This window comes from Nicoliella lavandulae, from assembly GCF_037546185.1.
GTDB lineage: Bacteria > Bacillota > Bacilli > Lactobacillales > Lactobacillaceae > Nicoliella > Nicoliella lavandulae.
In genome coordinates, this window is sequence record NZ_JAWMWH010000001.1 from 403,701 (window position 1) to 461,371 (window position 57,671).

Annotated in this window: 55 protein-coding genes and 1 tRNA gene (2 of these 56 cut by a window edge); 19 read left to right on the top strand and 37 right to left on the bottom strand. The window is 36.6% G+C overall.

Features of this window, described 5'->3' with window-relative positions; translation table 11 throughout:
• Both R4146_RS01845 and R4146_RS01850 read left to right on the top strand, forming a co-directional pair.
• A protein-coding gene (locus R4146_RS01845) for an ROK family protein (protein WP_339960634.1) crosses the window boundary here: on the top strand, positions 1 to 500 show its 3' portion. The gene continues 1 nt to the left of window position 1, outside the view; the window shows 500 of its 501 coding nt (coding positions 2-501); only part of the start codon is in view: it crosses the left edge, with 2 bases visible at positions 1 to 2; its stop codon occupies positions 498 to 500.
• 223 nt (positions 501 to 723) lie between these two features.
• Positions 724 to 1,242 carry a GNAT family N-acetyltransferase gene (locus R4146_RS01850; protein WP_339959757.1) on the top strand — a complete coding sequence of 173 codons (519 nt, stop codon included), beginning with the start codon at positions 724 to 726 and terminating at the stop codon, positions 1,240 to 1,242.
• Between the two features lie 50 nt (positions 1,243 to 1,292).
• Here R4146_RS01850 and R4146_RS01855 read toward each other — a convergent pair whose 3' ends face one another.
• Both R4146_RS01855 and R4146_RS01860 read right to left on the bottom strand, forming a co-directional pair.
• Complete coding sequence (locus R4146_RS01855) at positions 1,293 to 2,933, bottom strand: peptide ABC transporter substrate-binding protein (protein ID WP_339959758.1); 1,641 nt, start codon at positions 2,931 to 2,933, stop codon at positions 1,293 to 1,295.
• A gap of 14 nt (positions 2,934 to 2,947) precedes the next feature.
• Positions 2,948 to 4,033, bottom strand: a complete 1,086-nt coding sequence (locus R4146_RS01860) for a metal-dependent hydrolase family protein (RefSeq protein ID WP_339959759.1) — start codon at positions 4,031 to 4,033, stop codon at positions 2,948 to 2,950.
• A gap of 607 nt (positions 4,034 to 4,640) precedes the next feature.
• Here R4146_RS01860 and R4146_RS01865 point away from each other — a divergent pair.
• A complete protein-coding gene (locus R4146_RS01865; protein WP_339959761.1) occupies positions 4,641 to 5,996 on the top strand; it encodes a glutamate--cysteine ligase in 1,356 nt (451 codons plus the stop codon).
• Positions 5,997 to 6,050: 54 nt separating this feature from the next.
• Here R4146_RS01865 and R4146_RS01870 read toward each other — a convergent pair whose 3' ends face one another.
• The 3 genes from R4146_RS01870 to R4146_RS01880 form a co-directional block, all read right to left on the bottom strand.
• Entirely contained in the window at positions 6,051 to 6,407 is a 357-nt protein-coding gene (locus R4146_RS01870) for a MerR family transcriptional regulator (RefSeq protein ID WP_339959762.1), read from the bottom strand.
• On the bottom strand, positions 6,407 to 7,150 hold the full coding sequence (locus tag R4146_RS01875; protein WP_339959763.1) for an SDR family oxidoreductase: 744 nt from the start codon (positions 7,148 to 7,150) through the stop codon (positions 6,407 to 6,409). Before R4146_RS01875 ends, R4146_RS01870 begins: the two co-directional genes overlap by 1 nt.
• 76 nt (positions 7,151 to 7,226) lie before the next feature.
• On the bottom strand, positions 7,227 to 7,733 hold the full coding sequence (locus R4146_RS01880; protein ID WP_339959764.1) for a GNAT family N-acetyltransferase: 507 nt from the start codon (positions 7,731 to 7,733) through the stop codon (positions 7,227 to 7,229).
• A gap of 172 nt (positions 7,734 to 7,905) precedes the next feature.
• Between R4146_RS01880 and rpmJ the strand changes: the two genes are divergently transcribed.
• On the top strand, positions 7,906 to 8,022 hold the full coding sequence (gene rpmJ, locus R4146_RS01885) for a 50S ribosomal protein L36 (RefSeq protein WP_260117074.1): 117 nt from the start codon (positions 7,906 to 7,908) through the stop codon (positions 8,020 to 8,022).
• Positions 8,023 to 8,064: 42 nt separating this feature from the next.
• Here rpmJ and R4146_RS01890 read toward each other — a convergent pair whose 3' ends face one another.
• Complete coding sequence (locus R4146_RS01890) at positions 8,065 to 8,403, bottom strand: hypothetical protein (RefSeq protein ID WP_339959765.1); 339 nt, start codon at positions 8,401 to 8,403, stop codon at positions 8,065 to 8,067.
• A 145-nt stretch (positions 8,404 to 8,548) separates the two neighbouring features.
• Here R4146_RS01890 and R4146_RS01895 point away from each other — a divergent pair, with 145 nt between their 5' ends.
• From R4146_RS01895 to R4146_RS01905, 3 genes are all read left to right on the top strand, one after another.
• Positions 8,549 to 9,901 (top strand): dihydrolipoyl dehydrogenase family protein, encoded by a 1,353-nt coding sequence (locus R4146_RS01895; protein ID WP_339959766.1) that lies wholly within the window; start codon positions 8,549 to 8,551, stop codon positions 9,899 to 9,901.
• Between the two features lie 76 nt (positions 9,902 to 9,977).
• Entirely contained in the window at positions 9,978 to 10,487 is a 510-nt protein-coding gene (locus R4146_RS01900; RefSeq protein ID WP_339959675.1) for a helix-turn-helix domain-containing protein, read from the top strand.
• Between the two features lie 11 nt (positions 10,488 to 10,498).
• Entirely contained in the window at positions 10,499 to 11,353 is an 855-nt protein-coding gene (locus R4146_RS01905; RefSeq protein ID WP_339960627.1) for an IS3 family transposase, read from the top strand.
• 57 nt (positions 11,354 to 11,410) lie between these two features.
• Here the strand turns inward: R4146_RS01905 and R4146_RS01910 are convergent, their stop codons facing one another.
• A complete protein-coding gene (locus tag R4146_RS01910) occupies positions 11,411 to 12,247 on the bottom strand; it encodes a zinc ribbon domain-containing protein (RefSeq protein ID WP_339959767.1) in 837 nt (278 codons plus the stop codon).
• Between the two features lie 22 nt (positions 12,248 to 12,269).
• Positions 12,270 to 13,106 (bottom strand): zinc-ribbon domain-containing protein, encoded by an 837-nt coding sequence (locus tag R4146_RS01915; protein WP_339959768.1) that lies wholly within the window; start codon positions 13,104 to 13,106, stop codon positions 12,270 to 12,272.
• A gap of 217 nt (positions 13,107 to 13,323) precedes the next feature.
• Here R4146_RS01915 and R4146_RS01920 point away from each other — a divergent pair, with 217 nt between their 5' ends.
• The 3 genes from R4146_RS01920 (at position 13,324) to pnuC (ending at position 17,540) form a co-directional block, all read left to right on the top strand.
• Positions 13,324 to 14,664, top strand: coding sequence for a dihydrolipoyl dehydrogenase family protein (locus R4146_RS01920; protein ID WP_339959769.1), 1,341 nt, complete (start codon positions 13,324 to 13,326; stop codon positions 14,662 to 14,664).
• Positions 14,665 to 14,973: 309 nt separating this feature from the next.
• Complete coding sequence (locus tag R4146_RS01925) at positions 14,974 to 16,608, top strand: peptide ABC transporter substrate-binding protein (RefSeq protein ID WP_339959770.1); 1,635 nt, start codon at positions 14,974 to 14,976, stop codon at positions 16,606 to 16,608.
• A gap of 167 nt (positions 16,609 to 16,775) precedes the next feature.
• Positions 16,776 to 17,540 (top strand): nicotinamide riboside transporter PnuC, encoded by a 765-nt coding sequence (gene pnuC, locus R4146_RS01930; protein ID WP_339959771.1) that lies wholly within the window; start codon positions 16,776 to 16,778, stop codon positions 17,538 to 17,540.
• 83 nt (positions 17,541 to 17,623) lie between these two features.
• On the opposite strand, the gene rlmH is transcribed toward pnuC, so the two are convergent.
• Together rlmH and R4146_RS01940 are read right to left on the bottom strand one after the other, a co-directional pair.
• Positions 17,624 to 18,103 (bottom strand): 23S rRNA (pseudouridine(1915)-N(3))-methyltransferase RlmH, encoded by a 480-nt coding sequence (gene rlmH, locus R4146_RS01935; RefSeq protein WP_339959772.1) that lies wholly within the window; start codon positions 18,101 to 18,103, stop codon positions 17,624 to 17,626.
• Positions 18,104 to 18,488: 385 nt separating this feature from the next.
• A complete protein-coding gene (locus R4146_RS01940; protein ID WP_339959773.1) occupies positions 18,489 to 19,856 on the bottom strand; it encodes an aspartate ammonia-lyase in 1,368 nt (455 codons plus the stop codon).
• A gap of 128 nt (positions 19,857 to 19,984) precedes the next feature.
• Between R4146_RS01940 and R4146_RS01945 the strand changes: the two genes are divergently transcribed.
• Complete coding sequence (locus R4146_RS01945) at positions 19,985 to 20,788, top strand: MetQ/NlpA family ABC transporter substrate-binding protein (RefSeq protein WP_339959774.1); 804 nt, start codon at positions 19,985 to 19,987, stop codon at positions 20,786 to 20,788.
• Positions 20,789 to 20,827: 39 nt separating this feature from the next.
• On the opposite strand, the gene R4146_RS01950 is transcribed toward R4146_RS01945, so the two are convergent.
• The 6 genes from R4146_RS01950 to yycF form a co-directional block, all read right to left on the bottom strand.
• A complete protein-coding gene (locus tag R4146_RS01950; protein ID WP_339959775.1) occupies positions 20,828 to 22,087 on the bottom strand; it encodes a S1C family serine protease in 1,260 nt (419 codons plus the stop codon).
• 100 nt (positions 22,088 to 22,187) lie between these two features.
• Positions 22,188 to 22,979: an MBL fold metallo-hydrolase gene (locus R4146_RS01955; RefSeq protein WP_339959776.1), complete on the bottom strand. Its 792-nt coding sequence runs from the start codon at positions 22,977 to 22,979 to the stop codon at positions 22,188 to 22,190.
• Positions 22,980 to 23,010: 31 nt separating this feature from the next.
• On the bottom strand, positions 23,011 to 23,835 hold the full coding sequence (locus tag R4146_RS01960; protein ID WP_339959777.1) for a two-component system regulatory protein YycI: 825 nt from the start codon (positions 23,833 to 23,835) through the stop codon (positions 23,011 to 23,013).
• A gap of 15 nt (positions 23,836 to 23,850) precedes the next feature.
• The gene (locus R4146_RS01965) at positions 23,851 to 25,161 is read right to left on the bottom strand and encodes a YycH family regulatory protein (RefSeq protein WP_339959778.1); all 1,311 of its coding nucleotides are present in this window, start codon (positions 25,159 to 25,161) and stop codon (positions 23,851 to 23,853) included.
• Complete coding sequence (gene walK / locus R4146_RS01970; RefSeq protein WP_339959779.1) at positions 25,151 to 27,007, bottom strand: cell wall metabolism sensor histidine kinase WalK; 1,857 nt, start codon at positions 27,005 to 27,007, stop codon at positions 25,151 to 25,153. Before walK ends, R4146_RS01965 begins: the two co-directional genes overlap by 11 nt.
• A gap of 38 nt (positions 27,008 to 27,045) precedes the next feature.
• Positions 27,046 to 27,747 (bottom strand): response regulator YycF, encoded by a 702-nt coding sequence (gene yycF, locus R4146_RS01975; RefSeq protein WP_339959780.1) that lies wholly within the window; start codon positions 27,745 to 27,747, stop codon positions 27,046 to 27,048.
• A gap of 269 nt (positions 27,748 to 28,016) precedes the next feature.
• On the opposite strand from yycF, the gene R4146_RS01980 reads away from it, so the two are divergent.
• A tRNA-Lys gene (locus R4146_RS01980) sits at positions 28,017 to 28,089 on the top strand.
• Between the two features lie 2,178 nt (positions 28,090 to 30,267).
• On the opposite strand, the gene R4146_RS01985 is transcribed toward R4146_RS01980, so the two are convergent.
• From R4146_RS01985 to R4146_RS02030, 10 genes are all read right to left on the bottom strand, one after another.
• On the bottom strand, positions 30,268 to 31,236 hold the full coding sequence (locus R4146_RS01985; protein ID WP_339959781.1) for an Abi family protein: 969 nt from the start codon (positions 31,234 to 31,236) through the stop codon (positions 30,268 to 30,270).
• A gap of 915 nt (positions 31,237 to 32,151) precedes the next feature.
• On the bottom strand, positions 32,152 to 32,487 hold the full coding sequence (locus tag R4146_RS01990) for a hypothetical protein (RefSeq protein ID WP_339959782.1): 336 nt from the start codon (positions 32,485 to 32,487) through the stop codon (positions 32,152 to 32,154).
• 232 nt (positions 32,488 to 32,719) lie between these two features.
• The gene (locus R4146_RS01995; protein WP_339959783.1) at positions 32,720 to 33,172 is read right to left on the bottom strand and encodes a hypothetical protein; all 453 of its coding nucleotides are present in this window, start codon (positions 33,170 to 33,172) and stop codon (positions 32,720 to 32,722) included.
• Between the two features lie 6 nt (positions 33,173 to 33,178).
• On the bottom strand, positions 33,179 to 33,655 hold the full coding sequence (locus R4146_RS02000) for a hypothetical protein (protein WP_339959784.1): 477 nt from the start codon (positions 33,653 to 33,655) through the stop codon (positions 33,179 to 33,181).
• 191 nt (positions 33,656 to 33,846) lie between these two features.
• A complete protein-coding gene (locus R4146_RS02005; RefSeq protein ID WP_339959785.1) occupies positions 33,847 to 34,227 on the bottom strand; it encodes a hypothetical protein in 381 nt (126 codons plus the stop codon).
• Positions 34,228 to 34,602: 375 nt separating this feature from the next.
• On the bottom strand, positions 34,603 to 36,858 hold the full coding sequence (locus tag R4146_RS02010; protein ID WP_339959786.1) for a VapE domain-containing protein: 2,256 nt from the start codon (positions 36,856 to 36,858) through the stop codon (positions 34,603 to 34,605).
• Between the two features lie 85 nt (positions 36,859 to 36,943).
• Positions 36,944 to 37,255, bottom strand: coding sequence for a hypothetical protein (locus R4146_RS02015; protein ID WP_339959787.1), 312 nt, complete (start codon positions 37,253 to 37,255; stop codon positions 36,944 to 36,946).
• A gap of 270 nt (positions 37,256 to 37,525) precedes the next feature.
• Positions 37,526 to 38,227, bottom strand: a complete 702-nt coding sequence (locus tag R4146_RS02020) for a Rha family transcriptional regulator (protein WP_339959788.1) — start codon at positions 38,225 to 38,227, stop codon at positions 37,526 to 37,528.
• A gap of 85 nt (positions 38,228 to 38,312) precedes the next feature.
• On the bottom strand, positions 38,313 to 38,585 hold the full coding sequence (locus R4146_RS02025; protein ID WP_339959789.1) for a helix-turn-helix domain-containing protein: 273 nt from the start codon (positions 38,583 to 38,585) through the stop codon (positions 38,313 to 38,315).
• Positions 38,586 to 38,771: a helix-turn-helix domain-containing protein gene (locus R4146_RS02030; RefSeq protein ID WP_339959790.1), complete on the bottom strand. Its 186-nt coding sequence runs from the start codon at positions 38,769 to 38,771 to the stop codon at positions 38,586 to 38,588.
• 144 nt (positions 38,772 to 38,915) lie between these two features.
• Here R4146_RS02030 and R4146_RS02035 point away from each other — a divergent pair, with 144 nt between their 5' ends.
• The 5 genes from R4146_RS02035 (at position 38,916) to R4146_RS02055 (ending at position 43,781) form a co-directional block, all read left to right on the top strand.
• The gene (locus R4146_RS02035) at positions 38,916 to 39,590 is read left to right on the top strand and encodes a helix-turn-helix domain-containing protein (RefSeq protein ID WP_339959791.1); all 675 of its coding nucleotides are present in this window, start codon (positions 38,916 to 38,918) and stop codon (positions 39,588 to 39,590) included.
• 66 nt (positions 39,591 to 39,656) lie between these two features.
• Positions 39,657 to 40,817: a site-specific integrase gene (locus R4146_RS02040; RefSeq protein ID WP_339959792.1), complete on the top strand. Its 1,161-nt coding sequence runs from the start codon at positions 39,657 to 39,659 to the stop codon at positions 40,815 to 40,817.
• A 593-nt stretch (positions 40,818 to 41,410) separates the two neighbouring features.
• The gene (locus tag R4146_RS02045) at positions 41,411 to 41,491 is read left to right on the top strand and encodes a type I toxin-antitoxin system Fst family toxin (RefSeq protein WP_339960635.1); all 81 of its coding nucleotides are present in this window, start codon (positions 41,411 to 41,413) and stop codon (positions 41,489 to 41,491) included.
• A gap of 554 nt (positions 41,492 to 42,045) precedes the next feature.
• Positions 42,046 to 42,417, top strand: a complete 372-nt coding sequence (locus R4146_RS02050) for an ASCH domain-containing protein (protein ID WP_339959793.1) — start codon at positions 42,046 to 42,048, stop codon at positions 42,415 to 42,417.
• A gap of 557 nt (positions 42,418 to 42,974) precedes the next feature.
• Complete coding sequence (locus R4146_RS02055) at positions 42,975 to 43,781, top strand: manganese catalase (protein ID WP_339959794.1); 807 nt, start codon at positions 42,975 to 42,977, stop codon at positions 43,779 to 43,781.
• Between the two features lie 85 nt (positions 43,782 to 43,866).
• Here the strand turns inward: R4146_RS02055 and R4146_RS02060 are convergent, their stop codons facing one another.
• Positions 43,867 to 44,619, bottom strand: coding sequence for a DUF5776 domain-containing protein (locus R4146_RS02060; protein WP_339959795.1), 753 nt, complete (start codon positions 44,617 to 44,619; stop codon positions 43,867 to 43,869).
• A gap of 94 nt (positions 44,620 to 44,713) precedes the next feature.
• On the opposite strand from R4146_RS02060, the gene R4146_RS02065 reads away from it, so the two are divergent.
• The gene (locus tag R4146_RS02065) at positions 44,714 to 44,908 is read left to right on the top strand and encodes a hypothetical protein (RefSeq protein ID WP_339959796.1); all 195 of its coding nucleotides are present in this window, start codon (positions 44,714 to 44,716) and stop codon (positions 44,906 to 44,908) included.
• Here the strand turns inward: R4146_RS02065 and R4146_RS02070 are convergent.
• The gene (locus tag R4146_RS02070) at positions 44,879 to 48,466 is read right to left on the bottom strand and encodes a KxYKxGKxW signal peptide domain-containing protein (RefSeq protein ID WP_373695329.1); all 3,588 of its coding nucleotides are present in this window, start codon (positions 48,464 to 48,466) and stop codon (positions 44,879 to 44,881) included. The genes R4146_RS02065 and R4146_RS02070 overlap by 30 nt on opposite strands.
• Before the next feature lie 202 nt (positions 48,467 to 48,668).
• On the opposite strand from R4146_RS02070, the gene R4146_RS02075 reads away from it, so the two are divergent.
• The gene (locus tag R4146_RS02075) at positions 48,669 to 49,664 is read left to right on the top strand and encodes a D-alanyl-D-alanine carboxypeptidase family protein (RefSeq protein ID WP_339959798.1); all 996 of its coding nucleotides are present in this window, start codon (positions 48,669 to 48,671) and stop codon (positions 49,662 to 49,664) included.
• A 67-nt stretch (positions 49,665 to 49,731) separates the two neighbouring features.
• On the opposite strand, the gene R4146_RS02080 is transcribed toward R4146_RS02075, so the two are convergent.
• From R4146_RS02080 to ssb, 9 genes are all read right to left on the bottom strand, one after another.
• Positions 49,732 to 50,409, bottom strand: a complete 678-nt coding sequence (locus R4146_RS02080) for a triose-phosphate isomerase (RefSeq protein ID WP_339959799.1) — start codon at positions 50,407 to 50,409, stop codon at positions 49,732 to 49,734.
• Between the two features lie 73 nt (positions 50,410 to 50,482).
• Complete coding sequence (locus tag R4146_RS02085) at positions 50,483 to 50,728, bottom strand: hypothetical protein (protein WP_339959800.1); 246 nt, start codon at positions 50,726 to 50,728, stop codon at positions 50,483 to 50,485.
• Between the two features lie 149 nt (positions 50,729 to 50,877).
• Positions 50,878 to 52,122, bottom strand: coding sequence for an NRAMP family divalent metal transporter (locus R4146_RS02090; RefSeq protein ID WP_339960636.1), 1,245 nt, complete (start codon positions 52,120 to 52,122; stop codon positions 50,878 to 50,880).
• A 209-nt stretch (positions 52,123 to 52,331) separates the two neighbouring features.
• Positions 52,332 to 52,823, bottom strand: a complete 492-nt coding sequence (locus R4146_RS02095) for a GNAT family N-acetyltransferase (protein ID WP_339959801.1) — start codon at positions 52,821 to 52,823, stop codon at positions 52,332 to 52,334.
• Positions 52,824 to 52,976: 153 nt separating this feature from the next.
• Positions 52,977 to 54,359, bottom strand: a complete 1,383-nt coding sequence (gene dnaB / locus R4146_RS02100; protein ID WP_339959802.1) for a replicative DNA helicase — start codon at positions 54,357 to 54,359, stop codon at positions 52,977 to 52,979.
• A gap of 87 nt (positions 54,360 to 54,446) precedes the next feature.
• Positions 54,447 to 54,899 (bottom strand): 50S ribosomal protein L9, encoded by a 453-nt coding sequence (rplI, locus tag R4146_RS02105; RefSeq protein WP_339959803.1) that lies wholly within the window; start codon positions 54,897 to 54,899, stop codon positions 54,447 to 54,449.
• A gap of 68 nt (positions 54,900 to 54,967) precedes the next feature.
• Complete coding sequence (locus tag R4146_RS02110) at positions 54,968 to 57,013, bottom strand: DHH family phosphoesterase (RefSeq protein WP_339959804.1); 2,046 nt, start codon at positions 57,011 to 57,013, stop codon at positions 54,968 to 54,970.
• Between the two features lie 110 nt (positions 57,014 to 57,123).
• The gene (rpsR, locus tag R4146_RS02115; RefSeq protein ID WP_339960637.1) at positions 57,124 to 57,360 is read right to left on the bottom strand and encodes a 30S ribosomal protein S18; all 237 of its coding nucleotides are present in this window, start codon (positions 57,358 to 57,360) and stop codon (positions 57,124 to 57,126) included.
• Between the two features lie 50 nt (positions 57,361 to 57,410).
• A protein-coding gene (gene ssb, locus R4146_RS02120; protein WP_339959805.1) for a single-stranded DNA-binding protein crosses the window boundary here: on the bottom strand, positions 57,411 to 57,671 show its end. It continues 339 nt past the right edge of the window; 261 of the gene's 600 nt are visible here — the last part of the coding sequence; its start codon lies beyond the right edge, outside the window; its stop codon occupies positions 57,411 to 57,413.

Below are 57,671 nucleotides of genomic sequence, written 5' to 3' on the forward strand. Positions count from 1 at the left end.
TTAAGGGCTTTGGTGCTGGGATCGTTAACGATGGTGAACTCATTGGTTATCAGGGTAGTCCTGAAATCGGTCACATTTACCCTGAACGCCATCCAGACGATCAAACCTTTAAGGGCACCTGTCCTTACCAAGGTGATTGTCTAGAAGGCTTAGTTGCTGAACCAGCATTTGAAGCGCGGTTTGGCAAGAGCTATAAGGAAATCTCCATGTTCGAACCCATTTGGGACATTGTTGCTTACTACATTGCTCAATCTGCCATTCAAGCCACCCTATTGATGCGCCCACAAAAGATTATCTTGGGTGGTGACATTGTTAATGAGGTGGAACTACAAAAGATTAAACAACAATTTCAGAAACTATTGAACAATTACGTTGAAGTTGGCCCTATCGATGACTACCTAGTTGCCCCTTCCAATTCTAGTCGGAAGTTATCAATCGTTGGTAATCTTTCACTAGCTAAGAAGGAATTTTACTCGGCATCGGATGTAACAATGGATTAAGAAAAGCCCACCAGGATTTATTGATGGTGGGTCTTTCTATTAGTGCTTACAATTATTTGCTTTTAGCCTTAATCTAAATTAGAATATAAATAATCAAATATTGGTAATTGCAGGCGTAACCAAATGAACAGTGCCGTTGAAATCATGAAGGAGTGATTATCCCTTTATTTTATTCAATGCGCACTGTTTTTTATTATATTCATAATTATTTGGAGGAATTTATATGGCTACGACTTATGTTAGAATTGCACAGGAATCTGATTTAACATCAATCATGAACATCATTAATGAAGCTAAAGCACTACTAAAAGCCGATGGAAGTAATCAGTGGCAAGCTGGATATCCGAATGCATCCACGATTAGTACAGACATCATCAAAAAGAATAGTTACGTATTAATTATTGATGGAAAAATCGCTGGTACTGCTTGTTTAACAAGTGAACCCGAACCAAATTACAGTGAGATTGACGGTAGTTGGCAGCATCCTGATGAACCATATCAAGTTATCCATCGAATTGCCATTTCAGGTCAATATCGTGGAATGCACTTAGGCTCATTTTTCTTATCCAATCTAATCACCATTTCTAGCATTAGCGGGTTTAAAAACATTCGCTTTGATACCCGCCCTATCAACACCCGGATGCAGTATTTAGGAACCAACTTTGGTTTTAAATATTGCGGTATCATTCATGATGCTTTTGATGTTACCCAACCACAATATGCATACGAATTAAAATTATAACACCCAAAAACGCTAACCAGCTCCAGCTGATTAGCGTTTTTTAATAGAATTTATTTAGTTAAATATGCATCCGTAAAGTTCCAAATTGCACCAGTTGGGGAATACCCAATCCCTTTAATGTTCGTCTTCATAACTTGTGGTTGGGAACGTTGGTAGAATGGGATAATCCCTTGTTCATCCATTAGAATTTTTTGTGCCTTGATCATATCATCCCACCGCTTACCAGGATTATTAGCATCCGTCGTCTCAGCAGCATTTACGTATTGGTTATAAGCGGCGTTATTCCACTTACCAAAGTTATAAGGATTGTCCTTAGTAAATAGCTTTAGATATGCCATTGGATCAGGATAATTAGTTTGCCAACCAGCAACGGTAATATCAAACTGACCACTTGCTGCTCTAGTCATCCGTGTCTTTTGTGGTACGTTTTGAGTATTCACCTTAAAGCCAGGTAGTTTTTGGAACGCACTTTGCAAGAATTCGTTCACAGATTTACCTAGTGGGGTGTCATCATAAGTAATCGTAGCGCTAATTGATTTCTTACCGATTTGCTTCAATCCCTTTGCAAAGAGGGCTTTGGCTTCCTTTTCATTATAAGAAACGGCGTCTTTTACATAGGCTGCATCGGTAAAGTCCTTGCCATTATACTTAGCAACGCCTTTCCCTACGGCCCCCTTAGCTGGGAATGAGCCATCACCCATTACGTCATTAGTAAATTGGGCCCGGTTAATAATCATTGAAAGGGCCTTTCTAATGTTCATATTTCTGAACGCAGCGACCTTCTTTTGGTTCAACTCAACGTAGTAAGTTCCTGAATTAGACCGTTGGTGATATTCTGGGCTGTTCTTATAATGATCAACCTGTTGTTTCGTTGATAGCATCATTTCATCTAACTTACCGGATTGATACTCGTTATAAGCAGTTCCAGAATCCTTTTCAACGTTGACTTTTACCTTTTGAATCTTAGTATGATCGGCATTCCAATATTCATTATTTTTAACTAGTGTCCAGGATTCATTGGTTCCATTCCAGTTGGTGACCTTATATGGCCCATTGTAAATGCTAGTTTGTGCACTAGTCCCATACTTAGAACCGTACTTCTTAACAAATGCTTCCTTTTGGGGGAAGAAGTCTGAACCAGTAATTAAGTATTTAAAGTATGGTTCTGGTTGGGACAACTTGATTACCAACTTGTACTTACCAACAGCTTTCACACCGAGGCTACTAAGTGGCATCTTGCCGTTGCGCACGGCATCGTAGTTTTCAACGTGGTCAAAATCATATGCAGTCTGTGAGGCCGTCTTGGGATTCACCGTTCGTTGCATCCCATATACAAAGTCTTGGGCGGTCACTTCAGAGCCATCACTCCATTTAGAGTGACGAAGGTTAAATGTATACGTCTTACCATCCTTGGAGACGCTGTAGTCCTTAGCTACCCCTGGTTTAACAGTGCTACCATTAATATTAATCAATAGACCTTGGTTCGTATTTTGTAGCGTATTTTGACTAATTGAATCTGATGCTTTAGAAGGGTCTAACGTAACTAATTCCGTAGTTTCCATCCAATTAATTGGTTTAGTGGTTCCATTATTACTCGTTTTAGTATTATCACTACTATTTTGATTGCCACACGCTGCCATCCCAATGGCCATCATTGCGGCAGCCGCAAAAATAAATCCTTTTTTCTTCATTATGTTCTACCTCCTTAAAATTCACGAATTCCGTTTTTATAAACTTGCTTATCAGTTTGTTGAACAGCCTTAACATCCGCTAATGGGTTAGCGCGCATGATAATAAAATCAGCCATTTTGCCTGGTTCAATTGATCCATATTCATCACTGATGCCCATCAATTCGGCAGAATGATATGAAGTATGGAGGGCATCAAAGTTCGTGAAACCTTCTTTATCAACCAATAGTTCGATTTCCTTTGGCGTTGTCATCTCAAAATCGTTGTATGGTGTCCCGGCATCCGTTCCTAAAGCAATCTTGGCACCCTTTTGATATGCATTATTGATATTGGCATATGCATCATCCATTGCTTCAGACATCTTGTTATATTCCCACGCTGGTAGTTCATCCTTACCAAACGTTGCTACCGACCAAGCAGCTACGATGGTCGGAACTAGATAAATATTTTGTACTTTGATTTGTTCGATTTGGGCATTGGTAATGTAAAAGCCATGTTCAATGGAATCTACCCCCGCATCAATTACGTTTTGAATTGCTGGATTGCCTTCAGCATGTGCCGCTACAATGGCATGCTTATTGTGTGCTTCATACACGGCTACTTTCATTTCTTCAACTGTAAGTTGCGCTTCGTCCATACGATCACCAGGTGACATTACACCGCCACTGGCCATAATTTTGATACACTCAGCACCATGTTTAAAATTCTCACGAACCTTTTTCCGCATCTCATCAGGCGAATCCACCACATAACCACCGTGTGGATAGTCGCCATGGCCACCAGTCATCGTAAATGCCCGGCCAGAAGCCATAACGTTAGGCACTTGTTTAATTTTGCCTTGCTGAATAAGTTGATTAATATCTACATCTGCACCATATGTACTTCCACATTGCCGAATATATGTGCAGCCAGACTTTAATAGTTGGTGTAAAAACTTAATTGCATCCACCGTTGTTTCAACAATGTTTTTAACTCCACCATCACTCTTAGTTGGATCATTTGTAATGTGCGTATGAGCATTAATTAATCCAGGCATTATGTATTGGCCATGGACATCAACCACTTGCTCAGCTTCTGGAACCTGACTTTGATCGGTACCCATTGCAACAATGCGACCAGTTTGGTTATCGATTAAAAACTAAGCCCCCTCATGAATCTGATCGTGAATCCCGTCAAAAATATTTGCATTTATAAATACTACCTTACTCAAATTAAACACTCCCCTCTAAATTAAAAAGCGCCCCCTAGCAACAATCGTTACTAAGGGACGCTTTCACGTGGTACCACCCATCTTCAAGTCAAAATATTGACTCCTCTAAGTACATTAATGGGTACGACCATTTCACCTCGTAAAGTGAAACCAATATTTTGAACTTTTAGCCAACGGTTTTAATGTCCTCTCATCATTGCGACACTTGCTGGATAAAACGATTGACCTAATCCTTCAAAATTTACGGATATTTATTTTAGTTGATGGATAGTATTCTAGAATGAGATTTTAAATAAGTCAATCTAATTTATCGATTTAATGCATTAAAAAAACTAATTCTAAAATTAAATAAAATAATATCAATTGATAAACCATTGGTATATCATTTGTATTATGTTATCTAATCTTTAAATTAAATAAATTAATTTTACTAATTAAACAAACAAGCCTATGATGAATGATAAATGTTGAACTTTCAACATTTCAAGGAGGAATTACAATGCTAAGTAAAATTGGTCAACTCATTTTTGATAATGAAGCTGTTGCTAAAACTTCTGATTTCAAGATGGGCCTTGAAGTTGAATCAGATCGGGCAGATGAAACCGGTCATCTAAGTACCGAACCATACCCAAATACAATCGGGGATGAAACTACTAATCCCTGGATCACAAATGATTTTCTAGAAGCAATGTCTGAAATTGTGACCCCACCGGCAAATAATGCCATCGATGCGGTTCACTATCTATATAGTATTAACACGGCATTACGAACGGCACTCGCCCCCGGCGAAATTCTATGGCCATTATCCATGCCACCAATTATGCCTAAGGTAAAGGACAAAACTTTAATTGCCCATACTACCCCTAAAAAACAAAAATACTTTGAAACTTGGTTAAAAAAACATAGCATTTCAGAAGGGGCCCCTTGTGGAACCCACGTTAATTTAAGTGTGCGTCCCCATGTTATTAAAATGATTTACGATAACTTTCAAAATCGATTTGAGTCAGAACAAGATGTTAAAAACTACTTGTACATGACCATGGCACAAGGATTCATTCGCTATCGTTGGTTAATTACATACCTCTTTGGTGCTAGTCCAATTGCTGAAGAAAATTATTTTGATAACGAAAATCGACCTCACCATCCCGTTAGAAGCCTTAGACAAAGTACCAGCTTTGGCTTTGGGGCTAAGTTCTTTGCTGACTACACGAATTTGAATACCTATGTGGATTCAATGAACGAAGCCGTTAAGAATAAGACCCTCCTATCAACTGCGGAAGGTCAAGGACCGGTTAGACTGCGTGGTGACAATGACTTAAACGAAATGAAAAAGAAGGGAATCCAATACATCGAACTTAGAATGTTGGATTTAGACCCTAGTAGTTCAGTCGGTATCCGCACTGGAACGATTCGGTTCTTAAGATTAATGGCTAGTTACTTCATTATGAGTCCATCCATCAAGCAAAGTGAAGTGGTTAAAACCCTTGATCGCGCCAATCAAATGAATGATACGGTGGCGTTGGAAAAACCTAATGAATGTACTTACCGGGTGTATGCCCAATCGTTTATCCGGCAACTCAAATTCTTTGTTAATTCCATTCAAGCCGGACCAGAATACCAAGAAATTATTCAAGATATGGAACTCCGTGTTAAGTACCCTGAATTAACCCCTAGTGGCCAATTATTAGGCCACATTAAAAACAATTCACTAGTGGAATACGCCGTTAAATTAGGTCGTGACTACCAAGATGGTGCCCTTCAAGCGCTCCGTCCCTACCGTGAATTTGAAGATAATGATCAACCCACAGCCGAAGACTTAAGAAAATACCTCTTTGGTGGTAGCTGGGATGTATAGTAAAAAACCAGTCCTCTTTCAAAAGGACTGGTTTTTTAATTTGGAATTTAACTATTATTTACCAAATAGTTCTTCATAGTGTTCAATTTTATAGGTCAACAATTTCTTGGCTGAGCGTAATGATTCCATTTGGGCATCAATTGATTTAACTTGATTCGCTAACAATGATTTGCGTTCATCAATTGTACTGGGACCGACTGCAAATAGCATCATATATTTTTTTAATGCTGCAATACTCATCCCAGTAGCACGCATACAAACCACAAATTTAACCTGTTCTAAGTTATCATCATCATAATCGCGATAACCATTGCTATCTTTCGGCACTGGTGACAACAAGCCACTGCGTTCCCAATAACGAAGCGTTTGAACGGTAATTCCAAAGTGCTTGGCCACTTCTTTAGTGCGCATTAGATACTTTGCCCGATTGGTCGAACAATGATTTCATTGACATCAACCGTTGCGGGTTGGCTCATCATGTAAATCGCTGCATGGGCAACATCTTCAGCGGATAGTACCATGCTGTTATCTTCAGCCATCTTTCTAAGATTAGCTTCGATTTCTTGGTTACCAACACTATCAAATAGATTGGTATTAACGGCCCCAGGTGAGATAATGCCAGATTTAATCCCGTTTGCATGTTCTTCTTGACGAAGTCCTTCCATGATGGCCCGCACAGCAAACTTAGTTCCATTATAGGTAGCAGAACCTGGGTATAACACGTGTCCAGCAACTGAGTCGGTCGCCATGATTAAGCCGTGGCCTTGCTTATGCATGTAAGGTAAACTGGCCTTAATTCCGTTCAGTACCCCAATGATATTGGTATCGACCATTTGTTGCCATGATTTAGGATCACTATTGGCAATGGTATCTTGTGGCATGATTCCAGCGTTATTGTAAATGATATCGAGTTGACCAAATTCATCCACTGCAGTTTTAACCAACGCTTCGACTTGGTCTAATTCGTAGACATCGGTTACTTGAGTAATTACGTTTTCTGGGTGGCTGGTACTGTTCTTTAAAGCAGCAAGCTTATCAGCATTTCGTGCACCAATTACTAGCTTTGCGCCTTCATCCACTGCTAATTTAGTGGTAGCGGCACCCATTCCAGAACTAGCACCAGTAATCACAATTACCTTATCTTTTAAAGTCATAATTAAAGTCCTCCTTCATTCGTTGCTAATAGCATAAACCATATAGTTAACTATAGCGCAAATGAAATGAGTCTAATTAAATTAATTTTTCCATTAGAATATCCCGTTGCTTATCTGTTCCGACTGTAAAGACGTGGTCACTAAAGGGATGAAAGCCCTTATGTTCATAAAATCCTTTGGCATCTTCATTATGTTCCCATACTCCTAACCAAACTTTATGTTTATTGTGTTGCTTGGCTTCAGATATGGCTTTGTTAAACAACATGCCACCTAATCCCTGGTGTTTAAATTCCTTATCAATATAAATCCGTTCAATTTCAAGAGTATCGGATCCCATTGCTTCTGATTGGGCATCATCAATATTTAACTTTAAGTATCCAGCCACGGTTTGGCCAATTCTAATAAAGTAGAAAAACGAATTAGGGTCTTGAACTTCCTTAGTCAACTTATCAATATTGTATGCGGACTCAAGATAACGTGCCAAGTCAGCTGGGGTATTTTCGGCACCAAATGTATCGGTAAAAGTCTGACGGCTAATCGTTTGTAATTGTCTTACATCATTAACTGTGCATTGTTCAATCAAAGGCTCGATAATTAAACATCTCCTAACTTACATAAATGTATTATAACAAATCGCTTAAATAAAGAATATTGAGCTTTATCCCAACTATTCTACAATAATTGTGGTATTATATTGTGTGCTTACAAATGGTAAGCACTGTATTTTAGAACTCAATCTATAGGAGGCTATTCATATGAAAGTAAAAGCATCTGTTAAAAAACGCGATGAAAATAGTCAAGTGGTTCACCGTAAGGGCCGCGTTTATATTATTAATAAAAAGAATCCTAAATTAAAACAACGCCAAGGTTAATCACCATGCTACTAGCTCACTCCATGTGAGTTAGTAGCTTTTTTATTCAAACCAGCTACTATTATCCTTAGGCACAATGTAAAACCGCTTTGTAGTTGCTGTGTACTTATGGTTCTTTACTATGTACCCACCGGTACTCATAAAATACTGTGATACTTTTAAGTGGGTCCCTGGTTTGATATACCCAGCTAGTTTAAATCGATTAGCTGCTTCATATGGGCCAGCGGTACCACGGTAAACGGGCACGCGCTTAATGACCCGCACTGAACGGGTGGCTTCTTGGGCATATTGATACCCGTTAGCCTGTGCCGTTACTTGGGCCATGCTAACTGAAATGACAGCTGCAGTGGCCATTGATAATAACAATGATTTAATTTGCATGTTAATCACCTCCTATCTGATTAACATTCTAATCTAAAATCAAAAATGTACAAATTATCAACAAATATATCTTGTGCAAATCATTTGGTTTATTCAAATAATTCCATTAAAATAGTGCTATTCAAATTGAGAAAGGATGTTTCAAATGCAAAAATACGACGTTATGTTTATCGGTAGTGGCCATGCAGCATGGCACGGTGCCGTTAAGCTAGCTCAAGCGGGTAAGAAAGTCGCATTAATTGAGGGTGACAAATTATTTGGTACCTGTACCAACTATGGTTGTAATGCCAAAATGCTACTAGACGGTCCAGCTGATCTATTACATCAAGTTGGAGCATATAAAAAGACTGGGTTAACTGGTGAGTTAAAGATTGATTGGCCAGCCTTAATGAAGTACAAACACAAAATCTTAGATTCAGATCCAGACCACAATGCCATTCGGGATAGCTTTCCTAAGATGGGAATCGATATCATTGATGGTTGGGGTCAAATTACTGATGCCCATCACATTCAAGTTGGTGATGATAGTTATGAAACTGACTTCATTGTAATCGGGACCGGCCTTAGACCTGCTAAATTAGATATTCCTGGTCAAGAATATCTTCATGAAAGTCGTGACTTCTTGAGCATCCCTGAAATGCCTAAGCACATTACGTTCATCGGTACTGGAATCATTACTTATGAATTTGCTGACTTAGCACATGCAGCTGGAGCAGAAGTCGAAATCATTGGACACTCCGATCAACCATTACGTGCCTTTTATTCTAAATATGTGCAAAAACTAACTAAGCAGATGCAAAAACGGGGCATCAAGTTCTACTTCAATCAATCCGTTACATCAGTGGAAAAGGCTGACGCTGGATTAGTCGTTAAAACTGATGATGGAACGACCATCAATACTGATTACGTGTTAGATGCAACGGGACGGGTTGCTAATTATGAACAAGTTGGTTTGGATAAATTAGGCATTGCGGCTAGTCCACGTGGCATCAAAGTTGATGATCACTTACGAACTAGTGTGGATAACATTTTTGTTAGTGGGGATGCAATTGACAAACCTCAACCTAAGCTAACGCCGACTGCTGCATTTGAATCTAACTACATTGCTAAACAAATTTTAGGTCAATCAACTGCTGCAATTAAATACCCACCAATCGCAGAAGCCCTATTCACCCTGCCAAGACTAGCTCAAGTGGGGGTTAAAGTTGATGATGTAATTGATAATGATGATTATCAAATCAAGCGGATTCCTTATGGCCGAGTAGTTTTTGAAACTAAGAATGAACCTAAGGCTGAAGCAACCATTGTCTTAAACCAACAAAATCAAATCGTTGGTGCTACCATTTTGGGTAACCAAGCCGTGCCACTCGCAAACTTGTTGACCGTTATGATCAGCAAACACATGACACCAGATGCCATTGACGATGAAATGATCATGGCCTTTCCAGATGAAAGCTTTGGACTATTCCAAATGCTTAGTGGTGGATTACCTGGTTAATAATTAAAGATACGAAAAAAGACCGCCGTAGTGCACTGCACCCCAAAGTTTGTACAAAACTTTGGGGTGTTTTTTTGTGTCTAAATATAAAGTAGAAGATAAATTAAATGTAATTAACGCATACCTAAACGGTATGGGATCGCAAATGGTGGCTAGAAACTTTGGAGTTAAAAGTAGAAATACTGTTTTATGTTGGGTTAAGAGTTACAAAAAACATGGACTAAATGGTCTTAAAAAAAGAAAGAATATAATCGAATACTCTACCAAAGAGAAACAATATATATTAAACTGGATGAAAACGACTAAATCATCTTATCCAGAGGCAGCTTATCATTTTAATATTCCTTCTCCATCAACTATCTGGACTTGGGAAAAACGACTAGAGCAAAAAGGTATTGATGGTTTATTGTCCCGAAGGGAAAGAAAAGCCATGACAAAAAGGAAAACTAACAAAGCCGAATCAAACAATACTAATACCGATAAAGAAAAATTGAAGAAGATTGAAGAAGAAAATTTAATGTTGAGAATAGAGAATGACTTCTTAAAAAAATTGAGGGCCTTAGACGACGAAGAAGACCAGAAGTAATTATTAAAATAATCGACGAACTAAGGCTGAAATACCATACCACTAAAACATTAATACTAAAGGCATTAAGGATATCTAGAAGTACTTATTATTATATTAGATCAATCCAAAATAAGCCTGATAAGCACGCTGAAATCGCTAAAATTATCAAGGATATTAAAGATAAAAATAAATCCTACGGATATAGAAGAGTGTGTTTAGAATTAACTAATCGTGGATACCGTGTTAACCACAAACTAGTATTAAAGATAATGAAAAAGAATAATTTACTATCTTCATCATATTCAAGAAAAACACGTAAGTATAATTCCTATCGTGGTCAGGTTGGAAAACTTAAATCAAATCAATTAAATCGAAGATTTAATACTGACAGACCATATCAAAAGCTCTGTACTGATATCAGTGAATTCAGATATGGAAATTGTGATATTAATCATCGTATTTATCTTTCACCTATTATGGATTTATTTTCTGGTGAAATAATATCCTATAACATTAGCAGCCATCCAAATATGAACTGTGTTATGAAACCGTTGAAAGAAGTTATTCAATTAGTTAAGGATTTACCATACAGAACGACAATTCATAGTGATCAGGGAGCTCAGTATCAAAGTCATATCTGGCAAAAAGAGCTTAAGAAGAATAAGATATTTCAAAGTATGTCCCGTAAGGGGAATTGTATAGATAACTCACCTATGGAATCATTTTTCCATATTATGAAAGCTGAAATCATGGACTGTAATTATGACTTTAAAGAAGATTTAATGTCGTCAATGAAAATATGGATTGATTATTACAATAATCATCGTATTAAAACAAAACTAGGCGGAAAGTCACCGGTTCAATACCGGAAACTTTCCGCCTAGGAAAAACAATATAATAATGTACAACTTTTGGGGTGCACATCATAGCGGTCTTTTTATTTAATCTGATTCATAATCTTTTACAGCCTTATTATTAGAAGCACAAGAGATAATCTTTAGGTTACCTTGATCATCCTTTTTCAATTGAGCATGCCAATTAAATACTTGCACATGGTTAGGCCGGTTCTTAGTTTGATAGAACACATACTTAACTTGGAAGTTAGCCACATTCCCCTTTGTAGTTAGGTTTTGGACTGTCGCATCAACTGAGTTAATGTCAACATTGTTACTTTCTGCATCCACCCAGTTAGCTAAGTCTTTGTAGTAACTATTATCACTACCACTGACAAACATTGAGTCGAAATCGCTTTGATCAAAAGAGTCTTCCTTAACGTTTTCAGAAACGGTTTTAAACAAACTAGTAAACAATGAGTTCGCATCATCAGCTGAAATAGTTTGAACGCTAGTAGATGAACTAGCACTATCTTCAGTATCACTACTTGCACTTGAACTATTAGTAGCGCTACTAGTAGCAACACTACTGGTAGCCTTGCTATTCGCACTACTACTAGAAGAAGCTGCCTTCTTGGTTTGGGTATGGCCTGGCGTTAGCACAAACTTATAAGCGGCATATCCACCACCGGCTAGTAGTAACACAATAATGATAATTAAGAATGTAATTAACTTATTTTTACTGTCATTTGGTTGCTTACGTTTAAAATTATCATTTGATGAAGTTGGTTCACTATTACTAGTGCTCCCGCCATCAGCTTGATCATAAATGTGTTGTTGGTTGTTATCGTTTTCTAAACTAAATTTGTACCCACAATTGGGACAAAATTCTGCGTTAGCATCAACTTGGGCTCCGCAGTTTGGACAAAATTTTTTATCGTTCATTACTAAAATTCACCTCAATTAATTAAAATGCAAATCCAGATACTAATAAATATGCTACTATGAATTGGACAGCAACCCCAATTAAGACGGCGTAGATACTATCTAACTGGTTGCTATGACTATTTCTAAAGAGTGAGTAATAAAACGCGATTGTATAACCAACTGAAATAAATGCAGTTAATACAAGTGAAGCGAATACAAACATATTTAGTGATAATAAGATAATAACTAATACTTCAATCAATAAAACATAATTAGATTCTGTCGCAAATTCAGTAGTAAAGCTCAAAAACTTTTGTGAATCGTGGTAAACTACCTTTTTAATTAAGAATGGAATCAATACTGCCAATACTAATGCCACGACTGAATATGCAAAAACATGGGTAAACGTTGCTCTAATTCCTTCATTATATTGGCTAGAACTAGTAAATTGTGCAATTGATGAAGCATCACTACTATTTGAACCACTATCAAACATCGTAGATAGTTTATAAAGAAATGTTGGAATATTCTTTAAAGCTTGATTAATTAAGATGGCAATTAACACTACTGAAATGATCAATGAAGTTAAACCAAAGTACTGATTAGTATTACGATTAAAGCGAGTTGGATGCTTTAATGTATCCATAAACCACTGAAAATAATTGCTGGAAAATTGTTTAGCTTCTGCAGTCTTTTCATTAAACGCTTCTTGTCTCTGCGTTGGTTGACCCGGATTAGAATTCCCTGGTTGTTTCTGATTATCATTAGACTGATTTACATTTGCACCAGCTGGTTGTTCATCAAACTTAAACCCACAATATGTACAAAATTTTGAGTTACTTGGGACTTCTTTCCCACAATTAGGACATTGTTTCATTATTTAATTCCTCCAAATTATCAATAAAATTGATAAATATTTTAATATAACGATTTCATTATATAATATCTTAAGAAAAATTTAAATACATATAGAACAAATCCAGATTTAACAGCTAGTCCATTTCGTTTGTGTACAACTCTTTACTCTGGTATCATGAACTTGAATTAACAATTATGAAACATTTGAACCATCACCCATAAGGAGGAATTCAACTATGCAGAATTCACAATACGATTACGATGTTATGTTCATCGGAGCTGGGCATGCTTCTGATGGCGCATCGCTATTAGTTAAAAATGGTTATAAGGTTGCTAAAATTGAAGCCAACCGAGTTGGTGGAACTTGTGCCAACTGGGCATGTAACGCCAAGGTCGTTTTAGACGGTGCCGTTGAGTTAGCTCGGACCCAAGAGCGACTAAGTAAGATTGCCCAAGGTGATTTAAAACTTAGTTGGGATGCAAACATGGAACACAAGCACGAAGTTATTCGCCCATTGGATAAGAAGATGGAACAACGCTTCGTCAATGCTGGCATCGACGTGATCCGTGGCTGGGCAACGTTAAAGGATGCCCATACCGTTGACATTGATGGCAAGCAATATACTTCAGATAAGTTCGTTATTGCAACTGGTCTGCATCCAAATCAACTGGATATTCCGGGCACTGAATTAGGCCATGACAGTAAGGATTTCTTAGATTTAGAACCACTTCCAAGCCGCATGACAATCATTGGTTCTGGTTACATTAGTATGGAATTTGCAACGATTGCGAATGCTTTTGGCAGCAATGTTACCGTAATGATGCATGGTGACCGCGCCCTTCGCAAGTTCCATGTCCCTTATGTTGATAAGGTCATCAAAGACTTAGAACGTCGTGGCGTAAAATTCATCCCAAACGCCAACGTGAGTGCGTTTAGCAAGGATGATGATCAATACTATGTTGAATATGGCGACGGCCAAAAGTTAGCAACAGATTGGATCTTAGATGCAACGGGCCGAAATCCTAACTTAACCGGCTACGGATTAGATGAACTAGGTATTGAATACACTAAACATGGGGTAACCGTTAACGATAAGTTACAAACTAACATCCCAAATATCTTCGCTGCCGGTGACGTTGCAAATACCGATAAACCAAAGCTAACGCCAACCGCCACCCATCATTCTAACTACATTGCCCACTTCATCATGGGGGATACTAATGCTGCTATGAAGCCATACATCATCCCAACGGTCACTTTTACTTCACCACGAATTGCAGAAGCTGGGGTGTCCATTGAAGAAGCTAAGGCGCACCCAGATCAATACACGTTAGTTGAAAATGATGTAACTGGTGCTTGGTTTAGACAAATCACCCAGGACAAAATTGCAGATCAAGCACTCATTTTTGATAAGGATGACCACTTGGTTGGAGCAACGGAAGTCAGTGAAGAAGCGGAAGACTTTATCAACGGATTATTACCTGCAATTGCATTAAAACTCAATCGTGAGCAACGAGAACAACTCGCACCACTATTCCCATCAATCATGCATGAAGGATGGAAGAATTTAATTTAATTAAATTCAATGCTTGTGTTAATCAAAATTTAATGTTATATTAATTTTAATTTATAACGAACGGAGGAAACATTGTGATGTCATTTGGATTTTCAAAAACTGAATGTTGTATGTGTTCAATTTTAGTCGACATTGACGTTAGCAATGTTTCTAAAATCTTTTTGTGCTAGTCTCGTGACTTAGTTGAACACACGTGTAGATTAGGATACTTTAAGACTTAGAAGGGGCGCTGATCGATGTCGATAGACATCGGTTGGCGCCCCTTTTGTGTTTGTTAAAAATAATTTTTTATCATTGGAGTGAAAATAAATGGGAAAGCGTTTCAAGAAGTTCAGTAAATTAGGTTTAGCCGCTGCAGTTGCAGCCTTGGTGTTAGCCGGATGTGGTAGCACTAACAATAATGCAGATACATCATCACGTAAGACCCTAAATTGGATGATTAATGCTTCCATTGCTACGTTAGACCCATCCAAAGCCGTTGATCAAGTTAGTGATCAAACTCTTTACAACAGCAACCAAGGACTATTGGTCCTCGCTGGTGAAAATAAAGTGGCCCCAGGAATCGCCAAAAGTTACAACGTTTCAAAAGATGGTAAGACATATACATTTAACCTTCGTGCATCCAAGTGGAGTAACGGAAAGCCATTGACAGCCAAGGACTTCGTTTATGGAATTCAACGAAGCGCCAATCCTAAGACTGCTTCTCAAATGGCATATTACTTAGCTAATATCACTGGATATGATGCCATCAAGAATGGTAAGGCTCCAGTTTCATCACTAGGCGTTAAAGCTGACGGTAAATATAAGCTGGTCTTCAAATTAGTTAAACCTCAATCATACTTTAAGACCTTAGTTACTCTTCCGATTTTCTATGCCCAAAGCGAAAGTGCCGTTAAGAAGTACGGTAAGCTCTACGGAACCAACAGTAATCGGATCGTTTCTAACGGACCATTTACTGTTACTGATTGGACTGGTAGTAATGATCGATGGACATTGAAAAAGAATCCTTACTACTGGGATAAACAAGCTACTAAATTAAACCAAGTTAAATACCACGTTGTTAAAGACCCCCAAACTGGCTTGAATCAATATCAAACGGGTAAGTTAGACGAACTACAACTTTCTGGCAAGGAACAAGTGAAGAACTTCAAGAATAGCAAGCAGTTGCATAACCGCAATACACTTTCAATTCGTTACATGTCAATTCACCAAGCCAGCGCGCCCGCATTTAAAAACATTAAGTTAAGACAAGCAATGTCCCTAGCTATCGATAGAAACCAACTTGTTAACGACTTACTTGGGGATGGCTCCATTGCTGCTAAGGGCTTCGTTCAACAACACTTAGCATCCCGCAACGGACAAGATTTCGCAGATGCATCATATGTCCCTGGTTCATCAGATTACAATCTCAAGAAGGCTAAACAACTATGGGCTGCAGGATTGAAAGAAGAAGGGATTAAATCCGTTAGCGTTGCTTTAATGAACAGTGATGATAACGAAAGCAAACAACTCAATGAATTCCTACAAAGTCAATTACAAAAGCTACCTGGGCTTAAGATCACAAATGAACTATTACCAAACGTTACCGTTTCCGGTCGTTCATTGAAGTCACAGTATCAACTAATCATCTCCGGTTGGAATCCATCCATTACCGACCCAATTTCACCACTCCAAACGAAGGTTTCCACTAATCCAATCAACACTTCTAAGTGGTCAAATAAGGAATATGATCGTTACATTAGTCGTGCCCAAGACCAAGATGCTAATGATCCAGCTAAACGTTGGGATGACTTAGTTAATGCTGAAAAGATCATTATGAAAGACCAAGGAGTAATCCCACTCTACCAAAAGAGTCAACCAGAAGTAATTAAATCTAATGTCCATGGCATTAAGTACTTCCCTAACGGACCAATTTGGGATTTCTCAAAGGCCTACATTAGTTAATCATAAATTAATCCCTGTTAAGAACACACCCATCATTATTAATGGTGAGTGTGTTTTTTTGTGTGTAGCCGTGTATAATGAATAACAATTAATTTGCTGTAATTCACATTACACAACCAGCGTTGCTTCCGAATACGGCTGGCTAAAAACAATAAGGAGACTTAATTATGCAAAACATTAGTATTACATCATTTTGGAACGGGCTATTACGCCTACCAAGTGACTTACGGGTAATCTTTGACCCTAAACGGATTATCAATGAGATAGTTACGTTGAAACCATTTTCGCTAATCTTAATGACGTTGATGACGATCACAAATATCGTTGTCTTTATATTTGCTCGCGACTTTAGTTGGCTGGGCTGGATTGGTTTAATCACGACCATTTCAACCGTGGTGAACTTAATCTTAGTTGACCAGGGTCGCATTACTAACTATTTCTGGGGCCTAATCAGCGTCACCGTCTGGTTGATCATTGCCGCTGAAAATCGGTTAATTGGTGATATTGCTTCTCAGTTATTTTACTGGGTGATGCAATTTGTTGGCCTTTCGATTTGGAATCGTGAAATCAACCAACAAAATCAAAACCAAGAACTAAAGGCTAATCGAATGACGCCGCTTCAGGGCCTATGTTGGTTCATCGTCTGCATCATTAGTTACTTAATCGTCCTACACTTTAGTAAGTCATTGAATGGGACGCAGATTTACTTGGATGCTGCCCTTCTGCCATTAGGCATCGTTGGGCAAATTCTAATGACCTATGGTTATAGTTCGCAGTGGGTCGCATGGATTGTATTGAATGTCATTAGTTTGATCATTTGGTTTAACCAATTTCAAGCTTTAAGCCCAGCTGCCACCACCATGTTAGCCCTGCAAATTATGAAGTTAATCAACTCCATTTATGGGTATTACCTATGGCGGCATAACGAATAAATAACTCACAACAGCAAATTAATTAATTAAATCTAATCATTAAAAATGCCAGTCAACACTCAATTCGTTGACTGGCTTTATTATTACTTATGGTATGGTGAGCCTGCATTAATCATAAAGGCCCGATAGATTTGTTCAGTTAAGACTAACCGCATTAATTGATGGGGTAACGTAAACTTACCAAATGAAATTTGAGTATCCGCCCGTTTTAACACCGCCTTGGATAATCCTAATGAACCACCAATTACAAAGGTGATGTTGGAATGACCATACGTTGTGAGTTGGTCGATTTCCTTAGCAAATTCTTCAGAAGACCGTTCTTTACCTAAAATAGCTAGGGCATAGACATATTCTCGATCACTAATTTTATTTAAGATGCGGTCCCCTTCTTTTTCAATTACTGCATCCATTTGAGCTTGGCTTAATGTTTCTGGTGCTTGTTCATCTGGTACCTCAACAATGGAAAACTTACAAAAGCGTGAGAGCCGCTTAGCATATTCAGCAATTCCCGCTTTAAAATACTTCTCCTTTAGTTTTCCGACCACCACTAACTTGACGTTCATAACGAAATCATCCTTTTTTAATATTTATTCACACTTATCCACAAGCCTGTGGATAACCTGTGGATAACTTGTGCATAAGTTGCGTTCAGCCCACACTATATAGTGGTTTCAGACATTTTAATTTCTATATATAGATTGGCCATTCGTGATTATCTTTTAAACATTAAAACATGTATAATCAACGGTATCATAAAGTGAAACAGCATTGTTTCACAACTTATATGTTGATATTTCACAATCATTATGATTAATCATTCTTATTATTACTAGCTTATTTTAACATTTTTCATTATGCATTTCACAATTGTTTTATAAACTATTGAAAATGTATAAAAATAGCTTAAGTTAACCATTTTAGTTAACCTAAGCTATTTTTTAGCTTTAACTATTCAGCTTCATGGGTCAATACCGCTGGTGAGAAGAGATGTTCAATTTCAGCCGCTGGCAAAACATGTTCTGATAAGGCAACTTCCTTAACGGAACGATTTTCAGCTAATGCCTGTTTAATAATTTGCGTAGCCCGTTCATATCCAATCTTGGGACTAAGAACTGTCGCCGTCACCGCAGAGTTATTCACATCTTGTGCACATTGTTGAACATTGACCTTGATATCCTTTAAACAGTTATCAATCAATGTATGAATCGCCCGCGTTAAATGTTCTTCAGCAGTAAAGATGCTCTTGAACATGATGGGTTCAAATGCATTTAATTCTAGTTGCCCTGCTTCTGCTGCCATTGACACTGTGGTATCAAAACCAGCAACTTCAAAGGCGACTTGATTAACCACTTCTGGAATGACTGGGTTAATCTTATCAGGCATAATCGATGATCCAGCCTGTCGTCTAGGTAGTTCTAATTCATTCAATCCAGCTTTAGGACCACTACTTAATAACCGTAAGTCATTACTAACTTTAGAAAGGTCTAGTGCTAACGTCTTTAAAACTCCGGAGAACGTTACAAAGTGATCACTATTTTGAATTGCATCGATCAAATCTGCATCAATTGTTAAGTTGAGTCCAGACGCTGCATTTACTGCATCTGCAATGTGGGATTGGTAATAAGGAGACGCATTGATTCCAGTTCCAATGGCGGTACCACCTAGACTAATTACTTTTAATTCGCTCACTGTCGTACTAATTCGCCGAAAATCACGGTTAAATAGCGTGGCATAAGCGTGAAAACTCTTCCCATATGTAGTGGGAACTGCATCTTGTAGTTGGGTCCGACCAACTTTAATTGTCTGTTCATATTGGTTACTTAAGTCCGTAAACGTCGTCACCAATTGTTTTACTGCCGCTTGTAATGGCGATAATAACTTTAACATTGCCATTTTACCAGCAGTTGGATAAGTATCATTAGTGGATTGAGATTGATTGACATCATCATTAGGATGAATTTTCACATCTGGATGAAGTCGCATTGCTAGATTAGCAATCACTTCATTGGTATTCATATTAGTAGAGGTCCCAGCACCACCTTGAATGGCTGGAACAATAAATGCAGATTGATCATTGCCATGTAATAACTTATCACATGCATCGATAATTGCCGTAGCTTTCTGTCGATCTAACGTCTGCGCATCTGCATTAACCTGGGCTGCTGCTTTTTTAATTTCGATGTAACTCTGAACTAAGAGCGGGTGCAACTTTTCCTTTGTTATCGGGAAGTTTCCCGCTGCTCGTAAGGCATGGATTCCATATAAAGCCTCATCTGGTACTTCCATTTCGCCAACACAATCTTTTTCAATCCGCATCTTAAAAACATCTCCTCATTCATTCATGTTATAAAACATTACATTAAGTATAGCTCACTTAAATTTATTGTCAATAACAATGCATTAATTATGTTAAAATAAGGATAATATTACTAGAAATCGAGGAAATGAAATTGGTTAAAACAATGAAGCGTGCTAGTGTACTAATCAGTTTTTTAGTCTTGTTCATCTTGCTAACTGCCTGTGGTAAACAGCCGACTGTAATCAAGATGGGGGTTGTGGACACTGACATTAAGATCTGGCAACCAACGGTTAAAAGACTAAAAAAAGAGGGGATTGAGCTCGTCATTACCCCCTTTAATTCGTATGGTCAGCCCAATGGATCACTTTTTCATAATGAAATTGATATGAATGCATTTCAAACTAAGGCTTTCTTAAAAGATTGGAATCATGAAAACCAGGGTAAACTAGTGGCAATTGGCGATACATATGTTGCTCCAATGCGAATTTACTCTAGTCACATCAAAAGCTTAAAACAACTAAAACGCGGCGATTCAATCGCCCTTCCAAATGATGATACCAATAAAGCCCGTGCTTTAAAATTACTACAAGCGGCCGGAGTCATTAAGCTAAACCATGCTAAAACACCCAAAGTAAGTGATATTGTTAAAAACCGGCATAAGTTTAGATACTTTACAGTGGATGCATCGGTAGTTGTACGGGATATGTCCGATTCAACGATTGCGGTAGTTAATGATAACTTTGCAATGGCTGAGCACTTAAATCCGGCTAAGGCTCTTTATTCTGAATCTACTAATCAGATTCCAAATCAATACACTAATGTAATCGTAGTAAACAAGCAACATCGTCATAATCAACTTTATCGCAAGGTCGTCAAAGCATTTCAAACGCATAAGAACCAAAAATACATTGAAACCATTTCTAACCATTCTGATCAAGTGAAGTGGTAACTAAAAAAACTGCCAAAATTGGCAGTTTTTTTGATTGCACTATTTACTAGAGCTATTCGTATTTACTTTTAATTGTGAAGATTCTTCCGTTAATTTAACGTTAGTCGTCTTCTTTTGACCATCCCGATAGTAAGTTAATGAGACGGTATCACCTAATTTATAAGTATATAGGATGTTTCTAATTTGATCTTGGTTGGTAATCTTTTTACCACCTAATTCAGTAATCACGTCATATTTCTTCAAGCCAGCATTCGCAGCTGGTGAATTAGCAGTAACACTCATGACTGCTGCTCCAGATGTCACATCATCAGGTAATTTTAATGTTGACTTCCGGGCACTACTAGAAATATTGGATAAGTCTAGATATTCAATTCCTAGGGCTGGCCGGACAATCTTACCACTCTTGATTAATTGGTTGATAATCTTGATTACTTCGTTACTTGGAATGGCAAAACCAATTCCTTCTACACTGGTTCCAGAAGTATCAGAAGATAGCTTCATGGAGTTGATTCCAATCACTTGGCCGGCAAGGTTGATCAATGGCCCACCTGAGTTTCCTGGATTAATCGCAGCATCCGTTTGAATAACCGATGCATAATTACCAGTTGCTTGGCCACTTTCAGTTGTAAGTGGTACTTGCCGGTTCGTAGCCGAAATAATTCCTTGCGTTAATGAAGTTGCATAGTTCGTACCTAATGGTGAACCAATGGCAAGTGCTGTTTCACCAACTTTAATGTTGCTAGAGTCACCAAATGAAGCAACCTGGGTGACCTTACTAGAGCTAATCTTAAGAACTGCTAAATCAGTAACGGAGTCTTTCCCCACTAGCTTAGCTTGCATCTTTTGACCGTTGCTCAATATCACTTGTAACGCTGATGAACCGGATACCACATGGTTATTAGTAACAATGTATGCAGCATTCCCACTGACCTTATAAATAACTCCAGATCCTTCACTGCTAGTTTCTAAACTAGATTTGGAAGAATTAGAAGACGAGCCACCAAATAAGGATGCAAACGGATCTTGAGATGAACTGACCTTTTGCAAGTTAATCACGGAAACCACTGAATTCTTAACATCCTTAAATGCAGTTTCAGCTTGGGTTTGGACGTTAACTTTCAGACTACTTGTTTTGGTAGTTCCACCACTGTTAGATCCAACCGGCGCAGCAACTTCACTTGTTATCGGGTTATAGTTTTGATACAGCGAAATTCCTCCATATGCAATCCCCCCGCCTAACAAACCTGATACTAAAGCAGTTAAACCAACTTTAAAAAGAAAAGAATTTGATTTTTTCATAGTTAGCGCGTTAGTTACAACGCTTCCCTCCCTTATTTTTAAACATATCATACCCAATTTAAAGGAAAAATAGTTAGATTTTTAATCTATTTTTATAATCTTATAAATTTATTAATTTAGTAGGATCACAAATGTCAGTATCATACAACATAAAATCCTTATCCACATTTAACCCTCGATTAGTTAATTCATCATCAATGGTTTGATGAGCCACTGCACGCGTATTGTTATGGTGACTCCGGTGCACAATAAAGACTGCCTCCGTATCATCACCAATTACGTTCGCTAATACGGCTGCCTCATCTTCATTTGACATGTGACCAGTATCACACAAAATGCGTTGTTTTAGTGGCCATGAATACGGACCGTTCATTAACATTTCAACATCATAATTACATTCTAATGCTAAAGCCGTTGCATTCTTAATATGGTGTTGAATTGACTCTGAAATATAACCAGTATCAGTAATCATCACAAATTGCTTGTCCGCTTGCCGAAATAAATAGCATTGTTCGCCAGCGGCATCATGGGAAACGCCCATACTTTCAACCGTTAAATCACCAAACGTTTCAATTGAACCAATTGGGAACACGTTCCGTTGTGATCTTGGAATTTTACCTAACGAAGCCGGCATTGCATCCCAGGTCTCTTGATTAGCATACACCTGAATGTTAGGACAACGGCGTGCTAGTATCCCCACACCCTTTGCATGATCTGAGTGTTCATGTGAAACAAATATCATATCAATATCTTCAATCGTGCGGCCAATCTGTTTTAGCAATCGTCGAATCTTAATTCCACTTAGTCCCGCATCTAATAGAATTTGATGCTGATCAGTTTGAAGATAGGTGACATTACCAGAACTCCCGCTAGAGAGAATCGAAACTTGCATTAGTTTTTAATCTTCCTTCATTTTTACAATTCTACAAATCACCGACGGCTTCCTTCACACTGTCGTCATTAATAATGGAACCACTAAATGCATTAATGCATTTAATTTGAATATCAGATGAATTAGCCGTTTTATATGCCACAATCCAAGTTGGAATAAAGATGTAATTTTTCTTAATGGCGATGTATTTAGTATAAGCTAATTGCGTCCATTCAATTTTAGTATTATTCGGAATTTCATTATATTGATATAGTGCACTCAATGCTTGTTCTTCCGAAATAGTCTGTGATTTTTCCCGAAGTGAATTAACATTGTCTAAGTAGGTTTGCGTATATCCTAATAATCGCTTATCACCATTATCGTTACTAATGTTAAACTTAATTTCACCATAGCTAGAATATAGTTGGCTGCCATAAGCTTTTTGAACATAGACAATTGTGGAATCATCAGATAGTTGTTTATTGTATTGATAGCTATTGCCATTAATTACAAATGACTCGCTCTTAATTAGTTGATCCAATTTATCTTCCGGGTGGGATGAATACATTGCCAATGGCCGTTTAAATGTACTTTGCAAAACATGGTTACTAAATTTCACGTTTTGATTAGTTAACTTATATGCCTCTTGATTGATTACATCATCACGAGAACCAGCAATATAGTAACCATTTCCATTGTCCTTTGAGGGCGTCTTTAACGTAATTTGGTCGTTACGCATTTCCTTAATAATATTAGAGCCACCAGACCCGTCACCTTCCGTTTGCAAATTCAAATTCTGATTCATGATGGAAAAGAGCAAAATATCAATAATTACAAACGTGATTAAAAAGATAATTTGAATTCGTTTAAAGTTCATTCTGTGCCACCCCGATTATTTACTACCGCCAGCCACGATATTATTATAGTTCAACCAATCATTACCATAGTGAATATACCAAGTTGGAATCAAGTTAACCAAGACATCTGTTTTGGCACTCCCATGCCAACTATAACCTAGTTCAATTCCATTAATCTTATTAGACTTATACCCTAAGGCCTTAAGCGTTTTCAAAACATCAGTAGTACTTGGTACCTTTTCATCAGGAACTCCACTTGGCACTGGAATTTGTAAACTAGCTAATGAGAATTCATAGCGAATGGATGAATTCTCAACAATCTGCATACTGATCAAACCATAATTAACGTTATTAAAGATTGGGAATCCTTCAACATATCCACGATAAGTAGCTAGTTGTCTTTTAGCATCATAGCCAAAAAACTTAACGCTATCTAAGGAAACTCCTGAATTGATTAACTCGTTATAGTTATTAAATAGTAATGCATTATAGCTGTTTGGGATGGACTTAGGTCGCTCATCAACGTATTTAACATCATTATTATCATAAAAAGAAACCTGTTTAGAATCCTGATCATTATAAACGGTAGCATTACTGCGGTGTTTAACACTGAAGTTCTGCGATTCCCCTAATAGTCGAATAATGTAGTAATTTTGTTGTTGAACATTGACTAAATAGGCATACTGAGGCATCGTTTGATCCTTTTTAAAATAGATCAACGGCCGGTCATTAAATATCTTAAATTCTACGTTAATTTTCCGCATTTTAGTGGCTAAAAACTGATTCAATAATTGCAAACTATGCTTACGAACACTAACGGTATAAACACGATAACCATCATCGCGCAACAAATAAATGTGTCGGTCATCATTTAGTGGCAACACAATCCGATTCACGCGATAGTTAGGTAACCCATTCAAACGTTTATTTAAAAATTGATTTACGATTGGCATCGTTACTGCACTCGAATAGTTCAAGATATACGAGTCTTTGCGCCGCAGTAATCCTACATATTGGTCCTTAGAAACGGAGCCACTAGAGTCTAACTTTACATCTTGATAGTCTTGAATATATTCTCTAATTTCACCAACTAGGTTAACCGATTGATTAACTAGCAAATGTTGGTTCCCTTGATCATCATTATGCATCAATTGAGTTGGCGCATAAATCTCTGAGATGGGTTTGTTGTTTAACTGCGTCTTAATATTCGTTCCAGCACTACTTGAAGCATCATTTTTATAGTGAGATGGATTCAACCACAGCGAAGCCGATAGTCCAATACTTAGGGCTACCGCTACACTTAACAAAGTGGGTAACAAATATTTACCTAGACCATTAATTTTCATCCCATAAATCCTCCTCCATTGGTTCATAAGGGAGCGAGATATAGAACGTCGAACCCTTGCCTTCTTCACTCTTCACCCAAATATGGCCACCTTGGGCTTCGATCACTTCACGCGAAATTGAAAGCCCCAATCCAGTTCCACCTTGGGCTCTTGAACGAGCTTTATCAACCCGGTAGAAACGATCAAAGATATGATCGACCGCATTCTTAGGAATCCCTAGCCCTTGATCGGTCACACTTAAAATTACCTGATTATGAGTTTCATATAACTCACAGGTAATCGTTCCACCATCTGGAGAGTATTTCATGGCATTATTCATGATATTATCAATCACTTGGGTAAACCGATCAGTATCGATCTCGACCCATAGGGTTTGTTTAGTAAACTTACGAATGATTTTATAGTTATTGTTAACATCAATTCCTTGCTCAGTCTTATTCCCGTTTTTCATGATCATATCAAATTGATCCAAGATATACGTAAATAGTTCGTTTAAGTTAACCATTTCTTTGTTAATCTTTTGGGTTCCAGAGTCCATTCGTGAAAGAGTCAATAAATCATTAATCATCCGAATCATCCGATCGGTTTCATCTTGGGCTACTTTCAAAAAGTGGGGAGCAATTTCGCCATCTTTCCATGCCCCATCCTGCAATGCTTCGATATAAGAATGCACACTAGTTAGTGGCGTTCTTAGTTCATGGGAAACGTTGGAAACAAATTGTTTCCGGTCTTTATCAATCTTTTGTTGTTCAGTTACATCCCGTAACACACAGACTAATCCACTAATAAAGCCAGATTCACGTTGAATGGATGAAAAATGAGCATGCAAAATTAAATCACGCCCCTCATGGGTGTAATCTAGTGAAATTTCCTCTGGCTTTTCAAGTAATTGACGCAATGAATAATCATCTTGGATGCCTAAAATATCCAAGATAGAATGGCCAATAATGTGTTCTTCAGCCAAGTCTAAAAACTTAGCAGCTTCATAATTAACAATGATAATATTGCCTCGACGATCAGTTGCTAGCACCCCATCGGTCATGTTAGACAAAACTGAGTCCAACCGCCGGCGTTCAGATTCAGTTGATTCTTGGGACTCTTCAACCTTTACTGAAAGGTTATTAACGGCCATTGCTAATTGCCCTAATTCATCTTTTCCGTATACCTGAACTTGTCCAGAGTAGTCTCCACGGGCAATCTGGAGGGTTTGTTTCTTCATTTCATCAATTGGTCTAGTGATGGCACGCGAAATCACGATTGACATCAAAATCCCTAGTAACACCGCAATTGCAGCGGCAGCTAAATAGATGATCGTAATGTTGTTAATCGTAGCATAAACTGGATTTAGGCTTGCTTTAATGTAAGTAGCCCCGACAACATCACCATTTTGACTCCGTAAAAGTGGCGTTACCTTAATAAAGTACTTAGTACTTCCCGACTGCACAGTTTTTGTAACAGTCTTATTATTATGAATGGCAGCTTTAATATCAGTAACCACTGATTTTTGTCCAACAATCGATTGATTATTAACTTGATTCGTTCCCCGAATCGTCCCCTTACTATCAACAACTTGAACTTGGTTTTCATTATTATTATCAACATCAGATAGCAGTGAACGAATGGTAGTATCAGCCTTCTTAGTATTATCCCTAGAAAGTTGGTTGGTCAACGAATTATTAACATAGGTTGGCAATTGGAGTTGGTTTTCAAACGTTTGCACATTCTTTTTTTCCAGTTGGGTAACGAACACGCCCCCCACAATTTCCAATGTTACCAATAGCATTAACACAAACACTAACGCCATCTTAAAATCAATTGATTGAAAGAATCTAAATCGCTTATTCAAAACAGGAATACCCCTTTAACAACTAGTCGTTCCCAAAATTATTCGCTTTCGGAATTACGTAGGTAGTAACCAACCCCACGGCGGGTCACTAGCCAAACGGGATGACTAGGATTATCTTCAATTTTTTCTCGTAATCTTCTTACGGTAACATCCACGGTCCGAACATCACCGAAGTAATCGTAACCCCAAACGGTTTGTAACAAGTGTTCACGAGTCATCACTTGTCCAATGTGTTGAGCTAGGTAATGAAGCAGCTCAAATTCACGGTGCGTTAATTCAATGTTTTCGCCCCGTTTAGTAACGGAGTAGGCTTGGGGATGAATTACTAAGTCACCGATTTTAATATCTTGGTTATCATCATCAGATGAATTATCATTTGCCGTTTGACGTCGTAAATTAGCCTTAACTCGCGCAACTAGTTCTCGATTTGAAAATGGCTTAGTAACGTAATCATCAGCACCTAATTCTAGCCCTAAGACCTTATCTAATTCAGAGTCCTTAGCGGTAACCATGATAATCGGTGTATCATGATTCTTTCGCACTTGGCGTGCAACTTCTAGTCCGTCTACTTTTGGTAACATTAAATCCAAAATAATTAAATCTGGATTTTCTTCATCGACCTTTTCAAGGGCTTCTTCTCCATCATATGCAACGGATACATCGTAGCCTTCCTTCACTAAATTAAATTTTTCAATGTCAGTGATTGGCTTTTCATCGTCTACTACAAGGATTTTTTTCATAATTAAAATACCTCTTAATTTTTCGATTTCTGGTTTAGTTTTATATTTATATTGATTTTCGATTTCTAGTAAGTTTTAACAGCTAGTGTCTACTAGCTTCATATTAAATTATATCACGGTCGCCCCCCTTGATTCATTGAATAACAGTTAACAAAAATGTTTTTTAAACTTTTTTTGAACTTTTTTCAAAAAAGGGGTTGTCTTTTTCTAGACCAGATGATATTATATAAATCGTTGATATTTAAGAGATATCAAAAAGCAATTCTTATGGGCAGTTAGCTCAGCTGGCAGAGCAACGGACTCTTAATCCGTGGGTCCGGGGTTCGATCCCCCGACTGCCCACTAACTAATAAAAAGCTATCGTGATAGGGGGTTAAAACCTTGTTATGATAGCTTTTTTCATTTCTTAGGCATTTATTAATAATAAATATTATGAATTCAAACTTAGTCATTCACTTAGTCAGTCTTATTCAATAAAAATAAAATAATACCGTGGGTGTAGTGGGATGTAAGGTTACTCTTAATTGAGTAGCCTTTTCATTTTGCGTTGATTGATAGTTAATAGCTGATTGGTGTAAATATGTAAGCACTAGCATTCATTCAGACGCTCTCATTGCTCAAGTTCATTAAATCAGTGATTAATCGTATTAATTAAAGCAAACTATAATCAACACCAGTAATTCTCAAAAAAGAGAAAAACTGAAGATGATAAATGTAATGATCGTTATTAATCTCGTGGCTGAAAATTAAGCCGTGAAAAATATGTACATAACTGGGGTGGCAAAACACCACCCCTAGAAGTATCTTTCAAGGGGTGTCGTGAAACGCTACCCCCCTGAGATACCTAATTGGTACTTCAGATGTAGTCAGCATTGTTTAAACTGCATACAAGGGGGCGTTGAATTGACGCCCCCTTTTTATCTTCATCATCAAGACGTTAAGCTCTGATTTTCAAGCGACTATTGCCTATCTCATCGGCTTTCCCTAAATTAAGTAAAGCGAATTTGTCTGATAAGATACATATTCTATTTTTTTACGTTCTTCACAATTTTATGAAAAACGGCAGTAGCAGTATTCAAGAATGGCTCTACTAAGGGCTTGCCCGAATATAAGGCTATTGACAATTTTGTCAAAACCGACAATATCAGCATTCTAATCTATATAACATGGAGTCGTGAAACGCTACTCCATAAATAAATCATTGCGTCCCGTTTTAGGACTACACCAATCTAATATGAGGTAACAAATCGTTACTCCATAATACAGTAATACAGTCGTGTTTTGCGACTGTATTCAATATATATAGTTTTGGCTAAAGATGTCTAAAACCTATCAAGCAGTACTTATACACTCATATGCGTTTGACCTGCGTACTCGATTTAGGTACGCTGATAATATGAAACTAGATAACGTTTTGTTATTCAAACAAAAAAGATATGTCCACGACTGGACACATCTTCAATAGTTCCTAATTATGATTTTGGCCATTAACCATAATTAATAGTCTAGTATGCCCTAAATAAATGGCTTTCGGTAATTTACCGAAATTGAATTATAGTTAGATCATGAATAAAGCATCTTTTGACTGTCCAATTTTGGACTGTCGAAAATTCGATAGTCAATTTTTAGATTACATGGTTTATATTCGTTAGGTTTCATACACAGTAGAGGGGATGTCTAAAATGGACACCCCCTTTTTATATAAATCTTTAATTCAATTCTTATCTAGTTTAGTTTCAACAATTCTCAACAATAGCATAAGCACCATTAGCACAAGATTTAATACCAAAGTTGGATTTTCCAATGTAGGTGTGATTGCTGATTTAAAGCCTTTTTCACGACTAAAGCAAAAGCGGTTCGGCCTAATATATTAATACCACCCTGTTTTAGGGCGGTATTCTCTAGGACGCCCTGAATTGAGGCTACCTTTACACGATACTAAAAAAGAGCATGCAATTAATCACACTCTTATATGTAAAGCAGTCAAGACAAAGCCTCAACCACCAAAGACAAGCCAATAACATGGATAAATACAGGTAATCAGCCTATATATTTAAGATGTTTAGCATGCCTTACCTTTTACTCTTAGATATAGTGCATTACGACAATTCTTGCTTGCATAACATACTAAAATGAATATATTAGAAAAAGTGATAAACACCTATAGTAGCGGACTTCATCACTCACTACAAAAGTTATTTTACATAAATTAATGATCGTTAGCAATTAAGATAGCTGAAAATTCAGCTATCCTCAAAGTAGAAAGATATGCTCATATGGCAGGCCAAAATTGGTCTACGAAATATTATGGTTCAGTTCATACATAGGTCTGCGCACTTTTACGCAATCCCTGAAAATCTCACTGCTCAAAATTGCGCAGACCATCAGTTGAAGTAGAATTATGTTAATGAGGTTTAAAACTTTAAGAACTTTTTAAAACTCTATATATGGTTATTCAGGTAGTTTAAAAGATATGAAATAATAATTTACTAATGATTACGATTAGGTAAATAATTAAATTTATAAATTATCCCAATCATCACGGAATCCCATCAAATCCTTTATATCACTAAAAAGTATTGATTTAAAATTGTTACTGAATTTAGAAAAAACATTTTTTAAATCTTTTTGAAGATTTTTCTTATCTTTTTTTCTTAATACTAGGGTTAACATGAAATACACTGTAAATAAATTATCTTGAGTAGGAAGCTCAACGTTTATATAATTTTTAATCCCAGATTTTCGTCTTGGACGCTTTATTTTATGCGTATATAGTATTTCTTCGTGAGCACATACATTTCTAAATGAATTTATAGTCTGTATTATTCCATCTAAGTCGTCAGATTTTAGGGATAGCTTCTTGTGTTCCCTTCTGTAATCTCTATTATATTGTTTATTAAAATCTTGTACAATTATATTTTTTAAAGAATCTACCGAGCAAGAATAAAAATAACCTATATTTCCCATAGTAAGATAACCAGATAAAACCCATAGGGGAACTTCATTATGAGCGTCTATGTAATGTTGTATTGACGTTCCTCTTTTAGTAGCGTAGTTAGATATAGTGCTAGAAAGTATATTTATTGTTTTTAAAACGTCTTTCAGTTTTTCTGATCTAGAAGAAAAATTATTAAAGTCAAGATATGAGTTACGATCTTTAAACATTTCTGAAAATCTATAGGAGACTCTGCTTTTTAAATTGCTCTCGAAAGTTAAAAAGTATTTAAGAAATATTGTTCTTAGTTCTCTATCAAACATATAAAGAGAGTGCATTTCATCTAGAGATGATCCATTTTTGAATTCTTCAGGGTGGATTGTTTTCCCATCAATGTCTCTTTTTAGGAAGGGTCTTTTATATCCATTAACGATGTTATAGTAATTTTCTTCCTCTAGGTATCTCATTGTTTTACTTGTGTTACCTACGTCTAAGTTTCTATCCCTTAGTATACTTAATTGTTGTCTATAAGTTTTAAATGGTTTATTCTTCATTTTAGCGCAATACCTCCTAATACAAAAAGAGCTCAGCGCCTCGTAGGCTACTGAGCATGATCTTTCAAATAAGAATATATCATTAAATATATGAATAATCAATGATATTATATAATTTTTTTTAAAAACTCATCTTTTTATTTAATAGAATCAATTTAATGATGTTAAAAAGCGAAAAAAAGTAAGGTGGCATCTATTGAATAACAATAAAACATATGAATGCTATTAAAGAGTATTCATAAACAAATTTAACTAAAAAAGAGAAAGATTAATGATTTAACATAACTTAAAAAGACTATCTTTAAAAAATGTTTATATATATTAAACATCTCCTCATTTGAAGTAATATCATAATCGGCTGCCCAATTTTGGACAGCCGGCAACTCAATACTGGGCAGTTTAAATAGGTTGCGAACTTTTACGCAATCCCTGAAAATCTCACTGCTCAAAATTGCGCAATCAATATCAGCATTTTTTGTAAAGAGTTGCAATACTACGACAAGCCATGATTACTTTAAAATAGCCTATTCAAGCATGTGCTAATCATTGCAACGAAACAGTAAAAACTGTGTTGCAACACATTGCAATATCGTGTAGATGCAACGCCTTTTTATATGGTGCCAAGTGTGCCATTAAATCTTGTTACCATTTGTCACTTTTTTGTAACCGTTACGCTTTTTTTCCGTTACATTTAGTGACAAAATTTTAAGTATCAAAATTCAATTAAATAAGCACTTTTAAAGTCTTTAAATATAATACTTATACCATAATATGCCACCAGTAATTACCAGTATTATCTAGCCATAAATTGCCATAAAAAATGTTATCAAATGTTACCATAAGTCACTAACATTTACTAACCTTATTTTGTCATTAATCGTTCTTAAAAACACTAGTAATCACTAGTGAAGATTGCTAAGAATTTCTAAGTGATATTTTGTGTTTACGTTTTAACTTTCGTTGATAAGCTCGATACTTTTTTGCCTGTATTTCCACCTTACGTTGTGAAAAAAGACTAGCAATAACAGTTCCACTAGGTAGCTCATCAACTTGAAACAATTCACGATTGCTCTTAGTGTTCCAATATTTCCGTTTAACGTGATTAGCATTGCCCCAACCGTGTCGATTACGATACACCTTAACAGTATTAACTGAAATACCGTGTAGAAAAGCTATCTCATCATCAGTCATGCAATGATCATAATTCTTTTTAGCCTCATCCCAATCAGCTACTGGTAACAATGTAATCATCCTTTCAACAGTATGTATTGTAGTACCTGCTAACAGCAAGCACTTACAAATTGATAGGCACAATAGATAATCAATCTAACCTATGCTAAGCTAAGAAAATCTAATAAGTAATGCAATAAGGATGTAGCTACCAATCATGGCTTACATCTTTTTTGTTTTAAATTAAATCACATAAGTGTTAGATGGTAAAGGTTGCTTACATAAATTTACCTTTGATGTTTGAACAATCATCTTACTTAGAATGTAATTTCTGTAATTCATTGAATAATTGCTCAATAATAGCCCCGTCAGGTGTTTCATTGTCACTTATATTAGTTTTATCATTATCCATACTAGATTGCTTAAACGGCTCTAAAACAGGTTTAAACATCTTTATAAGTATTGTATATTCTTTAGCATACATTTTATCGACTGAACAATAAAAATGCTTAGCTACTTGTTTAATATTAGGCATTTCCTGTTTACTAGCATAGTAATATCTGTAAGCTAAGAATGCCCGTTCATCTTTAGTCAGGTAAGACAATCTAAAGAATAGTGATTTAGCTCTTAAAAATTCAATCCCCTCAAGCTTACCTAAGTTATGCTCATAGTAATACCAACACTTTAACAAACGCCTAATTTGATGACTATTAAACGTTGTTTTCATTGGATTGAATAAATCTTCTAAACTTTCATGCTTATACATAATCAATCACTCTAATACACTTAAAATATTATCAAAGTTAGTTTCAAAATCATTAGTTAGATCAACTGCTTTATCGTTGATGAAACCATAGCGGTATCCACTAGCCTCTTCAATCTGATTGCATTCATTGATTGTCGATTGTTCTAAGCCTGCGTTACTACTGCTAACTGTATGGAGCATGAATTTAGTTCTTAAGTAGTCGTGTTCATTACCAGTCAAATCATCTAAATAGCGATTAAACTCTTGCCACTTGAAGTTAAGCATATCAACTACATTATCGTTCAAATCTTCATAGCTCAATAGGTTATCAACTTGCTTTTGAAAAGGGATGAAACCAATCTTATTACCATTATCATCATAAGCATTCGGACAACTCATAAACGACTGTTGCCAAAATAGCCAATCATAATAGGTATAACGCTTTCTAGCATGCTCAATCTTACTTGGTAATTTGAAGTAATCATAAATAATCGTGTTATCCACTCTCATCCCTCCAAAGCAACAATAACTAAGTCTGAAATTCATATGTACAGTAAAAGCAGTGCCAAAACACTGCTCTCACTAGCGGTTGTATATTAGGATAATTAATTAGCAACTAAATATCTAACATTTATATTATACCATATTTAGTAACATAATTATAGCTACAAGCACCTATATAACAACGTTTATAGCTATTTTTTGTTTTCCCAATCAACCATTTTAAGATGCTTAAAATCTTCTGCCATTTCTATTTCGATAGCATCCATGTTTCCATTTAAGTCTTTGTAGTAATCTAAGAAGTTATCTCTTTGGTACTGATTAAATTCTTTTCTATATTTTTCACTAACCTTGCTTCTAATTGTTCTACTTACGTGGTTTCGATTTAATTGGTAATCACACTTGGTTCTATCAATGCTATTAATCAATTCATCAATTTCGGACTTTCGTTCCTTGCAATCAGGGTTTACATCTTCAGTATCAGCCATAAAATCAATTACCATATATTTTAAGCTGTTATAAAGTTCAGAATTAATTAAATACTGCTTATTTATTTGATCTAATTTGTTTTCCATTTTTCTACCTCTTCATAATTTAGAGTACGCTAACTTTACTAACTAATTATCAGCAAATCTTAGTTTAGAGTACGCTAATCATTTTTAGAGTACGCTTGCGTACACTAGAAAATCACTTAGTGTACGCTACATCAGCCCTTTAGTATCAAGGCATTCAGCCACTAGAGTACACTAAGTACACTAAAAATCGGGTTTTAATATATATAGTTAATAACTAATACTATTACATAGTAAATACTTTTTCTTATACACGTGAGTAATTTAGTGTACTCAGTGTACTATACCCCTTATAAACACCGCCATAACAATCATAACTCGGAGTACACTAAGCCGATATTAAGTGTACTCTAAGCGTACTTAGTGTACTCTACTGTACTAAACTCTCTTGTAGCCTCTAGCGTACTTTCCTTTTACAAGACTTTTAACGGTATTTGATTGTTTCCAATCATCTAATCCGCTCATTGTGAGACTTATCTTTTTGGATAATGCTCTTGAAGTGCCTTGAATACTCTTATTGTTATCCTTGTTAAGTGGGATGCTAAGCAATTCTCTAGTTGATACCTCTTTCATTGATACTAAATCATCTTCAGTTAAATTAGGTTCATCCTCTTTACCAGTAGAATACCTATTTTCATAAAAGACACGCTTATAATGCTGTTCTCTTTGAAACTCTGAATACTCATCCCAATTCTTAGGCACTAGCATGTTAATGTATGATTTAATCGACTCATCTACTGGATCATAGCTTTCATTTTTAGAGCGTTCAGCATTAGCGGATGCCTCTTCATCACTAGTTAGATACAATAACTCGCCTTGTTCCATTAAATACTTAGCCTCGGCATAAATTTGATGTAGTGTATTATCATCAATACTCATTGCACTGTGCTTAATTTTGCTAACACCACATTCAACAGTTAAGTATCTACGGTTTCCCGTCTTATCTGATAAGAATTGTTGTTCATTAGTAGTTCCTGCAAATACGTTATTACGCTTATAAACGCTATTAGCTTGCCCAAAAGGCTTTCTATACATATCAGATGTAGCACTAATAAAAGATTTAATGTTATCAATTTTGGAGTTTTTAAGTGGTGCTAACTCTCCTAATTCAACTATCCAACTATCCTGTAGTTTCATGGTTTCATCTTTGTTACTACTATCCATTCGTCCTAGGTTATCTAAAAAGTATCCATGCGATAGCTTACTTAACAATGTACTTTTTCCTAAGCCCTGCTTTCCAGTTAGAATTACCATTAAATCAAACTTGATGCCAGGATGAAATATCCTAGATACTGCACCAACCATAAATTTACGGGCAACCATTCTATTATATGAATTATCATCTGCTCCTAAATAGTCAATAAACAGCGTTTCAACCCGTTTAACGTTATCCCACTGTTGTTCATTGATTATATCCTTAACTGGATTAAATGAGTGTTTTACAGCGTATTCTTCAATGCCTTGATACATAGTTTTAGGATTATTAGCAACAACATTGTACTGGTTTTCAATGTAAATTCTTATCTTTGTTTCGTCTAGGTCGCTCCACCGTTTCCACTCATTTGCATGTTTTATAACAACTGAGTTAATAAATTCATCATACTTAATAGATTGTCTTAGCTTATCATCATACTCACAAATAACGGCAAAATTACTAGCAAAATTTGTTCTAGGACTGCCACTCTTGTTATATTTCAATGGCACTTTACTACGATTTACTTCTGCTTGTTCATCTAATGAGGTGGCTTTAATTAAATTGTGATTACTTTTAGAAATACTGTTGAAAATAGATTTTAATTCATTTTTTGATAATGATGGAAAAGTGTACTTATCATTAATTAGTTGCATCCAATTCCATACTTGATCATTGCTTGCTCCAGTAGCAAATAACTTTCCTGCAATACTAGTTAGCTTATTATTTCTATCTCCTGATGAAATGCCATTCAATAGATTATCATTAAGCTCAATCAGCCAATCAACTGCTTTAGCATTAACGTTTACATTATTGTTTTTGTTTGTATGCTTGTGCTTAGCATTATCTTTCTCAATAGCACTAATCACTTGAGACCTAAGCCAATCAGGCATTATACCAATTTCATCACTTACCAATGGTTTGATATTTTCAGTTTCATTAGCAGGCCTATAATTATCACTGGGAAAAATAATAGTTGATGTAGTCTTGACTTCGACAAAATCATTTAAATTTATTTTTTTTGGTATGCTTTCATAAGGTAAATCGTTTCGATAAATATAGTGAAAGCCATTGTTCCTAGTAATTTCCATAGCAACACTGTTCTCATTAAGTCTATTACCTTTCTTGATGTTTTCAGTAATCCATTTACTACCGTTGTTATTTCCGTGATGGTTATCAACATCAATCGTGATGAGTTCACTCTTGAATGGTATCATTGCAACATCACATGAAATATTGCCATTTTCATCAGGTTTAAGCCATTCTTTTAGCTGTTCAATATCATAAGTAGCCCTGTTAGGCCAATCCTTAATAGCGGACTTTTTAGTACCTTTTATAAGTGGGTACATGTAAATATAGTGGTCTGCTACTTGCTTGATGTATTCCCAAGGTGTTAAGTTATCGACTGAGCTTACTTGTTTAGTTGCTAATTGGTTATTCATTAAATCCCGCCTTTCTATCAATCAAAAAAGCACCAAAACCAATTAATTAATGTTCTCTTGGTCTTGGTGCAATCAACATTCAGCCTTACTTGTTGTCAGTGTCTCTACTTTCAATCATCTCAACTAAAGCATCATCAATCGATAGTCGCATATCATCAAGCATGCTATCAATGTGCATCAACGCTCCACCACTAAACAATAAAGCCATAACTTCTGTTAAGCTCTCAGGATCGTTCTTATTGTTATATTTAAGATTTAACACGCTGATGTAGTCCCTGATGAAGTTCACAGCTGATAAACTACTGCTCAATCCTTTTTCTAAGGCATCTAGTTTTCTTTCGTTAATTTCTTTGGTTAATTTCAATTCATTTGATTGTGTTTTCTTTTCACTATTCATTTAATAGTCCTCCTAATTTTGATATAATTAGGGATGTAAAGCCTATTGCTAAGACTTTTATAAACCGCTTGCTCGCCAAAGTTAAAGCGGTTTTTTTGTACCCTAATTTATTCATAACAATTACTCCTAATCTTCAATTAAATACTTAAAATATGCTTTTAATGAGTCAAACTTTTGTACTTGCTTACCTACCTTAAAAGATATAAAAATAACGACAAAAACCCAAAATAAGCCAAGTTGTGAATGTGCATTAATAAATCCTTGCATTGATTATTCATCTCCTTTCACTTTTTCAAGTAATCTGTATTGCTTAGGTGTGATAGCATTCTTAATGTCTGCATACGCCATATTCAAGCCATTTAATGCAATTACAGCATTCTTAACTTTATTAACTGCTTGTTGTTCATCAACTGTTAGATAGTCAGCTAAAACCGCTCCTTTAGGGATGTTTCGCTGTTTTCTTAATTGATTGGTGGTAGTATTCAAGGCAATCTTATAAATCAACTTATTTAGATTGGCATAATCATGGCTACCATTCATATTAGGATTATCCCTGATGCTCTCCCCTAATGACTTTGACACTGGTTTGCTCTGTTCATGAGATAACTTCCGACTATCTAATAACTTTCTTGTATTAACAAAAGCAACAGATAAGTTGTATTTAAACTTGATTACACGTGATGTATTTCTTAAAAGCGTAATAATGAAAATAGCTTGCTGTTCATTAAATATAAATATTTCTCTAGGTCTGCCGTTTTTAGCATGAAGTTTTCGGATTTTAAATCTGGAAACCCCCTTGTTATTTCTTGCTAAACTTTTAACAGACTCTTCATCAACACCTGCATTTTTAGCTATTGCATCACTAGTCGTAAATGGTTCTTCATTCTCACTGTTAGATTTAACAAATACAAAACCGATATTTAACAAATCAAATCCAATATTAAATGGATCATACTTAATAACATCTTTCATTTATTGCCTCCAATATTTAAAACACCTAATAGCCTGCATATTAAGGGCTATTTTTTGTATCATCCACCGCACCCACGGCATTAATTTATTGTTGTTTTATGAATTTTGAAATTTCTCGCTTATCAAAAAACACTACATTTTCCAATCCCTCAATATAGTGGCATTCAAGCCCGCTACTCATCATCTTGGTTAGTGTTTGAGTTGATACACCTAGATACTTAGCTGCCGCTCTTTTGCCCTTTAAAAAGGGACTGTTCAAGTTAGCTTTACGCTCAGCATTTTCAATAGCAGTATTTAATAATCCAGTTACATAGTTACTAAACTCTTGCTCTTGCTTTTCGCTTAAAGTAATTTCCACTTAGATCACTTCCTTTTTAGTTCTTGATGCAATAAATTTATCAAGTTCATTCTTATCAATACGCTTAGTATTTCCTAAGTGAGTAACGGGCAAACCATTATTAATGTAGACATAAAGAGTATTGTAAGATTTAATATTTAAATATTTCATTGCCTGTTTATAAGTCATTAATCTTGGAATATACAAAGTAGCTCGCCTCCTTATTCGTAAAGCATTAATTGAATAATGTATCATTTTGCTTTACGTTAATATGTTAATATTGTTTTCAAGCCTTGTCAACTCATTTGTAAAAGTTGTATGATTATAGTTGACATCGAAGGAGGGAAATTAATGCTGACTTTTAAAATAAAGCCATATCTTAAAGAAAAAGATATAACATTAACAAAAATGGCTAGGGATATTGGAATAAGTAGACAAACTTTATCTGCAATATCAAATAATTCTGTAACCATGCTAAATTTAAACACAATAAATAAAATCGCAAATTACTTAAATGTTCCAGGAGATAAGCTACTTGTTGATGATCCTGATACAGTTGAAATATCAGTTAAAATAGACACATTTGGAGGATTAGATAAATCTGATAAAACAAAATTCTTAATAATTTCAGATGTTAAAGCTAAGGATAGTTTTCAGCATGAAGAGCATTTTGAATTGTATATATATATTAATTTCTTAATAATTAATGGTATCTACAATAATGTTACCTTCACATTAAGTATGGATGAAGACTTTTACACATCATCTTTCTACAGAAAACTTTCTACAGCTTCATCATATAAAAATCAAAACTTCATTATGAATTTAATTGAAAAATGTTTTAAACAAATAGATTTTAAATATGATGTTCCGTTTGATAGCGAGAATTTTGGAATTACAGTTACACCTAATATAAATTTTTGGTCTTTTAACTTTACTGCTACAAAATCAGGTAAACATATAATGCCTGTACTGAAAATAAAAGATGATTATAACGATAACGATAGTGTAAATTACATTATATAAACTAATAATCTATTGTTCCCCCACTACATACCACCGCACCCACGGTTGTGTAGAGGGATGATAATAATGGCAACGATTAAGCAGTATCTAACAAAGGACGGTTCAAAGCGTTACAAGTTTCAACTTTACCTTGGTGTAGATTTACAAACAGGTAAGCAAAAACAAACCACTAGACGTGGATTTAAGACAAAAAAAGAAGCCTCGCTTGAGTTATCTAGATTGCAACTAGAAATAGCTCAAGGAGGCATAAAACAAGAGAATAATATTAAGTTTGAAGATGTATATAAACAATGGTATCAAGCCTATATAAACACGGTTCGTGAGTCCACTTATGCTCGGACTGGTGGGATGTTTAAAAATCATATTTTAGTAACGTTCGGTGATAAACGTATTCGGACTATTAAAATCAATGATGTTCAAAAAGCGGTAAATCAATGGTTCAAGATAGCCCCTGCTACGTTTACTAAATGGTATCATTACACTTCAATGGTGTTCGATTACGCTATTAAAGAGGGCTATATAGACAATACTGCTAGTGCTAATCCATGTAAGTTAATCAGCATCCCTAAAAAACAAGATGAAAAAGGCGACAAATTTGCTAATTTCTGGAATAAGCAACAACTAGCAAGATTTTTTAAATGTATTGATCCTAACAAAGAGTTAGAAAAGTTTACGCTGTTCCGTGTTCTAGCTTTTGCGGGTTTAAGGCGTGGCGAATGCTTGGCACTGACGTGGGATGATATTAACTTTAGTGAAAACACAATCAGAGTTAATAAAACACTTACTCAAGGTTTAAGAGGTAAGCAGATTGTACAAGCACCAAAGACTAAAAAAGGACGGCGTACAATCATTTTAGATAGTTCTACAATCAATTATCTAAAACGGTGGCGGACTGCCCAAAAGCAACGTTATTTAATGCTTGGCTTTAACACATTTAAGAAGTCCCAACTAGTATTTGCAACGACTACCAACACGCATAAATGTTTAAATACGCCTGCTAAATGGTTAAACCTAATCATAAAAGAAAATGGATTAACCAAAATAACAGTACACGGTTTTAGGCATACACATGCATCAGCTTTATTTGCATCTGGTGCATCAATTAAAGAGGTTCAAGAAAGATTAGGGCATGAAGATGTGCAAACTACTATGAATGTCTACACTCACGTTACTAAACAGCAGAATAAAGATGCTGTAAATAAACTAGTAAATTATCTTGATTTCTGACAAAACTTAGTCATTTACCTAGTCATTCTAATTTTACATGATGCTATAAACGCCTATATACAGCGTCACGAAAGCATTTGCTAAAATCTAGTGTTCAAAACCCCGACTGCCCACTAACTGATAAAAAGCTATCGTGATAGGGTATCAAAACCTTGTTATGATAGCTTTTTTCGTTTATTAGGCATTCGCTTAGTCAGTATTATTCAATATAAATGATATCGTGGGTGTAGTGGAATGTAAGGTTACTCTTAATTGAGTAGCCTTTTCATTTTACATTAGTTTTCAATATCTAACTAAGTAATAGTTGATTTGTGCAGATATGTAAGCATTAGCATTCATTAGATAGTTTCTAATTATGATTTTGGCAATTAACCATAATTGCTAGTCTAGTATATCCTAAATCAATGGATTTCGGTAAACTACTTAAATTGAATTGTAACTAGATCATGAATAAAGCATCTTTTCAAGACTTTTAAGGTAGTATTCTACACTTTATAAGGGATCATCAATTGGGTACCCTTTATTAAATAAAATATGTTAATATAATCAAGTCGGCACTGTGCCCAATCTGACAAAGATTGGAGGTGTTACTTATGATACTCATCACACAATTACTATTGCCAATTATCGTTGGTGTAGTCGTTAGTATGTTTAATCATTGGCTAGACAAATAATGGTGTCGACAATTGCTTAGCTTATGATTAGATAAAAAGAGAGTTACCTTACTATTGCACTAGTTTGGTAACTCTTTTTGGTGTTACTATTGATACTCATCACAATTACATTTTAACAGTTTTAGGTTAATGTTCAACTATTATATCTATTTTTAGGTATAATACCACCCTGATTTAAAGCGTTATTATCTAGGAAACTCTAAATTGAGGCTACCTTTACATGATACTAAAAAAGAGCATGAAATTAAGCACAATCCTTAGTAGAAAGATATTCTCATATAGCAGACCAAAATTGGTCTACGAAATATTATGGTTAGTTCATACATAAGTCTGCGTACTTTTTCGCAATTCCCTATAAATCTCACTGTTCAAAACTGAGCCACCAATATCAGCATTCTTCGTAAATAGTTGCAATACCATGAAACACCACAACTACTTTAAGATAGCCTATCCAAGTACCTACTAATCAATGCAACGCCTTTTTATAGGACGACAAATGTGCCCTTAACACTCTCAATATATCATCTTATAATATAAAAAAGGAGATGCAATCAATGGATGTATTAATATCAATTAAACCAAAGTACGTTAATGAAATTATAAACGGAAACAAAAAATACGAATTTCGAAAACATGCCTTTAAAAAACCAGTGGACTATATATACATATATGAAACCCGCCCGATTATGAAAGTAACACACAAATTTAAATTGACTGATGTAATTATAGATACCCCTAATAACATTTGGAATAAATGTAGTTCTGTTTCTGGAATGAACCTCAGTGATTTTTCTAGGTACTATCAAAACTCAAATAAGGCGGTAGCTATTAAAATAGATAAATTAGAAACACTTGAGGAGCCTTTATCATTAAGTGATTTAGATGTTAAGCAGGCTCCACAATCATTTATATATTTGAATCATTAGTCATATATAGTATCAACCAGATTAATAATATAATTATTAATTGAAAATACAGTTGGATCAGAATAATAAAATGATAAAATGACTAGATTAAAATAACATACGCATCCATACGCCTACCTAAATGGTAATTGTGTGGATGCTTTTTTCGTTACAATTGCATATTATACGATACATTTTTCTCTTTTATTAGCAGTAAAACACGCTATAATCAGCATTTTAAGTGATATTTAGAGGGATTTATGACTATTATGTTATTAATTAACATGGTTGATTAGTATTTAAATGGCTTCAAACCACTATCGCTGTAAAATCTTTAAATTTATTTCATTGCCATAAACGTTGATTTATCAAACAATTAGACGGATTCAAATTTATATCATCATAAAAAATGGCTTGCATTGGTAGACACAAAAAATAAGTCGTGCTATATTATATCGTATACGATATATCGAAGCCTTGATCAAACTTCTTTTTCGTAGAATATGTAAATTGTAGTGATGAAGACAATCTAGCAATAGCTCTGTCTAATTAGGATTTAAAAGAAAGAGGTATATTTTATGTTTAAGCACACTCGTAAGTTACAATACAACGCTAAGCCAGATCGTCCAGATCCATTGATGGCACGCCGGTTACAAGAATCATTAGGTGGCCAATGGGGTGAAGTAACTGGAATGATGTCATACCTTTCACAAGGTTGGTCATCAACTGGTGATGAAAAATATAAAGACTTATTACTAGATACAGGTACTGAAGAAATCGCTCACGTTGAAATGATTTCAACTATGATTGCATACCTACTAGAAGGCGCTCCAATCCACGCAACTGCTGAAGAAATGAAGAAAGACCCTTCATTAGCTGCTGTAATGGGTGGAATGGACATTGAACATGGTCTTGTTCATGGTATGACTGCCAGTCTTAACAACCCTAACGGTGCTGCATGGAATGCTGGTTACACTACTTCAAGTGGTAACTTAGTTGCCGACATGCGTTTCAACGTTGTTCGTGAATCAGAAGCTCGTTTACAAGTTAGTCGTCTTTACTACATGACTGAAGACGAAGGTGTTCGTGACATGTTGAAGTTCCTATTGGCTCGTGAAACTCAACACCAATTACAATTCATGAAGGCTCAAGAAGAACTTGAAGAAAAATACGGTGTGATCGTTCCTGGTGACATGGGTGATATCGAACACAAGCAATTCGCCCACACTATCATGAACTTCTCTGATGGTGAAGGATCACGTGCATTCGAAGGTCAAACTGCTAAGGATGGCCACAAGTTCGAATACCAAGAAGATCCAGAAGCTATGGGTGGAATTCCTGAAACTAAGCCTGCAGACAAACGTTTCCACAATGACCAAGGCTAATTAAAATTTAAAGCTAAAATAATAAAATATTCATAACCAAAAAGGCAACCTATTTATGTGATAGGTTGCCTTTTTCTACATATTATTATTTTTTGTGACTAACAAAATAGCGATTAGCAGTAATATAATTACCATTCGTTAATTCAATGCGATAGGTGTGTCCAGAAGCAATAATCTTCTTTGCCAATAATTTATCACCAGAATGATAAACTTTAAGATCTTTGCCACTACTAAACTTATAATCAGAATGTTCTCGGATATTTTTCTTAATATAAACAACTAATTTACCGTTAGAACGTTTAAATGCTTCATTACTGTGATAGTACAGTGAATTAAATGCATCGTTCTTAGTTGTTAATTTTACATTCTTACCATTAATATCTAGTAGATAATGCCATCCTTTGCTATTACGGGTAACCTTAAATAGTTTAATATTTGTTTCACTCGATGGCTTAATCGTTACTTCTTTACCATCCACTTTTAGCTTAATGGCTTTGTTAGCGGAAACATAATTATAGCTATTTGACGAAGATTTATTTTCATTCGCAGTAGATTTAGCAGAACTTTTTCGTGTTGCCCTGACCGATACATCAACTGTTGATGAAACTGTGGTACTAGAACGATCATCGTTTGAGCTTACCGATGAACTTGCCGCAACAGAGCTATCATATACTGATTTTGCTGATGAACTGGCTGCTACCGAGCTATCATACACTGACTTCGCTGTACTAGCTGCTACGGAACTATCATAAACTGACTTAGCTACAGAACTAGCCGCAACGGAACTATCGTATGCTGATTTTGCTGATGAACTAGCTGCTACGGAACTATCATACACCGACTTTACTGCCGAACTAGCCGCAACGGAACTATCATATGCTGATCTCGCTGCCGAACTAGCTGCAACCGAGCTGTCATATGCTGATCTCGCTGTGCTAGCCGCTACTGAACTGTCATACGCTGACTTTGCTGCTGAACTAGCCGCTACCGAGCTGTCATACGCTGATTTCGCTGCTGAACTAGCCGCTACAGAACTATCATATGCTGACTTTGCTGCACTAGCCGCAACTGAACTGTCATACGCCGACTTCGCTGTACTAGCCCGCTACAGAACTATCATATGCTGACTTTGCTGCACTAGCCGCAACTGAACTGTCATACGCCGACTTCGCTGTACTAGCTGCAACCGAGCTGTCATATGCTGACTTTGCTGCCGAACTAGCTGCGACGGAACTATCATATTCCGACTTCGCTGTACTTGCTGCAACTGAACTGTCATACGCCGACTTAGCTGCTGAACTAGCTGCGACGGAACTGTCATATTCCGACTTCGCTGTACTTGCCGCAACGGAACTATCGTATGCTGATTTTGCTGTGCTAGCTGCGACGGAACTATCATAAACTGACTTCGCTGTGCTAGCTGCAACCGAACTATCGTATACTGACTTTGCTGTGCTAGCTGCGACGGAACTATCATATTCCGACTTCGCTGTACTAGCTGCGACGGAACTATCATATTCCGACTTCGCTGTACTAGCTGCGACGGAACTATCATATTCCGACTTCGCTGTACTTGCCGCAACGGAACTATCGTATGCTGATTTTGCTGTGCTAGCTGCTACGGAACTATCATAAACTGACTTAGCTGTGCTAGCTGCAACCGAACTATCGTATGCTGATCTCGCTGCTGAACTAGCTGCTACGGAACTATCATATTCCGACTTCGCTGTACTTGCTGCTACCGAACTATCATACGCTGACTTCGCTGCCGAACTAGCCGCAACTGAACTATCATATTCCGACTTCGCTGTACTTGCTGCAACGGAACTATCATATTCCGACTTCGCTGTGCTAGCTGCTACGGAACTATCGTATACTGACTTTGCTGTGCTGGCTGCTACGGAACTATCATACGCCGACTTCGCTGCCGAACTAGCTGCTACGGAACTATCATATTCCGACTTCGCTGTGCTGGCTGCTACGGAACTATCATAAACTGACTTCGCTGTGCTTGCCGCAACTGAACTATCATATTCAGACTTTGCTGTACTTGCTGCTACGGAACTATCGTATACTGACTTTGCTGTGCTGGCTGCTACGGAACTATCATACGCCGACTTCGCTGCCGAACTAGCTGCGACGGAACTATCGTAAACCGACTTTGCTGTGCTGGCTGCAACTGAACTATCATACGCTGATTTCGCTGCTGAACTAGCTGCGACGGAACTATCGTAAACCGACTTCGCTGTACTTGCTGCAACCGAGCTGTCATATGCTGACTTAGCTGCTGAACTAGCCGCAACTGAACTATCATATTCCGACTTTGCTGTACTAGCTGCAACCGAGCTGTCATATGCTGACTTAGCTGCTGAACTAGCTGCGACGGAACTATCATATTCCGACTTCGCTGTGCTAGCTGCGACGGAACTATCGTATACTGACTTCGCTGTGCTAGCCGCAACTGAACTGTCATACGCTGACTTCGCTGCTGAACTAGCTGCGACCGAACTATCATATTCCGACTTCGCTGTACTTGCTGCTACGGAACTATCGTACGCAGAACTAACAGCAGTCGATAAACTCTGTAGTCCAGACTCGTAAACCTGAGCACTAGAAGCTATCGTATTAGCAGTCGTAGTCACGGATCGTTGATAAACTGCATCCGAACTAACCACCGAAACTAACAGCTTGGTATTGCCTTGGAGCACAATGTTTTGGACGAAGCCGCTGTCAGCACTAATCGAAGCAACAACACTAGCAACACTTTGATCCATAACATTAGCAGATAATTGCGCACTTTGTAATAAGGAGTGCTGCGACTGAGCACTGCTTAAATCTGAACTAGTCAATGAAAGTGCATTAGCAGATGATAATAAATTTTGATAACTACTAATAATCGCATTCGTTGAACTAGCATAATTAGAAACAGCTTGTGAAGCTTGATTTGCACTCGCAATCATATCTTCAAACTGCTGTGAAGCTGAATTAACTTGTGAATTATTATCATTTGATATACTAGTATATTGTTGAGCAGCGCTGCTAACTTGATCACTCACTGAACTAACTGCACTTGTATATGCAGTTAATGACGTGTAATACGAATTAATTGCACTAACCAAATCATTATTAATTAACACTGCTGAATTTGCTAGTGATGGTGAATTTTGAATCGCACTGCTTAGATCAGCGGTATTTTGACTAGAAAATGATTCGATTGATAATCCATAACTAGCAGTTGAAGAGGTAATCGTTGGCACTACCCCATCAGACCCCTCTGCATAACCACTTTGTAATTCGTTTACAATTGAATTAAAACTACTGGCAGCACTATCAAATTGAATCCCACTCCCCGGGTTAGCACTAACTGCACTCCATTGACTGGCAATTGTTGGGATTGATTGCGAAAGGATTGCAAGACTTGTTACCAATGATTTAGCAGCAGTTCCATCAATCATCATTGAACCTAAGTTAGCCAACGAATTAGATAAAATACTAATTTGAGAAGCAGCTGATGATAAACTACTCATTTGACTTTGGGCAGATGAAGTTAATCCTTGCACATCCGTGGCATAAGAACTAGCTTGATCAGAAATAAATTCAATGCTTTCCAGATTATCATTTAAATCAAAGAACGAGTTCCCGATTGAATCCGCTGCACTAGATGCGTAGTCCTCAACGCTACTATTATAAAAAGCTACACTAGCAGTGTAACTGGCCTGAGTGAATAACGAGTTAAAATTATCATTATAGTTACTAAACTGGCTCCAAGCATTGTTTGCATTAGAATATATGGATGCTTGAGATGAATATATAATTGAAGTTTCACTGGCGGTACTAGCAATTGATGTTGATAGACTAGCATAACTACTGAACGAACTAGTGGACAATTGCGATTCACTAGCAAGTAAACTACTCATTTGACTAGCAAGTGAAGACACACTGTTTGCCATTTCATATTCTTGTTGCCCAGATAATACTAACGCTTGGGTTTGAACATTCGTTAACTGGCCATTAGCAGAACTAACAGTTGTTTGCGCCTGTTGGTAATAGCCATTAATTACACTTTCATATGATTTTGCTGCTGCAAGTGATGCGGCATCATTATTATTGTTGCCACTTGTAGTATTGTTACTATTAGTTGTTGTATCACTACTTGAGCCAGTACTGCCACTATTAGTTGTGTTGCTACTCGAGCTAGTATTTCCACTACTTATTGTAGTGTTGCCACTCGATTCAGTACCGCCACTGCTTGTTGTGTTGCTATTTGAACCAGTGCTGCCACTACTCATAGTATTGTTATTTGAGCCAGTGCTACCACTACTAGTTGTTGTATTACTGTTCGAGCTAGTATTATCATTACTGCTACTAGTCGTAGTAACGTTACCACTTGAGCTAGTATTAGCACCACTATTAGTTGATTGGGTACTGGTTTTTGAATTAGTATCCGAAGAACTAGGGTTAGTGCTTGAGTTACTGTCATTATTTGAGGATTGAGATTCAGTAGCACTACTTTGAGTCACATTATTAGATGCATTGTTAGTAACTGAGTCCGCATGGGCTACATTGGCTTCATAACCACCAGCTAATAATCCAAAGGTGGTGATTCCAACCACGATCCACATTTTTTTACGTTTATACATTTTTTTATGTATACTTTGCGCTCTTAAATGTTTTTTATCATACATAAATTATCAATCCCCTTTTTCAATCGTGTCCTATTAATACCTATAGTTAAGCACTTTTATTTAATCCTTGTCAATTATCAGCATTAATAAATTATTATTTCATAATATTATCTTTTTAGTTACAAAATTATAACATTTATAAATAAATCTTTATTTAGGAATATGATTAATAATGATTACATAAATTATCGAGGTGGATATGATGTTTCATCAAAAAAGTATAAAAAAGGGAGTCATCCTTTTACTGGCAACGTTTACCTTTGGGATGACCGCAGTTAACACTGCGAATGCTAGTTATGTCCCTAATTATGATTATGCAGACAATGCTGACTCACTTGGTACTAATAAGCTAATTACTTCTGCTACTGGCCTTAACCAGTTAAAAAATAGTGCCAAGGCTGCTGCTGCAATGGATTATAATTCAGGCCAATTTGTTTATTCTAAAAATGGTACTACTAAGTATGCCATTGCTTCTACGACTAAGTTAATGACTCTATACTTAGCAATCCAAAAGGCTAAGCAATTAGGGCAATGGAATCACAAGGTTCGGATTTCAAGTAGCTTAAGTAAGATGAGTAAGAGCTCAGACTTAGGGAACTTTAGAATGAATACTGGTAGTTACTATACCGTTCATAGTCTATATAAAGCTGCTTTAATTGCGTCATCTAATAGTGCCGCCATTGCACTTGGTCAATATGTTGCTGGCTCTAATAATCGTTTCATTACCATGATGAATAAACAAGCTGATGCTTGGGACATTAACAATCAGGCTCACTTTGTATCTGCATCTGGTCTAGAAAATTCAGATCTATATCGCTATGGATTTAAATATGGTAGCAAGCATGATTACAATAAGGTTAGTGCTCGTGCACTGGCAATCATCGCTCACCATATTTTGAGCCTTTACCCTAGCATTGTAAATGATGCTGATCATCGATATGCATCCCTAGATGGTCAAACCCTCAAAAATGAAAATGAACTATTACCAGGTGGTAACAGCTATATTCCAGCGCTTAAGGTTGATGGCCTTAAAACTGGTTATACCCCACTAGCTGGTTATTGTTTAGTCAGTACCAGTAAGAAGAACAATCATCGTTTAATCGTTGTTACTTTAAATGATAAAAATGGTTCTCATGATCAAGCTAAGATGATTACAGCCATTTACAAATATTCTTCACTATTTAATTCAAATATGTAAACCAATCGTCATTGATTGATACTAAAAAAGCTCAGCTAACCAAATTCAGTTAGCTGAGCTTTTTTTATTATGATAATGGATCTAAGATTGTTTTTAGTTGATCAAAGTGTTTGAAGCGATCACCAACTAGTACCCCATCGATACCAAGTTTTTTAGCTAATTCAGCTTCTCTTGGTTCAACGTGACCTCCTAGTACTAACCGGTACTTAACGTTTTCGTACTTAGAAAGGATTTCTTTTAATTCATTGAAGATTCTAGCAGCAGTTTCATCTGAGTAAAGCCGCTTTCCTTCCAAGGTTGATTTAATGGATTCCCATGAAATAATTACTTCGTGGTTACTTAAGTCTAAGTCCCCCACGATTTTATCAAATTCTTCTTGAATTCCATCTTCATCATTTTCGGAACCCATACAAATAATTGGTGTAATCTTATGTTTCAAAGCATTTTCAAGCTTGTTGTTAATTACATCATAATCTTCGTGAAGTTGAATCCGCCGTTCCAAATGACCAACGAATGCATACTTAATTCCTAAGTAGTGAAGTTCATCAGCAGATGGTTCGCCGACAGTCCGCTTAGTAATGGTAATGTTTTGTGCAGCTTCTTGGAAGTTCTTAAACTTGTTTGGTTGTAGCATTACTGGTGAAATAATCAAATCAGGCTTGAAAGTGTGTTTTTCAACATCTGCCATCATTGATTGTTGTTCTTTAACAGGCATTAAAGTCTTAAAATTCATTATACATAACATTTTAAACTTCTCCTTCTAATTCAGTTAATTGCAACTTAATTCTAGCACAATTGTACAACAAGATTATAGTATTTTACCTTTTAACCAACCAAATTAGAATTAACACAATGATGAATAAAATAATCACGTTGCGTTTTGTTTGACCATTGTTCACACCCATCAACCAATTGTTAATAATATATAATCCCAATTTCTTGGATAGCTTAGGATGATGTTCTAATAACCACCGCCAAAAGATAAATATCAAGTAAAAGACGATTAATACTAACCCGGCATATAAAATTAGCCAGGTAGCTACTGCAAATAATATTGCCAGCATGATTAGAACTAAAATTGAGCTTATACAACCAAAAAATAACGCAACACAGATTACCATCAAAATAAAAAAGGCCAATAATAGGAATACAATCATATTTTTCACCACCGTTGGCCCTTATTTTACATTAATTTAATCAATGATAGTAGCTTTTACCAGAGTTTCAGCATGGGACCAACCATATATAAGCCAAATCCCATTACCACTAAACTACAAATAATGACCGTCCAACGATAAATTCCTTTCATGCGATATTCCTTTGGCAGTGCCTTTGCTTCTAGTAGTAATAAGAATCCTAATACGATGGGCAACATTAATGCATTGATGACTTCCACTAACACCGCTAGTTCCACCGTATGGTTATTAAATAGGGCCACCGCAGCACCCACAATATAAATCAACGTTAGCGTCGTGTAAAAACCAGCACTTTGTTTATTCACCCGATCATTTAAACTATGCCGGATATTTAATACCTCTGTAATTCCCCAGGTTCCAGATAAACTAACCACGATGGCTGCCACTAAGGCTCCACCTAAGATACTGGCACCCATAATTAATTTAGCCCAGTCACTACCTAAAAATGGCGCCAGGGTATTAACTAAGTCGCCCACAGTATTTAACGGGCTAGATCTGTGTTTGGCAGTTGCAGCAGCAAATAAAACAACGAAACCAATCATAATGCCCTGCGTAATTACCGTTCCAATTCCGGTATCCAATTGCTCACGCTTAATCATCTTCGGTGTTAACTTCTTATCAATCACTGCTCCTTGTTGATAAAAAATCATCCATGGCATGATTACGGCTCCCACATTGGCCGCAACTAAGTATAAATACGATGAGTTTTCAAATGGCACTGTTTTGATGCCATTCCACATACTGCTTAGATCTGGCTTAACTACAATTAAAGCGATAATGAACATTAACTCAAATAATCCCACTGCTACTCCAATGTGTTCGACCTTGTGATATGAATTTTTAAACGAAACCACTAGTAAGATCAACGTTGCGAACGGTACGGTAATCCATTTAGAAATTCCAAATAGCTCACCTACACCAGCAATCCCAATCATTTCAGTTAATAACGCACCAATGACCGAGATTAAGAGGGTTGCTGCGGATAAAACGGCCCAGCCACCACCAAAGTGTTTTCGAATCAATTCGCCATGCCCTTGCTTAGTGACAATCCCTAGTCGCACTGTCATCTCTTGGGCCATAAATAAAATCGGAATCAAGAGTAACTGCGGTAAGATCATTGAGTAGCCGAACTGCGAACCAGATTGGGCAGCGGTAATTAAGCATCCCGCATCAGTATCAGCTAACATTACGATTAGTCCTGGTCCACACACCTTTAAGAACAGTTTAATTCGATCACTAATTCCGTGCTGATCATCATCCAATGATGATAACTTTGTTGTTTCTTCCAAAACGCTCACTCCTAAAAAATTCGATACATTTATCCTAGAACAAAAAAATTTAGAATGAAAGACTACAAAACACAACATGTATGTGATATGTAATTTAGATAGCACAATATATAGTATGTAAAAACATAAAAGTGGGACCAACCGTCACGATGGCGATTGGTCCCACTTTGTGAAAAATCAATTTATTTTAACTTTTTTTGCATACCAAACCATTTAATGTCACCGAAAGTAGAATTAGATCGACGTAATAATTGAAAACCATATTTTTCATAAAATGGTATTAATCGATCACGACAATCAAGGATTAAACTAGTTAATCCATCCGTTTTTGCAACCGCTTCCGCTCGCTTTAAGAGCTCAGTTGCTAATCCTGCCCCTTGATATTTAGGGAGGACTGCTAATCCTAAAACAGCTAAGTTGGTGTCAGTGGCCTTAGGGGCTAAATCTTCGTAATAGCTCTCGTTATCTAAAACATCCTTGTCAGTCGTCCGACAAGAAATCATCCCCGCAATTTCACCATCCACATCAATTACAAATGACATTGCCGAAACATTGTTAACCACTTCAACAAAGTCATCACGATCCATTTGTTCATCTGGTTCAAAGCAACTTTGTTCGACATTTAGCATCCCGTCAACGTCCTTTAATTCGGGATGTCTATAAATTGGATTCATTATTAATCACTCCGTTTCGATTCATTAACTAATGATATTATAACAGAAGGATTTGTATAATTACGACTAATTTTAACGTTCTTTAATGATATTGTTTCACGTGTAACATTAGTGAAAATAAAAAAGGGATTGCTAAGTTAGCAATCCCTTTCATCATTGTCCATCATCATTATATGCAATTGATGAGAACTTATTGTGCGATTTTACAAATAATAATTTCACAGTGCCTCGTGGACCAGAACGGTTCTTTTCTAGGATGACTTCAACTTCACCAATGTCGTTATTGTCATCGGATTGGCCACCGTTATCATCATCGTCATCACCATCCCGTTCGTAATAGTCATCACGATATAGGAATGCAACGATATCCGCATCTTGTTCAATCGACCCTGATTCACGAATGTCAGATAGCACTGGTCGCTTATCCTGCCGTTGTTCAACACCCCGGGATAGTTGCGATAGTGCAATTACCGGTACACTTAGTTCGTTCGCTAATTTTTTCATTTGCCGTGAAATCGCGGAAACTTCTTGTTGCCGATTTTCACGATTGCCACCTTCAATTAGTTGAAGATAATCAACTACGATGAGCCCTAAGTTACCCTTTTCCTTAGCCAAGCGCCGACTTTTTGCTCGGATCTCAGACATTCTAATCCCTGGCGTATCATCAATGTACACACTGGCATTGGAAAGGCTCCCCATTGCAATCACTAGGTTTTGCCATTCTTCATTACTTAAGTTTCCAGTTCGCAAATGGTTGGCATCGATGCTACCTTCTGCACATAACATCCGGTTAACTAACTGTTCTGCACCCATTTCCAAACTAAAAATGGCCACGGTAGCATCAGACTTAGTCGCAACGTTTTGAGCTACGTTCAATGCAAACGCCGTTTTACCAACTGCTGGACGAGCGGCTAAAATAATCAATTCACCACCATGTAATCCAGTCGTAATTTCATCTAACTTTTTATATCCCGTTGAGAGGCCCGTCACGGTATCTTGATTTTTAGATAAATCACTAATTTCATTAAATGAGTCTTTCAATACATCGCTAATTGCTTTAAATCCAGATTCATTTCGATTTTCAGAGACATTGAGGATTTTACTTTCTGCATCATCTAGCAATGTCGTAATATCATCGTTATTGTTGTATCCTTCGGTAGCGATACTAGTTGCTGCTTCAATTAGTTTACGGGCAATCGCTTTATTATGAACGATCTTAGCATAATAAACGATGTTTGATGCCGTTGGAACTGATTGAGCTAGTTCAGTTAAATATGCTACGCCACCAACATCATCAATTTGATGTTGCGACGTTAAGTAATCGGAAACGGTTAATAAGTCAATTCTGTCATCCCGATCACTAAGTGCTTCCATTGCATGAAAAATAATGCGATGAGCATTTTTATAAAAATCATCTGCTTCAATGTATTCCATTGCTTCAGGTAAGGATTCAGTATTTAAGAAGATTGCCCCTAAGACTGCTTTTTCCGCATCAATATTCTGCGGTGGGACCTGACTCATTACTTCATTACTCATTAGATTCCCCTTGTCTATAATCAAATAGAACTGGAGCGGGCGCCCCAGTTCTATTTCCAACTATCATATAAACGAATTAATCAATGATTATTTTTCGCTAACGTGTACTCGAATGGTTGCAGTAACGGATGGATGAAGCTTAACCGGTACATTAGTGTATCCCATTGAGCGGATTGGTTGAGCCATTTCAATTTTACGCTTGTCCAACTTAATCCCGTATTGTTTATCTAGTGCTTGTGCAATCTGCTTACTTGGAATGGACCCAAATAGTCGACCATCAGCACCAGCTTTAGCAGTAATTTCCACTACTGTTTTTTCATTTTCTAAAGTTGATTTTAATTCTTTAGCATTAGCAAGTTCTTCGGCTTCGTTTTTAGCTTCTGCCCGTTGTTCAGCCTTAAGTTGACCAATTGCAGAACCAGTAGCAGCCTTAGCTTTACCATGCTTGATTAAAAAGTTTTGTGCATATCCTTGTGGAACTTCCTTAACTTCGCCGCGTTTTCCTTTTCCGCGAACATCTTCTAAGAAGATAACTTTCATTAAAATCCACTCCTTTATTTACCAACTCTAATTTAACAGAAAAACTGGTAAATGTCTTGTTTTAAATTCTACTCATCTATTTTATCATTACTATCGGCTTCCGTCTCGCCTGAAAGGACATCCTTAATCGTTTGAATTAAAATTGGCTTTACTTCTGAGACCTTCTTGTCACTAATTTGAGTTGCCCCACTAGATAAGTGACCACCACCACCGAGTCGTTCCATGATGATTTGAACATTAACGTCACCATTACTTCTAGCAGAAATACCAACCACACCATTTGGCCGCTCAGTTGCAACAAATGATGCTTCTACTCCTGATACCGTTAAGATTGAATCAGCTGCTTGCGCTGCCGTTACTGGATCGTATGGATGATCATCTTCACCAGCAATCAATGCAATTCGCCGGTCCTCATCAATAAATTCAACTAACGAAATTAAGTGGTTTCTAGCCAGATAATCATCAACATTTTCTTCCATAAATTGTTGCATTTCTTCAGAATCCGCACCAGCTGAACGAAGATAACTAGCAGCATCAAAGGTCCGCGTCCCAGTTCGCATTGAAAACGACTGGGTATCAATGAAGATTCCAGTCAACATCGCAGTTGCTTCTAGCTTGTTAATTGGTTCTGCATCTTGAGATTGATATTCAAACATTTCAGTAATCAATTCACAAGTAGAAGATGCATATGGTTCGATATAAACTAGGATTGGATTAGGTGGGAATTCTTCACCCCGCCGGTGGTGATCAATGATTACCACTCGGTTTGCTAATCGTTCATACAGTGGTTCTGAAATGCTCATAGATGGCTTCGAGTGATCTACCATAATTAGTAAACTATTATCAGTTGCCTTTTGTAGGGCTTCATCCGGTGTAATGATGGAATCAAATATTTCCGGATATTCCTTACTAGTTTCCAACAACCGTTTTACATCTGAATGTAATTGTGATTGATCAATAACGATCCAGCACTTTTTGTTATTCATTTGTGCAAGGCGCCGAATTCCAAAACAAGCTCCAATTGCGTCCATATCTGGTCGTTGATGCCCTTGAACGAAGATTTGATCTGATTCCTTCATCACTTCTTGCAAGGCCTGTGACGTCATTCTAGCCCGGACCCGCGTCCGTTTTTCCATTGGGTTGGTCTTTCCACCATAGAAACGAGCTTCTTGGTCCTTAGCCTTAACAACTACCTGGTCACCACCACGGCCTAATGCTAAGTCCAGATCACTTTGGGCCTGATCAGCTAAACTATTTAAATTGCTGTCATCGTAGGCAATTCCCACACTCAATGTTAATGGGAAGTTTTGCTTCGACGTGCTTTCGCGAATCTTATCTAGAATCTTGAATTTATCTTCTTCAATTTCCTTCAATGAACTAGCATAAGCAATAATCATAAAGTGATCATCATCAATTTGTTTGAGATACATCCCAAACTCACGGGCCCAACCAGATAGTTCATTAGTAACGTAGTTCAAAAGGTTTGAAATTTCTTGATCAGTCATGGATTGAGTAATTTCATCATAATTATCCAAGAAGATTTCACCAATTGAAACCTTTTCGTTATTATAACGTTCTTCAATGTCATAATAACTAGTAACATCCATTAAATATACCGTATGAAATTCCTTTTGTACCAACATTGAAAAATGATGGTGATTCCAAGTAACTTCATTCGTATCTGATGAATCCCAGAACTTTGAAATCAACGAGTTTAGCCCTGGCGCCACATCCACAACGGACTTGCCAAGCACATCTTGATCACCAAAGTATGGTTGTAAGTACGGATTAACCCATTCGATTTTTTGGTCGTCACTCAAAATCATGACCCCAATTGGCATCTCTAGCATTGTTTCGCTTTCACCACGATGAATCCGATAAGACAAATCAGAGATATACTCATCTCGATTAATACTTAAATGGTTCATCCAATTAATAACATAAGCAAGCCCAATACAAGTAAGGACCAGCATAATGGTTCCAGCTACACTGCCGTATAGAAATGCAATTACAGTTCCGCAAATCGATAAAAGTGAAATAAAGAATGTTACCCACCGTAGATGTCTATTTTTCAAAAACGGGGGTGTATTCTTAAATGAAATTTTTTTCTTCATTTTAATACCTCTTATGTTTTGAGATAACTACATTTTATCACAATCTGTTTTTGATAGTAAAAAAGGAGTAGGACCAAAAGATCCCACTCCCTTTTTAGACTAACTTAAGATTAGTCTTCACTTACAAAGGCCATTAAGCCCATGATCCGTGCTCGCTTGATAGCAGCAGTCAACTTACGTTGGTTCTTAGCGCTAGTACCAGTAACACGACGAGGTAAAATCTTACCACGTTCTGAAGTGAAGCGATTTAATAAGGAAACATCCTTGTAATCGATGTAATCAATGTGATTAGCAGCGATGTAATCTACTTTACGGCGACGACGTCCGCCTCTTCTTTGTGCCATTATATTCACTCCTCTACTCTATATTTTTTTCAGGTCTACATTTTAATTTTAAATTAGAATGGTAAATCATCATCTGAAACATCAATATTTTCACCATTACCAGCAAATGGATTTCCATTACTATTACTACCATTACCGTTATTATTAGGTTGGTTCGTATTAAATGGTTGGTTTTGGTTTTGATTTTGGTTATTACCGCCAAAACCGCCACCACCATTGCCGGGGTTAAATGAATTATTCATGTTTCCACCATTTTGTTGAGGAGCATTATTGTTCATTCCGCCATTATTAAAGTTATTTACGTTAGCTGCGCC

What these genes read in the sequence shown, in the direction of transcription:
- R4146_RS01850 (WP_339959757.1), top strand. Translation starts at nt 724, where the DNA reads ATGGCTACGACTTATGTTAGAATTGCACAGGAATCTGATTTAACATCA.
- R4146_RS01855 (WP_339959758.1), bottom strand. Translation starts at nt 2,933, where the DNA reads ATGAAGAAAAAAGGATTTATTTTTGCGGCTGCCGCAATGATGGCCATT.
- R4146_RS01860 (WP_339959759.1), bottom strand. Translation starts at nt 4,033, where the DNA reads ATGGGTACCGATCAAAGTCAGGTTCCAGAAGCTGAGCAAGTGGTTGAT.
- R4146_RS01865 (WP_339959761.1), top strand. Translation starts at nt 4,641, where the DNA reads ATGCTAAGTAAAATTGGTCAACTCATTTTTGATAATGAAGCTGTTGCT.
- R4146_RS01870 (WP_339959762.1), bottom strand. Translation starts at nt 6,407, where the DNA reads ATGCGCACTAAAGAAGTGGCCAAGCACTTTGGAATTACCGTTCAAACG.
- R4146_RS01875 (WP_339959763.1), bottom strand. Translation starts at nt 7,150, where the DNA reads ATGACTTTAAAAGATAAGGTAATTGTGATTACTGGTGCTAGTTCTGGA.
- rpmJ (WP_260117074.1), top strand. Translation starts at nt 7,906, where the DNA reads ATGAAAGTAAAAGCATCTGTTAAAAAACGCGATGAAAATAGTCAAGTG.
- R4146_RS01890 (WP_339959765.1), bottom strand. Translation starts at nt 8,403, where the DNA reads ATGCAAATTAAATCATTGTTATTATCAATGGCCACTGCAGCTGTCATT.
- R4146_RS01895 (WP_339959766.1), top strand. Translation starts at nt 8,549, where the DNA reads ATGCAAAAATACGACGTTATGTTTATCGGTAGTGGCCATGCAGCATGG.
- R4146_RS01910 (WP_339959767.1), bottom strand. Translation starts at nt 12,247, where the DNA reads ATGAACGATAAAAAATTTTGTCCAAACTGCGGAGCCCAAGTTGATGCT.
- R4146_RS01915 (WP_339959768.1), bottom strand. Translation starts at nt 13,106, where the DNA reads ATGAAACAATGTCCTAATTGTGGGAAAGAAGTCCCAAGTAACTCAAAA.
- R4146_RS01920 (WP_339959769.1), top strand. Translation starts at nt 13,324, where the DNA reads ATGCAGAATTCACAATACGATTACGATGTTATGTTCATCGGAGCTGGG.
- R4146_RS01925 (WP_339959770.1), top strand. Translation starts at nt 14,974, where the DNA reads ATGGGAAAGCGTTTCAAGAAGTTCAGTAAATTAGGTTTAGCCGCTGCA.
- pnuC (WP_339959771.1), top strand. Translation starts at nt 16,776, where the DNA reads ATGCAAAACATTAGTATTACATCATTTTGGAACGGGCTATTACGCCTA.
- rlmH (WP_339959772.1), bottom strand. Translation starts at nt 18,103, where the DNA reads ATGAACGTCAAGTTAGTGGTGGTCGGAAAACTAAAGGAGAAGTATTTT.
- R4146_RS01940 (WP_339959773.1), bottom strand. Translation starts at nt 19,856, where the DNA reads ATGCGGATTGAAAAAGATTGTGTTGGCGAAATGGAAGTACCAGATGAG.
- R4146_RS01945 (WP_339959774.1), top strand. Translation starts at nt 19,985, where the DNA reads ATGAAATTGGTTAAAACAATGAAGCGTGCTAGTGTACTAATCAGTTTT.
- R4146_RS01950 (WP_339959775.1), bottom strand. Translation starts at nt 22,087, where the DNA reads ATGAAAAAATCAAATTCTTTTCTTTTTAAAGTTGGTTTAACTGCTTTA.
- R4146_RS01955 (WP_339959776.1), bottom strand. Translation starts at nt 22,979, where the DNA reads ATGCAAGTTTCGATTCTCTCTAGCGGGAGTTCTGGTAATGTCACCTAT.
- R4146_RS01960 (WP_339959777.1), bottom strand. Translation starts at nt 23,835, where the DNA reads ATGAACTTTAAACGAATTCAAATTATCTTTTTAATCACGTTTGTAATT.
- R4146_RS01965 (WP_339959778.1), bottom strand. Translation starts at nt 25,161, where the DNA reads ATGAAAATTAATGGTCTAGGTAAATATTTGTTACCCACTTTGTTAAGT.
- yycF (WP_339959780.1), bottom strand. Translation starts at nt 27,747, where the DNA reads ATGAAAAAAATCCTTGTAGTAGACGATGAAAAGCCAATCACTGACATT.
- R4146_RS01985 (WP_339959781.1), bottom strand. Translation starts at nt 31,236, where the DNA reads ATGAAGAATAAACCATTTAAAACTTATAGACAACAATTAAGTATACTA.
- R4146_RS01990 (WP_339959782.1), bottom strand. Translation starts at nt 32,487, where the DNA reads ATGATTACATTGTTACCAGTAGCTGATTGGGATGAGGCTAAAAAGAAT.
- R4146_RS01995 (WP_339959783.1), bottom strand. Translation starts at nt 33,172, where the DNA reads ATGTATAAGCATGAAAGTTTAGAAGATTTATTCAATCCAATGAAAACA.
- R4146_RS02005 (WP_339959785.1), bottom strand. Translation starts at nt 34,227, where the DNA reads ATGGAAAACAAATTAGATCAAATAAATAAGCAGTATTTAATTAATTCT.
- R4146_RS02010 (WP_339959786.1), bottom strand. Translation starts at nt 36,858, where the DNA reads ATGAATAACCAATTAGCAACTAAACAAGTAAGCTCAGTCGATAACTTA.
- R4146_RS02015 (WP_339959787.1), bottom strand. Translation starts at nt 37,255, where the DNA reads ATGAATAGTGAAAAGAAAACACAATCAAATGAATTGAAATTAACCAAA.
- R4146_RS02020 (WP_339959788.1), bottom strand. Translation starts at nt 38,227, where the DNA reads ATGAAAGATGTTATTAAGTATGATCCATTTAATATTGGATTTGATTTG.
- R4146_RS02035 (WP_339959791.1), top strand. Translation starts at nt 38,916, where the DNA reads ATGCTGACTTTTAAAATAAAGCCATATCTTAAAGAAAAAGATATAACA.
- R4146_RS02040 (WP_339959792.1), top strand. Translation starts at nt 39,657, where the DNA reads ATGGCAACGATTAAGCAGTATCTAACAAAGGACGGTTCAAAGCGTTAC.
- R4146_RS02045 (WP_339960635.1), top strand. Translation starts at nt 41,411, where the DNA reads ATGATACTCATCACACAATTACTATTGCCAATTATCGTTGGTGTAGTC.
- R4146_RS02050 (WP_339959793.1), top strand. Translation starts at nt 42,046, where the DNA reads ATGGATGTATTAATATCAATTAAACCAAAGTACGTTAATGAAATTATA.
- R4146_RS02055 (WP_339959794.1), top strand. Translation starts at nt 42,975, where the DNA reads ATGTTTAAGCACACTCGTAAGTTACAATACAACGCTAAGCCAGATCGT.
- R4146_RS02070 (WP_373695329.1), bottom strand. Translation starts at nt 48,466, where the DNA reads ATGTATGATAAAAAACATTTAAGAGCGCAAAGTATACATAAAAAAATG.
- R4146_RS02075 (WP_339959798.1), top strand. Translation starts at nt 48,669, where the DNA reads ATGTTTCATCAAAAAAGTATAAAAAAGGGAGTCATCCTTTTACTGGCA.
- R4146_RS02080 (WP_339959799.1), bottom strand. Translation starts at nt 50,409, where the DNA reads ATGTTATGTATAATGAATTTTAAGACTTTAATGCCTGTTAAAGAACAA.
- R4146_RS02085 (WP_339959800.1), bottom strand. Translation starts at nt 50,728, where the DNA reads ATGCTGGCAATATTATTTGCAGTAGCTACCTGGCTAATTTTATATGCC.
- R4146_RS02095 (WP_339959801.1), bottom strand. Translation starts at nt 52,823, where the DNA reads ATGAATCCAATTTATAGACATCCCGAATTAAAGGACGTTGACGGGATG.
- dnaB (WP_339959802.1), bottom strand. Translation starts at nt 54,359, where the DNA reads ATGAGTAATGAAGTAATGAGTCAGGTCCCACCGCAGAATATTGATGCG.
- rplI (WP_339959803.1), bottom strand. Translation starts at nt 54,899, where the DNA reads ATGAAAGTTATCTTCTTAGAAGATGTTCGCGGAAAAGGAAAACGCGGC.
- R4146_RS02110 (WP_339959804.1), bottom strand. Translation starts at nt 57,013, where the DNA reads ATGAAGAAAAAAATTTCATTTAAGAATACACCCCCGTTTTTGAAAAAT.